This is a genomic window from Streptomyces sp. NPDC054770, assembly GCF_053611985.1.
The window spans coordinates 1-56,526 of sequence record NZ_JBSHBL010000043.1; the positions used below are offsets into that span (position 1 = coordinate 1).

Genomic DNA, 56,526 nt, shown 5'->3' on the forward strand with positions numbered 1-56,526 from the left:
TGGTTTTTTTTTTTTTCCCACCCACCCCCGGCCCGGGGGGGGGCGCCCCGCCCCCCCCCCCGGGGGCGGCCCCCCCAACCCGGGGGGGCGGCGCCGGGCCCCCCCCCCCCCCGCCCCTGTCGTACGGCCCCGGGTCAGCTCTTCGTCGCCTGTGCGGTCGGCGCTCCGCTGGGCGCCGCGCCGCCGGGACCGCCCTGGCCGCCGCCGCAACCGCCGCCCATGCCACCGCCGGGGCCGCCGCCCTGGCCGCCGGCGCCCGGACCACCGCTCGGCATGCCCGAGGCGTTGCCGGTCGGAGCGCCGGTCGGGGCGCCGCTCGGCGCACCCGAGGCCTTGCCGGTCGGGGCGCCGCTCGGCCGGCCCGAAGCGTTGCCGGTCGGCTGCTGGCAGCTCTGCTGGCCGGAGTTGCCGCTGCCGGACGACGACGAGTCGCCCGAGCCACCGCACGCGGTCAGCAGCAGCGGGGACAGCGCGAGCAGAGCCACGGCGGGGACGAGACGTACACGCTTCATGAGAGACAACTCCATTGAGGATGAGGGAGTCCTGAGGAGTGGCACTCAATCAACGGCGCTTAAGGCGTTCTTGGGCCCGCGCTGTTCGCCGCCTGTCAAAGAGGTAAAGCGCTTCCCAAGAGACGGCGCTGACCTGGCAGTTCAGTCCGAGGTGGCGCCTACTCGCTGGTACACGCCCGTGACAGAACGGGGTTCGCGCCGTGGAAACGGTGACGCGCCGGGTCGGGTTCAGCCGAGGCGGACCCGGGCCAGCTGGCGGGACTGGGCCACCAGACGGTCCTCGGCGTCCCAGACCTCGGCGTCCTCCTCCAGGAAGCCGCCGGCCAGGTTGCGGGTGGTGATGGAGACACGCAGGGGGCCCGGGGCGGGGCGGTGGCGGACATGGACGGTCAGTTCGACCGTGGGGACCCAGCCCTTGAGGCCGATCTCGAACGCGGTGGGCGGCAGCGCGTCCACCGCCAGGAGGAGCGAGAGCGGGTCGGCGTCACGGCCGTCCGCGAGGCCGAACCAGGAGCGCATCTCGCCCTTGCCGGAGGGCGCGCCCAGGGCCCAGCCGAGGGTGGCCGGGTCCAGCTTGAGCATCAGGCGCTCGGTGATGGCGGAGCTGCCGTCGACCGGGGCCGGGCCGTCTTCCGGGCCGAAGCAGTGCTCCATGGGCGGGAACGCGGGCGGGGTCGCCGTCGTGCGGACGTCGTCGGGGAGGGCGGAGAGGTCGCCGTAGGAGGCGAGGACGCGGATGCGTTCGATCTCGTTGCCCTCCTCGTCGTACTGGAAGAGCGAGGCCTGGCCGGTGGAGAGGGTGCGGCCGGTGCGGACGGTGTCCGTGCGGATCACGGCCGGGCCCGGCTGGGACGCGGTCAGGTAGTGCGCGGAGACGGTGAACGGGTCCGGGTGCGGCAGCGTGTCCGCGAGCGCCCGGCCGAGCACGGCCAGGAGATAGCCGCCGTTCACGGCGTTGATGATGGTCCAGCCCGCCGAGAGCTCGATGTCGTAGACGCCGGGAGCGCGCCGGGTGACCGCGGTGTCGCGGTCGAACTCGCTGTCGCCGATCACGGCCCGCGTGGATGCTGCTTCTGGCATGCCTGAACAGTACAAGAGGTGATTACTAAGCGGTAGCTTTTGTGATCCACGCACCAGCGGCCCGGCCGGTAAGGGATCCCTCCGCCGAGTGAGGTTCCGGCAATTTCTAGGTAAGTGTCCGGACACGTCCGTAACCCGGGGCCTGCGATTCCCCTCTATGGGGACATGAGCCTCACCGGGACTCCGTTCCTCTACACGACCATCGTCCTGTCCGTGGTCGCCCTCATACTGCCGCTCGTCCTGTGGTCGAGGATGCGGGGGCCCAGGGCCGTACGTGCCGCGGCCCGGGTCCTGATGCTGCTGTTCGCGCAGGCCACGGCGGTGACGCTGATCTTCGTGCTGGTCAACAACGAGAACAGCCTGTACGACAACTGGGCCGACCTCCTCGGTACCGGCAACCACGTCCAGCAGGCCGCGAACCTCGGCCGGGACGGCACCGGCGGGATAGCGCTGAAACGGTTGCCCCGGGTGAAGCAGAACTTCACGGCGGCCGACGGGCCGGGCATGCGGGCGGCCGGCGGGGTCGAGGTCACCCAGCTCAAGGGCCGGGTCTCGGGCGTCAACGCCGAGGTCTACGTCTGGCTGCCGCCGCAGTACCACGAAGCGAAGTACCGCAACCACCGCTTCCCGGTCGTGGAGCTGCTGCCCGGCTACCCCGGCTCGGCGAAGGCCTGGTTCGGTTCGCTGAAGGTGACCGAGCAGCTGGAGCCGCTGATGAGGAGCGGCCGGGTCGCGCCCTTCATCCTGGTCGCGCCGCGCACCAACCTGCTGGCCGGCGTGGACACCGGCTGCGCCAACATCCCGGGCACGGTCAACGCGGACAGCTGGCTCAGCATCGACGTGCCGAAGATGGTGACCGACAACTTCCGCGCCGCGGCGGCCCCCGCCGACTGGGCGGTGGCCGGTTACTCGGCGGGCGCGCACTGCGCGGTCAAGCTGGCCGTCGCCCATCCGGACCGCTACCGGGCCGCGGTGAGCCTGTCCGGCTACAACGACCCGATCGGCGAGCGCAACTCGCTCGCCGCGCAGAGCGTGGCCCTGCGCGAGCAGAACAACCCCTACCTGCTGCTGCGGAAGGCGGTCGCCCCGCCCCGGATCGCGCTGTACATGTCCGGCGAGTCCGGTGACGGCTACCAGGCCGGCGTGGCGCTGGAGCAGATCGCCAAGGCGCCGACCACCGTGCACGTGGTGTTCCTGCCGCGCAGCGCGGGCGGCCACAACATGGCGCTGTGGCGGCCCCAGGTGCCGGCGGTCTTCGAGTGGCTCACGGTCAACATGGGCCAGAGCCGGGTCCGGGGCGGGACTACTCCTCCCGAACCGTCGAGCGCCGGTTCCACGCACGCGGCGCTCGCCAGTGGTACCGCATCGCGAGCAGGCGCAGTACGAAAGCGGTGACGACCGCGAGCCCGCTGGTGAACGGGGTCAGCGCGTCGTAACGGATGCACAGCACCACCGTCGTCGCCCCGACGATCGCTGGGACCGCGTACAGGTCGCGGTCCCAGCGCAGCAGCGAGGGAACCTCGTTGGCGAGCACGTCCCGGAGCACACCGCCGCCGACCGCGGTGGCCAGGCCCAGGGCGGCGGAGGCGGTGAGGTTGAGGCCGTAGGAGTACGCCTTCGTGGTGCCGCTGACGGCGAACAGGCCGAGGCCGGCCGCGTCGAAGACCAGCACCGCCGACTGGATCCGCTCGACGTGCGGATGCAGGAAGAACACCACCAGGGCGGCGATCAGCGGGGTGATGAAGTACCCCAGGTCCGTGAAGGCGGCCGGAGGCACCGCGCCGATGATCACGTCCCGGAAGATCCCTCCGCCCAGCGCGGTGACCTCGGCCATCACCCCGATGCCGAAGACGTCGAAGTTCTTGCGGACGGCCAGCAGCGCGCCGGAGATGGCGAAGACGAAGATGCCGATGACATCGAGCGTGTGCTGGATGGAGGGAGAGAAGAGTTGCTGGAGCTGCACCCTGACATTGTGAACCGCCGGACCATCGGGTTCGTGTCCGGCGGATCAGCATGTGCTGCGGTACCCGATGTCGGGGATGTCGGTCTTCCATTCCCGCTCGGTCAGGGGACCCGACTTGGCGCACAGGTCCCGGACCAGCCGGTCGGGGGCGATGGTGTGGGTGGTGAATCTGCCGTGCTGGTCCACGCTGACCAGTGCCGAGCCGTCGGGAGTGAACGCGAGGGCGATGATGTCGTCGAGGTCGTCGAGAGGCCCCAGGAGCGGGGTGCCGAGCCGGCTCCCGGTACGGCTGTCCCAGACCTGGATCTCGTAGGCGGGTCCGGACCGGAGCCAGGTCGCGAACAGCCGGCCGTCGGGTGAGACGGCAGTGCCCCGTTCCGGCGCGGTCAGCGGAGTGGACAAGGCTCCGGTGCGCAGGTCCTCTCCCTCGGGCAGCAGCGTGCGCGCGTCCCAGAACCGGATGTAGGGCCGGAAGCCACGGGGGTGGGTGTAGAGCGTGGTGCCGTCGTCGCTGAAGGAGTCCACCTCCACACCCGCGGAGCCCTTGGTGACGATCCTGCCGGAGGGAAACGCGACCCTGCCGAAGTACGGGGCGGCGATCACGCTCCTGCCGTCCGGCTGGAAGAGGACGGCCCCTCCGTCGTCCGGGTAGCCGAGGTTCGCGCGCACCTCACGGATCCGGCGCATGGTGGTCAGGTTCCAGAAGCTGAGCACATTGGTTCCGTCCCGCGTCACGATCTGGACGGCGAGCGACCTGTCGTCCGGTGCGAACCCGAACTCCACCGATGTGCCGCTGAACTGATCCTGCCTGAGGACGGGCAGACTGCCGAGCAGCACTCCCTTTTTCCCGGCCGTCCTGCCGGAGACGTCCCAGATCTCCACGCTGGTGTAGCTGTGCACGGCGAGCAGGCGTCCGTCCCGACTCAGCTGGATCTTTTCCACGGCATTGCCCAGACCGCCCGCGCGCGCGGTCACGGTCAGCCGTCGGGTCCGCGACAGCGGCGACCAGATCTCGATGTCGGCGCCCTCGCGGAGCGCGAAGGTGCGGCGGTCGGCGCTCACCGCCCCCTCGGAGTAGTACCGGCCGTCGTCCTTGGGCGGGTCGGTGAAGGAGCTCACGTCGTACGACCGGACGACGCCGTCGTTCCCGACGCACCGGAGCTGGGCGTCGTCGGCCGTGAAACGCGGCGCCGTCGTGGGGTAGCACTCGCTCTCGGTGGTCGAGTGGCGCATCACAGGTCCCGACCGCGTCACCGCCACCTCCCAGACGACGCCGTGCTGCACCAGGTAGCGGCCGTCGGGACTGAAGAGGAGCGGATAGTCGGAGGAGTCCTCGGCACCCGTGAGGTCGATGCCGATCCATCCCCTGGTGCGGTCGAAGACGCTGATCTTCCCGCCCTTGAGTGTCACCGCCGCACGTCTGCCGTCCGGGCTGAACACCACCGGCCCCTCGATGTCGCCGGCCTTGAGCCCGGTGTCGGGGAAGGGGAGCTTCTTCCCGGTGCGCGTGTCGACCCAGGTGAACGGCTTCCCCCCGCTGCCGGGCAGGGAGAGCACCCGTTCGTCCGGAGAGAACGAGGAGTCCCTCAGGAGGAAGACGGATCCGGCGGCGGTCAGGGCGGCGACCCTGCGGTCGGTGCGGGTGTCCCAGACGGCCAGGGTGGACTTTGCGTCCGAGCCGGTCGTCTCGGTCGTCAGATACGTGCCCCGGGGGCTGACCGCCACCCGCGGCCAGTATCCGCTGTCCTCCTTGGCGGTGCGGTAGGAGTGGGCGCCGCGGAGGCGGGCGCCGGAGACGTCGAGCAGGCGGGTGTATCCGTCGTCGGTGCTCACCGCCGCCGTCCTGCCGTCGGCGGAGAGGGCCACCTGGTGGACCCGCGCCGGGGCCGTGTAGGAGCCGGTCCTGCTGCGCGTCCTGACGTTCCAGAACTCCACCCGCGTGCCGGCGGCGGCCGCCAGGGTCTGCCCGGTGGCGTCGAGGTCGGACTCCGTCACCGCGAACGCGGGCAGCTTGAGGACGTCGTCCTCGGGCTGGTAGCGGAGGGCCAGCAGTGCCGACCAGGACTCCGGGGTGTCGGCCAGAGCGGAAGCCGGTTTCCGCTCCGGTCAGGAACCCGGCCCCGGCTGTACCGCCGTCCGCGGCGAGCACCTGGAAGACGGACACGGGCACCGACGACCCGCCCGAGCCGGCCAGGCTGCTCTCGTCGTCCGCTGCCGGCCCCGCGTCGTTCATGGAGCGTCCCGCCCTGCGTCACCGCTCCCCCACACGACGCGGACCTTCAGATGGACGGCCGTCTCGCCGGCGGTGATGATCGCCCCGGCCTTGGCGGAGAGGTTCACACCGAACTCCACCTCCACCTCCTGCGGCCCGGCCTGTCGCAGTTGGTCCAGTACGGCCCGTGCCGTCTCCCGCACCGGAACCAGTGACTCCTGCAGCGTCCGGGGCAGTTCACGTATCGCGTCACCGACCCGGCCCGCCTTCACCGGTCCGTCGGACTCCGGTGCGTCTTCGACCTCTTCCAGCAGAATCGCCCCCCGCCTTCCAGGGGCATGCGCGCAAGACTCGGCATCGGTCCGCTTCCTCGGAGAGTCCGGAATCGATCTCAGCCACTCAACCCGAAGACTCTCCCCATCGCCCCCTGCTTTCACCTCCGACCCGAGGACCGCCACATACGGATCACGCGGCTCCGCGGACCCACCGGCGGGCGTGGGGCGCCGCACAGCACCCGGCCCGCCGGTGTCACCGCGGAGCCGGGCTCACACGGCGGGTTTCCCTGTGGTGAACAGCCAGGTCTGGAACAGGTCGTCCAGCTGCTGCCCGCTGACCTTCTCCGCGAGGCGGATGAAGTCGGCGGTGTCGGCGTTGCCGTAGCGGTGCAGCTTCGTCCAGGCCGGGAGCAGCTTGAAGAACGCGGTGTCGCCGATGCGTTCGCGCAGCATCTGGAGGGTCATCGCGCCGCGCTGGTAGACGGCCGAGGCGAACATGGTGTCGCGCTGCGGGTCGGCCACCTCGGTCTGCCAGAAGGCGTTGTCGGCGGGGCGGGAGTTGTAGGCGGCGAGGAAGGAGTCATGGGCGGACCTGGTGCCCTGGTGCTCCGCCCACAGCCACTGGGCGTAGGTGGCGAAGCCCTCGTTGAGCCAGATGTCCTTCCACTGCGCCACGCTCACCGAGTCGCCGAACCACTGGTGGGCCAGCTCGTGCACGATCGTGGTCTCGCTGCGCACCGCGGAGTAGGCCGGCTTGCTCTGCACCTCCAGCGAGAACCCCGCCTCGGGCATGTCGTCGACGATCGCCCCGGTCTCCTCGAAGGGGTACGGCCCGAAGAGCTGCGACCAGTAGTCGGTGGCAGCGGCGGTGACGGCGTACACGTCGACGCTGTTGCTGTTGGCGAGAACCGGGTCGATGGCGACGTAGATGGGGATGCCGGAGGGGGTCTTCCCGGTCCGTACGTCGAACTTCCCGATGGTGGCGGTGGCGAGGTAGGTCGCCATCGGCTTCGACTCGCGCCAGTGCGTGTACGTCGAGCCGCCCTTGGAGCGCGTCGAGACCAGCCGGCCGTTGGAGACGCCGGTCAGGCCCTCGGGAGCCTTGATACGGATGTCGTAGGTGGCCTTGTCGGAGGGGTGGTCGCTGGACGGGAACCAGGTGGAGGCGGCGTTGGGCTCGCAGGCGACGAAGACGCCGTCGGTGGTCTTCATCCAGCCGTAGTCCGAGCCGAAGACGATGGGGCCGTTGAGGGGCTCGGGTATCCCGCCGTAGGTGACGGAGACGGTGAAGTCACGGCCCTTGCGGAGCGCGTCCCGCGGGGTGACGGTGATCTCGTCGCCGGTGCGCGTGAACCGGGCGCGTCTGCCGTTCACTTCGACCTTCGTGACCTCCAGCTTCTGGAGGTCGAGATCGAAGGCGGAGAGGTTCTGGGTGGCGCGGGCGGTGAGGGTGGTACGGCCGTCCAGGCGGCCGGTGTCCGGGGCGTAGGCCACGTCGAGGTCGTAGTGGCGGGCGTCGAAACCGCCGTTGCCCAGTTGCGGGAAATAGGGGTCGCCGATGCCGTCGGCGCCCGGGGTGGGGGCGGGGGCGGCCGCGATGACGAAGGAGGCGGCTGCCGCGGTAGCGACAGCCGCCAGACGTGCCGAACGGGAGAGGCGCATGGGTCGTCCCTTTCGAGCGTGCCGGTCAGTGGACGGACACGGTCGACTCTGCGCTCTCCCGTTAAGGCATGTACATGACTTTGCAAAGTCGTGTCATGGGCTACTTGTCGGTTGGCTCCTGTGACTTCTGTGCCTCGGCTGTGGAGTCGGCCGACGGCTCCGCCGGGGATTCGGCAGCGGCCTCCGGCTCCTTGGCCGGGGCGTCCGGCTCCTCCGCCGGGGCCTCCGGCTCCGGCTCGGCCGACGCCTCGGGTTCCGCGGGCTCAACCGCAGCCTCAGCCGCGGCCTCCGGCTCCGCTTCCGTGGCTTCGGCCACCGGCTTCGCCGGCTCGGCCGATTCCTCCAGGACCGCCTCGCCCACCAGCTCCGACGCCTCCTTCGCCGCGCTCAGCAGGACCGTGTCCTGGGGAGCCTGGTCGGCGAAGTTCTCCGGGTGGTGGCACGCCACCCGCTGGCCCGGGCGGAGTTCGAGGAGCGGCGGTTCCGTCGTCCTGCAGATCTCCGTCGCCTTCCAGCACCGGGTGTGGAAGCGGCAGCCGGACGGCGGGGCGATCGGCGACGGCACGTCACCGCGGAGCAGGATGCGCTCGCTCTTCTGGCCCCGGCGCTTCGGGTCCGGGACCGGCACCGCCGACATCAGCGCCTTGGTGTACGGGTGCATCGGCGACTCGTACAGCTTGGTGCTGTCGGCGAGTTCGACGATCTTGCCGAGGTACATCACCGCGACCCGGTCCGAGACGTGCCGGACGACGGAGAGGTCGTGGGCGATGATGACGTAGGTCAGGCCCAGTTCCTCCTGGAGGTCGTCCATGAGGTTGACGACCTGGGCCTGGATCGACACGTCCAGCGCGGAGACCGGCTCGTCGGCCACCACCAGCTTCGGCTTCAGGGCGAGCGCGCGGGCGATGCCGATGCGCTGGCGCTGACCGCCGGAGAACTCGTGCGGGTAGCGGTTGTAGTGCTCGGGGCTCAGACCCACCAGCTCCAGGAGGCGCTGGACCTCCTTCTTGACCCCGCCCTCGGGCTCGACGCCCTGCAGCCGGAACGGCGCGGAGACGATGGAGCCGATGGTGTGCCGGGGGTTCAGGGAGCCGTACGGGTCCTGGAAGATCATCTGGATGTCGCGGCGCAGCGGGCGCATCTTCGCGGTGGACAGGTGCGTGATGTCCTGGCCTTCGAAGGTGACCTTGCCGCCGGTCGGGTCCTGGAGCCGGGTGATGACCCGGCCCATGGTCGACTTGCCGCAGCCCGACTCGCCGACGACGCCCAGGGTCTCGCCCTTGCGCACCTCGAAGTCGATGCCGTCGACGGCCTTCACCGCGCCGACCTGGCGCTGCAGGATGCCCTTCTTGATCGGGAAGTGCTTCTCCAGGCCCTCGACCTTCAGCAGCACCTCCCGGTCCCCGGACGTCTTCTCGGGAGCCGACGCCTGCTGCGGGATGACGGCGTCATCGGCTTTGTTCGTGTCGCTCACAGCTTCGGCGCAATCTCTTCGGTCCAGATCCGCGTGCGGTCCTCCGCCGAGAGGTGGCAGGCGGACCAGTGGCCGCCGTCGACCTGCTGCAGTTCGGGGCGGACCGTGCGGGTGACGTTCCCCTTGGGGAGGTCCGCGTACGGGCAGCGCGGGTGGAAGGCGCAGCCCGAGGGGACGTTGATGAGGCTCGGCGGCTGGCCCTTGACCGGGATGAGCCGGTCGGAGGTCTCCCGGTCGATGCGCGGCATCGAGCCCAGCAGACCCCAGGTGTAGGGGTGCTGCGGCTTCTCGAAGATCTCGTCGACGGGACCGCGCTCCACGCACCGGCCGCCGTACATCACCAGGACGTCGTCGGCGATCTCGGCCACCACACCCAGGTCGTGGGTGATGAGGATGACCGCGGAGCCGAACTCCTTCTGGAGGTCGCGGATCAGGTCGAGGATCTGCGCCTGCACGGTGACGTCGAGGGCGGTGGTCGGCTCGTCCGCGATGAGCAGCTCGGGGTTGTTGACCAGGGCCATGGCGATCATGGCGCGCTGGCGCATACCGCCGGAGAACTCGTGCGGGTAGCCGTCGACGCGCTTGGCCGGCTCGGGGATGCCGACCCGGTCGAGCATCTCGATGGCGCGGGTGCGGGCGGCCTTCTTGCTGACGTCGTGGTGGACCCGGTACGCCTCGACGATCTGGTCGCCGATCTTGTAGTACGGGTGCATCGCGGACAGCGGGTCCTGGAAGATCATCGCCATCTCGTGGCCGCGCAGCCGGCGCACCTCGTCCGGCGAGGCGCTCACCAGCTCCTTGCCACCGAGCCAGATCTCGCCGGACATCTGCACGTTCTTGCCGCGGGCGCCGAGCCGGTGCAGGCCCATGATGGCCAGCGAGGTGACCGACTTGCCGGAGCCGGACTCGCCGACGATGGAGAGGGTCTTGCCCTTCTCCAGCGAGAAGCTGAGGCCGTCGACCGACTTGACGATGCCGTCGTCGGTCGGGAAGTGCACCTTGAGGTCGCGGACTTCGAGGAAGGCGTCGGACGGGCTGGACGGCGTGGGCTCGCCCACGGCCGCGCCGGTCTTGGAGAGTTCGGTCACGAGAGCCTCACCCGCGGGTCGGCGGCCGCGTAGAGCAGGTCCACCAGGAGATTTGCGATCACGACGAAGAAGGCGGCGAGCAGGGTCACGCCGAGGATCGGGGGCAGGTCGTTGTCGTCGATGGCCTGCACCGCGTACTGGCCGACACCGTGCAGCGAGAACACGGTCTCGGTGATCACCGCGCCGCCGAGCAGCAGACCGAGGTCCATGCCGAAGACGGTGATGATCGGGGTGAGCGCGGCGCGCAGTCCGTGCCGGACGACGACCTTGCGCTCGCGCAGGCCCTTGGCGCGGGCCGTGCGGATGTAGTCCTCGTTCATCGTCTCCAGCATGCCCGAGCGGGTGAGCCGCGCGTAGATGGCCGAATACAGGAGAGCGAGCGAGCACCAGGCGGGAATGAGGGTGTTGGCCCACTGTGCCGGGTTCTCGGTCAACGGGACATAGGTGCGGCCGAAGATCGGCCACTGGTAGGTGAAGAGCAGGATCGCCAGGTTGCCCGTGAAGAACATGGGCAGCGAGACGCCGGCGAGGGCCACACCCATGAAGGTGCGGTCGAAGAAGGAGCGGGGCTTCAGCGCGGAGACCACGCCGATCGCCACGCCCGAGACCAGCCAGAGCACAGCGGCTCCGGCGGCCAGTGACAGGGTCACCGGCATCCGGGAGGTGAGCTGCGGCCAGACCGCCTGGTGGGTCTTGAAGGAGTAGCCGAAGCACGGTGCGTCGCAGTGCACCGTGGTGGGGCCCAGGTCGTAGGTGGCGCCGGAGACGATCCCCTTGATGAAGTGCCAGTACTGGACGAAGAGGGGCTGGTCCAGACCGAGATTGTGCTTGACCGCGGCGATGTCAGCCTTCGACGGGCTCTTGCCGATGTACTGCTGGGCCAGCTGGTCGGTGGTCTGCCCGGCCAGACGTGGGAGCACGAAGAAGATCGCGAAGGTGACCGCGGAGACGACCAGCAGCAGGATCACCGCTGCGAGCGTCCGACGGAGGATGTACGAGATCACGGGGATCGGCGCTGGTGCCCGCGGGCCTCGCGGCCCGCGGGCACCAATGCCTTCACCTGCCTTCCGGGGCTGCTACTTCGACGCGACGCCGATGTTGAGGTAGTCGTACTGGCCGCTGAAGGCCGCCGTGGAGACCAGGTTGGTGAAGGTGGTCGGGCGGGCCAGCAGGACCTTGAAGTAGGTCAACGGCACGAGGGCGGCGTCGTCCATGGTCTGCTTGTCGATCTGCGTGTAGATGGTGTTGCGCTCGGTGTCGTCCTGCGTACCGATCGCCTTGGCCAGCAGGGTGTTGACCGTCTTGTTGTCGTACTGCGACAGGTTGGTGTTACCGGACTGGCTGATCGCCTGGCCGTTCAGGATCTGCTGCAGGAAGCCGTAGCCGGACGGCCAGTCGGCACCCCACTGCATCATCATCAGGCCGACGTTCTGCTTGTTGTCGAAGTTCGGGACACCGGCGTAGTCGGTGAAGTACTTGCCCGACGGGTACTGCTTGAGGGTGGCGTTGATGCCGACCTTCTTCAGCGAGTTGATGATCGCCGTGGCGGCGTCGATCTCCTGCTGACGGTCCGAGCGGGCCGTGATGTTGGTGTTGATCGTCGTCTTGCCGCAGGCCTTCAGCTGCTCCTTGGCCTTGGCCACGTCACCCTTGTTGCCCGTGGTGGCGTAGACGTCCGACTTCGAGTAGCCCGGGATGTCCGGCGGCAGCACCGTGGTGGCGACGTCACCGCGGATCGGGCCGCCCTCGGCGGTCTGCACCGAGACCTTGTCGATCGCGTACTCGACGGCCTTGCGGCAGGCGACGTTGTCGAACGGCTTCAGCTTGGTGTTGATCGCCATGTAGACCAGACGGCCACCGTAGGTGTTGTCCGTGTTGGCCTTCTTGGCGGAGTCGGTGAGCACCTGGGCCTGCGTGGCGGCCTGGACACCCGTGCCGCCGAGGTCGATCGCGTCGCCGGCCAGGACGTCCTTGTCGATCGTCTCGGCGTTGACCTTCAGGTTGACGACGATCTTGTCCGGCAGCTGCTTGCGCAGCGGGTCGGTCTTCGGGTCCCAGTTCTTGTTGCGGACCAGCACGGCCTGCTTGCCGTCCTGGTAGCTCTGGAACTGGTACGAGCCCGAGGACACGATGTTCTTGACGTAGTCGACGCCGTTGTCCTTGGCCTGCGGGACCGGGGCCGTCTGCGGGGCCGAGACCAGGTAGTCGAACTCCTGGAAGGCCTGCTTCAGGTGGAAGACGATCGTGGTGTCGTCCGGGGTCTCGATGGACGCGAGGCCCTTGGCGCTCTTGTCCTTGTAGGGGCCCTTGTACTTGTCGCCGCCGACCAGGAACTGCTGGAAGTAGTTCGGGCCGAGGGAGAGCACGTCACGCGCGAAGTTGGAGCGCTCGACGGCGTACTTGACGTCCTTGGACGTGATCGCCGTGCCGTCCTGGTACTTCAGGCCCGAACGCAGCTTGTACGTCCAGGTCTTGCCGCCGTCGCTGGAGACGCCCTTGCTCGCGGCGAGGTCCGGGACCAGGGTGTTGCCCTTGGAACCGGGGCCGGGCTCGAACGTCATCAGCGGGCGGGCGTACAGCCGGCTGAAGTTGTACATGTACGCGTAGTACGTGTTACCGGGGTCGAACGAGTCCGGGACGTCGGACAGCTCGTAGGTGACCGTCCCGCCCTTCTTGTCGGACGCGTTGACGACACCCTTGGTAGCCGCGTTGGCCGCGGCGGAACTGCCGCCGTTGCCGTCCTTGTTGTCATCGGCCTTGCTGCACCCTGCAACCAGCAGGGTGGCGGAGCCGATGGCCGCGATCGCGGCCAGCGCTGACCTTCGCATGATGGGCGGGTTCCCCTCCATTGTCGGAAATCTGTTGGGCTCTCGGTGACAGCAGGCGTCAGCGGCTGCGCGGGTCGAGAGCATCGCGGAGACCGTCACCGAGCAGGTTGAACGCCAGCACGGTCACGAAGATGGCAAGGCCGGGCACGATCATGTACTCGGGATCGACCTGGTAGAACGTCACCGCGTCGCGGAGCATGCCGCCCCAGGACGCCTGCGGGGGCTGGATGCCGACGCCGAGGAAGCTGAGGGACGCCTCGAAGAGGATGTTGGTCGGGATCAGCAGCGTCGAGTAGACGATGATCGGGCCGACCAGGTTGGGCATCAGCTCGCGGAACAGGATGTACGGGCCCTTGGCACCCATGCCGCGGGAGGCGTCGACGAACTCGCGCTCCCGCAGGGCCAGGGTCTGGCCACGCACGATCCGGCCCAGGTAGGGCCAGTTGAAGAAGCCGATCACGAAGATGAGCACGCTCAGGTGCAGCGGCAGTCCGTTCAGGCCGAACGCGCCGCCCTGGAGGGTGGCGGAGATGGCGATGGCGAACAGCAGGAGGGGGAAGGCCAGGAAGGTGTCCATCAGCCGGCTGATGACCGAGTCCACGCGACCGCCGTAGTAACCGGCGACGACGCCCATGATCGCGCCGATCACGTTGGACAGGATGGTCGAGCCGAAGGCCACCACCAGCGACACCCAGGATCCTTCGAGGATGCGGGTGGCGATGTCACGGCCGAACTTCGGGTCGACGCCCAGCGGGTGGTCGAGGCTCATGCCGCCCCAGCCGCCGTTCGGCAGCGAGGTGTTGGCGTCGATCAGGTTCTGGTGGAAGGCGTTGGGGTCGAGGCCGAACAGGGCCTGGATGGGCCGGGCGAGAACCGCGAGAAGAATCAGCAGAACGACAACGATGCCGCCGGCCACGGCGACTCTGTCCTTCTTGAACCGGGTCCAGGCGATCTGCCCGAGGGAACGGCCCTCGATCTGACCCTTGCCGACACCTTCCAGCACAGCCTCCGGCTGCGCCTCGGATGCCGCTCCGGTGGTCTCGATCGGTGCGGTCACTGTGACCCGACCCCTCTCGCCGGCGGTAACCGGCCTACGCCAGCCGCGGATTGCGGCTTTGTCGACTTGCACGCTCACGGGGTTTAAACCTCGTGTCTGACTGGCGAGTCTTCAGCTTCGCCGCGATCACCCGCCAGATCTGACGGAGAAAGTATGCGCAACCGTGATGCAGTCCGAGGGATTCCGTTATCCGAACGATGGGTAACAGGAGCCGGACGGCATCAATCACCCCAAGAAGGGCGCAACTTGCCTATTTCGCCTTCATCTACGCGCGAAGAGCGGTCAGGGTGACCGATCGACGACTCCGGGTGAGAGTGGTGCACGTCACATGACGGAGAGTGGTCTCCGATTCACCATGGGAGGCCACTCTCCTCCCTGCCCACAGGAACGGACATTCGACGCAATCCCGGGGCGGCGCGAGTCTAGCGGAAGTGGAATGTGAGCGTCATGTGAGGGTGTTCGCGAGCGACAGGTCAGTACCGGGGCGGCGGATATCCGTATCCCCCGGCCGGCGCCGGCGGCAGTGCCGCGTGTGCCTCGCGGTCGTAGAACGGCCGTGCCGTCGCCCGCATCCACATCACGACCGGGTCGTACTCGTCGGTCATCGCCACCGTCGACACCGGCAGCCCGTCCGGCACCGCCCCGATCGACTGCTGCATCATCGCCCGCACCGAGTCCACGGCCGGCGGCGACGTGTCGTACACGTCCAGGCCGATCGCGAGATACGGCGCCCCGAGCGCCGGCTGCACCCAGGCGCGGCGCAGGGAGCGGACCGCGGAGGTGCGGTGGGCGTTCTGCGTGAGCAGCGCGTAGAACTGCGGGACCTCGATGGCCGGTTCGGTGAGCCGCAGCGGGCCGGCCGGCTGGCGGTCCAGGCCGGTGGCGATGCGGCGCAGGTCCAGCCAGGGGATGCCGACGCCGCCGCCCGGGGCGTGCGGGTTGAGCCAGAGGCCGAAGTGGTCGGGGTAGAGCGTGCGGGCCACGTCGACGCCGTCGACCACTTCGTACGAGCGGTTCCAGCCGCTCGCGGAGAGTTCCTGGGCCGAGGTCACGCAAGGGGCGTAACCGTGGCCGTCGACCTCCATGTTCCCGTACTGGGCGTCGGGGGAGCCGGCCTGGCCGTGCCAGAGCAGCATCCAGATCTGGCCGGAGGCGGGCGTGGCGAGGGCGCGGAGGAGTGCCTCGTAGGCGTCGTAGCGCCCGGGGGTTACCTGGCGCAGCATGTGCTCGACCTGTCCGGTCGCCGCGGTGCCGCTGGCGCTCACGTGTTACCGCCCCTTCATCTGGTGCCCCGCGTTTGGAGACAGCTTAAGCGCCAAGGGGGGTGGCGCCGGTTGTCCGTCGGCGGGTGCGGGTCGTCGGTGGCTGGTCGCGCAGTTCCCCGCGCCCCCGGGTCGGCTGCCCCCGGGTCGGCTGCGCAGGAAGGTGACTTCAGTGGCCGTACTGATAGAAGGGGCGGACGTTGTCGCGCATCCAGTGGCCCACCGGGTCGTCCGCCACGTCGAGCAGGACGAGGTTGACCGGCCACCGCACCGGCGCCCTGCCCAGCGCCCTGCCCAGTGCCTCCAGCGGCGCGGCCCGCAAGTCGCCCTCCCACTGGGAGAGTTCGACGCCCACGAACATCACCGGGTCGGCCGTCTCGACCGCGGCCAGGCAGCGGCGGGCCGTGGCGACCACGCCCGTCTGGGCGAACTCGGCGGACGCCGCGGCCAGGAAGTCCATCGGGTCGTCCTGCCAGTCCGGTTCGAAGAGGCGGACCCGGCCGCCGGAGGCGGGGCCGTCCAGTTCGGTGCGGAGGGCCCGGCAGAGCTGGGCGACCCCGTCCGGCGGCAGCGGGACGCCGACCACTCCGCCGGGGTTGACGGCGATGCCGACCTGCGGGGGCAGGCCGCGGGCGAACTCGACCGCCGGGGCGATCGTGTACGACAGGTGGGAGCCGGCCACCTGACGGAACTGCTCCTCCGAGCTGAAGACCGGTACGTACACCTGGCCCTCGATCTCCGTGGTGGGCAGGTCCAGCGGGCCGCTGTGCGGGCCGCCGCCCTCCGGCAGCGGGATCCACAGGAAGCTCCGGGCCAGTACCTCGATGAGCCGGCCCGCCGCCGCGGGTACGCCGAGGGAGGCCGACAGGACCTCCTCCAGTTCGTTGCCCGGCCACCCGCCGTGCGGGTGGGGGTGCGCCTGTGCCGGGAAGTCCGCGGGAATGTCCGCCGGGAAGTCCATCTGCCTACCGCCTGCTGGAAACCACTGCTGAGGCTGGAAAGGCTAGCGGGTGACACCGACAAAGCCATCAGCCGATTCAGCCCGCGAAGCCGATCCGGCGCAGTACGTCCGCCGCGTCCCGGTCGAGGAGCACCGCCGAGCCGATGCCCTCGGGCAGTTTCCCCTTCTCGACCGCGCGCAGCAGCCGGCCCGCCGCCGCGCGGTGGCGCAGGAAGGCGCACCGGGAGACGCCCCGGCCGCGCTCGCGCTGGCCGTCCAGTGCCGTGCCGGCGGTGACGTCCAGGAGGAGCAGGTGCAGGGTGCCGCCGCGGCGGCGGGCCGCCCGGGCCAGCCAGTCGCGTACCCAGGCCTGGGTGCCGCAGTCGTGCACGACCACGCCCTCGCCGGTGCCCAGGGCCCGGCGCAGCCCCGCGTAGTGGGCGAGGCGGACCAGCGGGCGGTAGACGGCGTACGGCAGGAGGCGGGCCAGGCGGGCGTCCCAGCGGTCGCGGGTGTCCTGGGAGTCGATGCGGATGCCCTGGACGGTGCGGTGCATCAGGGTGGACTTGCCGCTGCCTGGCAGCCCGGTGACCACGACCAGGTCACGGGGGCCGAAGAGCAGGCCGTGCGGGCTGTGCCCGGCACGGTCGCGCAGATCGCGGACGACCGGTGCGGGACCCTCGCCGCAGCGCTCGCGGGCCGGGGCCGTCGGCTGCTGGGGCAGGGCGATGCCCGTCGTCGTCGCGTATGCCGTGGTCCTTGTCACCGTGACCGTCCTCCCTGGGGGTTCAGGAAAGGTTCTCCCCGCTTAATGTAAAGAGAAGGTAATGCACGGCGTCTCGCGGTTCCGTCCGCATCCGGCCACAGCCTCGTCACAGAGGGCGGCGGCCTGTCCGCCCTGCCGTCTCCCGGGGCGGCGTGCAATGATGTGCGCGCCAACTGCATACCGGCCGCTTGAATCCGCGCGGGAGAGTCCCCAGCCGTCTTCGCTGGGGCGCCGAAGGAGCAAGTCCCTCCCTTGAATCTCTCAGGCCCCCGTTACCGCGCGGGCGAGGCACATCTGAAAAGCGGGCCGCTGTGTCAGTGGCTCCACCCAAGGTGCAAGCCGTGACCACATCCGTGGTCGGGGCGAACCTCTCAGGTTCCGATGACAGATGGGGAGGACAGACCTCGCCTGTCATGCCTGTCATGCCCTTGGGACCTTTGGGAGACGACCGACCGATGAGCAGTACCGATTCCGCCGCCCCGCGCCGCACCGCGCTCGATGCCCTGCACCGCTCGCTCGGCGCGACCATGACCGACTTCGCCGGCTGGGACATGCCCCTGCGCTACGGCTCCGAGCGCGACGAGCACGTCGCGGTGCGGACCCGGGCCGGGCTCTTCGACCTCTCCCACATGGGCGAGATCACCGTGACCGGACCGCGGGCGGCCGAGCTGCTGAACCACGCCCTGGTCGGCAACATCGCCTCCGTCGGCGTGGGCCGCGCCCGCTACACCATGATCTGCCGGACCGACGGCGGCATCCTCGACGACCTGATCGTCTACCGGCTCGCCGACACCGAGTACCTGGTCGTCGCCAACGCCTCCAACGCCCAGGTCGTCCTCGACGCCCTGCGGGACCGGTCCGCCGGCTTCGACGCCGAGGTGCGGGACGACCGGGACGCGTACGCCCTGATCGCCGTCCAGGGCCCCGAGTCGCCCGGCATCCTCAAGGCGCTCACCGACGCCGACCTGGACGGCCTGAAGTACTACGCCGGGCTGCCCGGCACCGTCGCCGGCGTCCCGGCGCTGATCGCGCGCACCGGCTACACCGGCGAGGACGGCTTCGAGCTGTTCGTGAAGCCGGAGCACGCCGTGCGGCTGTGGCAGGCGCTGACCGAGGCGGGTTCGCCGGTGGGCCTGGTGCCCTGCGGGCTGTCCTGCCGGGACACCCTGCGCCTGGAGGCGGGCATGCCGCTGTACGGGCACGAGCTGAGCACGGAGCTGACCCCCTTCGACGCCGGGCTCGGCCGGGTGGTGAAGTTCGAGAAGGAGGGCGACTTCGTGGGGCGCGAGGCGCTTTCCGAGGCCGCCGCCCGTGCGGAGCAGAACCCGCCGCGCGTCCTGGTCGGCCTGGTCGCCGAGGGCCGCCGGGTGCCGCGCGCCGGCTACCCGGTCGTCGCCGCCGGCGAGGTGATCGGCGAGGTCACCTCCGGCGCCCCCTCCCCCACCCTGGGCCGGCCGATCGCCATGGCGTACGTCGACGCGGCACACTCGGCGCCGGGCACCGCGGGTGTCGGCGTGGACATCCGGGGCAACCACGAGCCGTACGAGGTCGTGGCGCTGCCGTTCTACAAGCGCCAGAAGTAGCCACCGGCGTGACCCCGCGCACATCGCCGCAGGTCACGCACGCCTCCAGCCTTCCCCCCTTCACCAGCACTTCCTCGCGTACAGGAGAATTCAGGCCATGAGCAACCCCCAGCAGCTGCGTTACAGCAAGGAGCACGAGTGGCTGACGGCCGCCGAGGACGGCGTGGCGACGGTCGGCATCACGGAGCACGCGGCCAACGCGCTCGGTGACGTCGTCTTCGTCCAGCTCCCGGCGGTCGGCGACACGGTGACCGCGGGCGAGTCCTGCGGCGAGCTGGAGTCGACCAAGTCGGTGTCCGACCTGTACGCGCCGGTCGACGGTGAGATCACCGCGGTCAACGAGGACGTCGTCGAGGACCCGTCCCTGGTGAACTCGGCCCCCTTCGAGGGCGGCTGGCTGTTCAAGGTGCGCGTCACGGAGGAGCCGGGCGACCTGCTCTCCGCCGACGAGTACACCGCCTTCACCGCCGGCTGAGGAGTCGTAGAACGGATGTCTGAGTTGTCGCTTCTGAACACACCCCTGCACGAGCTCGACCCCGAGGTAGCCGCCGCGGTCGACGCCGAGCTGGTGCGCCAGCAGTCCACCCTGGAGATGATCGCCTCGGAGAACTTCGCTCCGCTGGCGGTCATGGAGGCGCAGGGCTCGGTCCTCACCAACAAGTACGCCGAGGGCTACCCGGGCCGCCGCTACTACGGCGGCTGCGAGCACGTCGACGTCACCGAGCAGATCGCCATCGACCGGGTGAAGGAGCTGTTCGGCGCCGAGTACGCCAACGTGCAGCCGCACTCCGGTGCCTCCGCCAACCAGGCGGCCCTGTTCGCGCTGGCCCAGCCCGGCGACACCATCCTGGGCCTGGACCTCGCCCACGGCGGCCACCTCACCCACGGCATGCGGCTGAACTTCTCCGGCAAGCAGTTCAACGTGGTCGCCTACCACGTGGACGGCTCCGGCCTGGTCGACATGGCCGAGGTGGAGCGGCTCGCCAAGGAGCACCGGCCGAAGGTGATCATCGCGGGCTGGTCGGCGTACCCGCGCCAGCTGGACTTCGCGGAGTTCCGCCGGATCGCCGACGAGGTCGAGGCGTACCTGTGGGTCGACATGGCCCACTTCGCCGGCCTGGTGGCCGCCGGTCTGCACGAGAACCCGGTGCCGTACGCCGACGTGGTCACCTCCACCACCCACAAGACCCTCGGCGGTCCGCGCGGCGGCATCATCCTGGCCCGCAAGGACTTCGCGAAGAAGCTGAACTCGTCCGTGTTCCCGGGCTTCCAGGGCGGTCCCCTGGAGCACGTGATCGCGGCGAAGGCGGTCTCCTTCAAGGTCGCCGCCTCGGCGGACTTCAAGGAGCGCCAGCGTCGTACGGTGGAAGGTGCGCGCATCCTGGCGGAGCGGCTCACCGCCGCCGACGCCCGCGAGGCCGGTGTGAACGTCCTGTCCGGCGGTACGGACGTCCACCTGATCCTCGTGGACCTGCGCGAGTCCGAGCTGGACGGGCAGCAGGCCGAGGACCGTCTCCACGAGGTCGGCATCACGGTCAACCGCAACGCCGTCCCGAACGACCCGCGGCCGCCGATGGTCACCTCGGGTCTGCGGATCGGCACCCCGGCGCTGGCCACCCGCGGTTTCACGGCCGAGGACTTCGCCGAGGTCGCGGACGTGATCGCCGAGACGCTGAAGCCGTCCTACGACGCGGCGGCCCTGAAGGCCCGGGTCCAGGCCCTGACCGACAAGCACCCGCTGTACCCCGGCCTGAACAAGTAGTTCCCTGGTGGGGGCACCCGACGACGTGTGCCCCCACCCTCTTTGGAGGAGTTCCCGTGGCCATCTCGGTCTTCGACCTGTTCTCGATCGGCATCGGCCCGTCGAGCTCCCACACCGTCGGCCCGATGCGCGCGGCCCGGATGTTCGCCCGCCGCCTGCGCAACGAGGACCTGCTGCCCTCCGTCGCCTCCATACGCGCCGAGCTGTACGGCTCCCTCGGTGCGACCGGCCACGGCCACGGCACCCCGAAGGCGGTGCTGCTCGGCCTGGAGGGCGCCTCGCCGCGCACGGTGGACGTGGAGACCGCTGACGACCGCATCGAGACGATCAGGGCCACGCGCCGCCTGACTCTCCTCGGCGAGCACGAGATCCCGTTCTCCTTCGACGACGACCTGAAGCTGCACCGCCGCAAGACCCTCCCCTACCACGCGAACGGCATGACCCTCTGGGCCTACGACGCGTCCGGGGCCGAGCTCCTCGCCAAGACGTACTACTCGGTCGGCGGCGGGTTCGTCGTCGACGAGGAGGCGGTCGGCGCGGACCGCATCAAGCTGGACGACACCGTCCTGAAGTACCCCTTCCGCACCGGCGACGAGCTGCTGCGCCTGACGCAGGAGACGGGTCTGTCGATCTCCGCGCTGATGCTGGAGAACGAGCGGGCCTGGCGCACCGAGGACGAGATCCGCGAGGGGCTGCTGGACATCTGGCGGGTGATGCAGGCGTGCGTGTCCCGCGGCATGTCCCGTGAGGGCATCCTGCCGGGCGGGCTCCGGGTGAAGCGCCGGGCCGCCGTGACCGCCCGCCAACTGCGCGCCGAGGGCGACCCGTTGGCGCACGCGATGGAGTGGATCACGCTCTACGCGATGGCCGTGAACGAGGAGAACGCGGCCGGCGGCCGGGTGGTGACCGCGCCCACGAACGGCGCGGCCGGCATCATCCCCGCCGTCCTGCACTACTACATCAACTTCGTCCCGGGCGCCGACGAGGACGGGGTCGTCCGCTTCCTGCTCGCCGCCGGCGCGATCGGCATGCTCTTCAAGGAGAACGCGTCCATCTCCGGCGCCGAGGTCGGCTGCCAGGGCGAGGTCGGCTCGGCCTGCTCGATGGCGGCGGGCGCACTCGCCGAGGTCCTGGGCGGCTCCCCGGAGCAGGTCGAGAACGCGGCCGAGATCGGCATGGAGCACAACCTCGGCCTCACCTGCGACCCGGTCGGCGGCCTGGTCCAGATCCCCTGCATCGAACGCAACGGCATGGCCGCGGTCAAGGCGGTCACCGCGGCCCGCATGGCCATGCGCGGCGACGGCTCCCACAAGGTCTCCCTGGACAAGGTCATCAAGACCATGAAGGACACCGGCGCCGACATGAGCGTCAAGTACAAGGAGACGGCCCGGGGCGGGCTGGCGGTGAACATCATCGAGTGCTGAGGGGATGGGCCCTGCCCGGCGCGTGCGTGTCTTTCGGCGGTGTCGGGGCCTTCCCTCGGGACGGTGGCCGTCCGGCTGATGTTCGGAGCGATCGGAGCGGTCGCGTTCCAGGAACCCTTCCGCGCCAACGCGCTCTGGCGCGGCATGGGCGTCACACTCGCCGTACAGCACGTGACGATGATGCGCCGCAGGACCGAGGCCCCGCTGCGGGCCGCGCAGCCCGAGGCGCGGGCTCAGGTCGCCGAGAAGTGACCGCGCCGTCGCCGACCCGGACCGCGGCCGTGGAGCAAGGGGATACATCGCCGGAGCGTGGCGGACGGCCCACAGGTGCGTCAAGCACGAGGAGACGGCGCGCGGGGGGCTCGCGGAGAGCATCTCGAGACGCTCACTCCGGGGTGGTGGCACCGTCCGGGAGAGCGGCGGTGTCGAATCTCCTGCGGATGTAGGTCAGGTCGGCCAGGAGGCCGCTCGAGGTCAGGGGGCGGGAGCGGCGGGGTCCCGTCGCGGGCCCGAGGGGCAGGGAGCCGGTGTTCTCCCAGCGCAACCAGCCGTCGGTGTCGATGTAGCTGCGGGTTCTGCCCTGGTTGTCCGGGTGCAGGCAGTAGGGGATGTCCAGGTAGCCGTTGCGGAAGGCGAGCAGCAGTGCCCGGGAGAGGTCCGGGTGCAGGTTGAGGACCGCTTCGACCAGTGCGGCGGCCTCGCGGTACGTGGCGGTGTCGGCCGCCCCCGCACCCGAGGGGCCGAAGGGCGCGGGCGTGACCGCGGCCACGGCGCCCGCGTGCTCCAGCGCCTCGACGTTCTCCTCGACGGTCGGGATGCGCAGGGACTCGGCGGTCGTCTTGACGATGAGGCGTTCCGCCCCGGTCCGCACCGCCAGCGCGGCGGCCTGCGCGCCCAGACTCCTCGCACCGTGGGGGGTTTGGGGATAGACGCCCATGTAGGCGTAGACGACGACATGCCAGTCGTCGGTGGGCAGCAGTTCGGCGCACAGCCGGCGCAGGGCTGCGACGGCCTCGTGGTCCTGGGCGGCGGAGGTCTGCTGTGCATAGCTGACGGACACGCTGCGCACCCCGTGCCGGACGAAGAACAGCGCCTCCAGCACGCTGATCGCCACCAGCTGGCTCGGCGGGCAGAGCTGGCCGAGCATGCAGCCGCCGAAGGTCTCCAGATGCGGTTCCAGACCGGACTCGCGCAGCGCCGCATACAGCTCGCAGGCGGTCGCCCACTCGGCGATCGAGTCGGCGAGCGGCGTCCTGCCGTACGGCAGGCAGTACGAGACGGGGCCGCCCTCGCTGGCGTCCAGCCGCAGCTGTGCCAGCGTGCGGAAGATACCCACCGGACGAGGGGATCCGTGCCTGACCTGGACCGGGAACCGTTCGTCCCGGATTCCGGACAGCATCTGTTCGGTGACCCGGGCCGGGTGGTTCACGATGGGGTAGCCGTTGAGGGCGACGCCGTCGCGCAGGGCGCTCGCGGCGGCCTCCAGCCGGCCGACCCGGGTGTGGGCGTCGAGCGTCACGGTGCCCACGGTCCGCGCCCGCGCGGCCCGGGTCGCGGCCAGCCCGGCGCGCATCGCCCGGGGATCGCCGAACCCCATGCGCGGCTGTACGACCAGGCGGCCGTTGCCGCCGTGTGCCCGGACGAACGCGCCGAAGCCGACGGGCCGCCCGGTGTCCGGCGCGGCGGGGCCGGCGCCGGACACCGGGCGCAGGGAGTGCGCCGTCATACCGGGACGCCCATCGTGTCCTCGGTGTGCCACCGGGGGGCGAGGGCCCGGTCCGCGGGGGCGTCCAGGGCGGCGACGAAGCGCCGGAAGGCCGCGAGGGTGCCGGCGCCGTCCTCGAAGACCGCGTCGAAGCCCGCGGCCAGCAGCTCCGCCGCGTGCGAGGCCGTCCCCCCGTCGATGCCCAGCTTTCCGCCGATGGCGATCGGGATGCCGGCCGTCAGGTCGTCCGCCCGCAGCCGTCGGATGACGCGCAGACCGTCCTGGTGGCCGTGGCCGTTGACGCTGCTGATGACGACGGCCGCCGGGCGGATGTCCCGGCACTGCTCCAGCAGCAGGTCGTCGGGCACGCACGGGCCGAGGTTGACGACGTGGTGGCCGAGTTCCTCCAGGAGCAGTTGGAGGAAGACCAGGTTCCAGGTGTGGGAGTCGGACGCCACGGTGGTGACGACCACCGTGGGACACGAGCGGCGGGGGCGGGCGTCGGAGCGCTCCTGCATGCCGGTCACCGCGGCGGCTCCACGCTCCGGTAGGCGCGGCTGCGCTCGATGCGGGAGACGGACACGACCTCGTCGCCGTCGACCACGACTTCCACCGGCGAGGGCCGGCCGAGGAACCCCAGCAGGCTCGCGGTGGGCCCGTAGGCGCCGGTGTTGGGTACGCGGACGAGGTCGCCGGGGGCCGGCGAAGGCACCGTGACGTCCCGCCCCAGGATGTCGCCCGGCGTGCACAACGGCCCCACCAGGCTGACCTGTTCGGTCGGTCCGTGCGGCTCCACCTCCACGGACACCGGAAGCAGCCGGCCCAGGCCGGACATGCCGCCGAAGACGTTGATGCCGCCGTCGAGGATGACGAACTTCTGGCCCCTGCTGACCTTGACGTTGCTCACCGAGGTGATCAGGGTGCCGCTGTCGCCCACGAGGTAGCGCCCGGATTCGACGGCGATCCGCGGCCGGCCCTCCCGCCAGCCGGGGAAGCGCAGGTCGAGGGCGGCCGCCAGCTCCCCGGACAGCTTCGGGTACGCGGCCCGGTCACCCGTACGTCCGTAGGGGACGGAGAACCCGCCGCCGATGTCCAGCAGCCGCAGCCGCAGTCCGAGGTCGTCCTGGATGCGCGCGGCGGTCTCGATGGTGTGCCGGAACTCTCCGATCAGGGCCTCCTCGTCGCGTGCGTTGCTCTGCGAGAACAGGTGCAGCCCCGCGATCGAGGTCCCCGGTACGGCCTTCAGCGCGGCGGCGGCCTCGGGGAGTGTCTCGCTGTCGATGCCGAACTGGCTGGCCCGGCCGGTCATGCGGACCCCGGTGGCGGCGCTGGCCGTCGCGCTGTTGATCCGCAGCAGGCAGTCCGCGACCACCCCGTGTGCCGCCGCCGCGGCGCCGATGTGCTCCAGGTCGGTGAGGGACTCGGCCGAGAACAGGCGCACACCGCCGGCGACGGCCTCGTGGAGTTCACCGGGGGTCTTGCCGGGGCCGGTGTAGAGGATGTCACCTCCCGGGTAGCCGGCGTCCAGGGCGGTGGCCAGTTCGCCGGTCGAGCTGATCTCGGCCCGGCAGCCGGGGCCGGGACCCTCGCGCAGCGCCCGTACCAGGTCCGGGTGCGGGTTGGCCTTGAAGGCGTAGTAGATGTGGACGCCCTCCGGCAGCGCCCGGAACAGGTCATGGCGCGCGGCGCGTACCCGGGACAGGTCGTAGACGTACAGCGGGGTTCCGTGGCGTTCGGCCAGTTCGTCGTGGCCCGGCGGGACGCTCATGCCCTGCTCCCGTCGATCAGTTCGGCGAGTTGCCTGCGGGCGTTCTTGCCGTGGAGAGTGAGCGGGAACTCGGACAGGACCCGGCATTCGGCGGGCATCTTGGCGACCTCCAGGCGTTGCATCAGCTCTCTGGTGACCGTCCGGTGGCTCAGGTCGCTCTCCACGAACAGCGTCAGGTCGTGCCGGTCGTCCGGGGGCAGCGCGGCGGCGGCCCGTACGCCGGGGATGTCGAGCGCCGCACTCTCGATCTCGACGGTGCTCATCCGGAAGCCCTTGCGTTTGAACATGTCGTCGCGGCGGCCCTGGAAGTACAGGTACCCGTCCGCGTCCAGGCTGCCGTAGTCGCCGGTGTGCAGCCGCGTGCCACCGCCGGCCGGGCCGGGCCGGAAGCCGCGGGCGGTCGCCTCGGGGTTGCGCCAGTAGCCGTCCATCACGTGCGGTCCGGTCACGACGATCTCCCCCGTCTCACCGGGCGGCAGGACCCGGCCCGCCTCGTCGAGGATGAACACCTCGGTTCCGGGCAGCGGGCGGCCGACGCTGTCCGGGCGGCACAGTTCCTCCTCCGGTGGCATCACGGTGATCCGCTTGGCCTCGGTCTGCCCGTACTGGCGCACCACCTGCGCGCCGGGGAACAGTTCCCGCAGGGCGGTGCCGGTGGCAGCGGGCAGCGCGGCACCGGTGTTGGTGAACATGCGCACCGGTGGCCGGGGGCCGGTGTCCCGGCGCGCGAGACTGATGATCATCGTGGCCAGGGACGGGACGACGGGCACCACGGTCACCGCCGTCTCGCGCATCCTGCGCAGCAGGGTGAAGTCCGACTCGCCGTCGGCGAGGACGATCTCGCAGCGGGCGACGCAGGTCATGAGGACCTTGTACAGGCCGTAGTCCCAGGACATCGGGAAGCGGCAGAAGACGACGTCGTCCGCCCGGTAGCCGAGTGCGCGGACGAGTGCCGTGGCGGCGAACACCACGGCGGAGTGCGGGCACACCACGGCTTTGGGGGCGGCGGTGCTGCCGGAGGTGTAGATGAGCGTCGCCACGTCGCTCGGCACCGCCCGGCCCGCCGAAGCCGATACCGAAGCCGATGCCGATACCGAAGCCGATGCCGGCGATGCCAAGCCGGTCGGTGCTGCCGTCGGGCCCGGCTCCGCGTCGCCCGCCCCCTCGGCACCGGCACCGGCATCGAGCGCCGGCCGTACCTCCGCCACGTCGTGGACGGGCGCGGTGGTGACGGCGCGCAGACGCGCCACGCCCTCGGTGTCGGTCAGGACGAGGGCCGGCTCGGCGTCGGCGACGACGGACCGCAGGTGGAAGGGGGTCATCGCCGGGTTCAGGGGCACCAGGGCCGCGCCGAGCCGCACGGTGCCGAAGAACATGGCGACCAGGTGCCGGCTGCTCGGCAACCGCACCAGTACCCGGTCGCCCCGGCGCACCCCACGGGCCGCCAGCCAGTCGGCGAACACATGGCTGGACCGGGCGAGTTGGGCATACGTCCAGGCTCCGGCGGCGTCCCGGACGGCGGGCCGGTCGGGGGCGTCGGCGGCGGCCGCGTCGAGCAGACCGTGTACCAGCCCGCCGGCGCCGAAGCCGTCCGCCACTGGCTCGGGGATCACATTCGGATGGGTGGTCATTCCGCTCTCCGATCTGCCGGTCCGGCGGTGGCGCGCCGGGTTCGACGAGGTTGCGCGAGCACGTGCCCTGGGGTGACTCGCCCTTGGGTGACGTGCCCTGGCCGAGGTGCCGCCTGGTACGTGGTGCGCAGCCAGCACACCATCGCCGCCTGACAATCCGCTCACCGCCGCCTATCGACGCGCTAGCCCGGCAGCTCGGGGGCGTCCCGGGGGCTGCGACCAGAGCTTCGGTAGCCGCAGAGGACCGGATCGTTAGGACCGGCTGCTGTGCTGGTGTCCGACGCCGGAGCCTCCAGAAAGGGCGGTTTGACCCATGACGACCAGAGAGAGTGTGCTGGCCGGCATCGCCAGGCGGGTCGGTGACCAGCCGATGACCGAGACCAGCGAACTGGTGGCGCTCGGAGTGGATTCACTCCTCCTGCTACGCCTCATCGCCGACTTCGCGACGGACGAGACGCAGGAGATCGACCCGCACGCCCTCGCCGAGATCGTCACGGTCGGCGACCTGGCGGACTTCCTCAGCAGGTGGAACAGCGGCATCCCTCAGTAAGCGCGTCCCGATCCGGCAGGAGCCGAACATGGTGGAGCACGACGATTCGATCCCGGTGACGGCATCGCAGCGCGATCTGCTGTTCATCCAGGAGGCCGCGAGCCGCAAGGACCTCTACAACAACAGCTTCCGCATCGTCTTCGACGGTGCGGTGGAGACCGCCCCGATGCGCTCGGCGCTGGAGCGGCTGGTGCGGCTCCAGCCCGCGCTGCGCACCGAGTTCCGCATGGTCGAAGGGGAGCCCCGGGCACGGCTCGCCGCGCCCGGGGCCGTCCCGCTGGACGTCGTGAGGCATGAGGGTCCCGCCGAGGAGTGGGCGGACTTCCTGCGCGCCCGGACGGAGGAGTTCGTCCGGCTGCCCCTCGATCTCGCCGCCGCGCCGCTGTGCCGGTTCCGGCTGGTGACCGCGGCGGACGGCGGAAGCGGTGCATGCGGCCCGACGGCGCTGCTGGTGACCGTGCACCACACGGTGAGCGACGGGGTGTCGGTGCGCGTCCTGGTCGACGAGATCTGCGACGGATACCGGCTGGCTCTCGGCCGGCCGGCCGCGGGGACCGGGCAGGGCACGTCGCGCGAGGAGCGTGAGCGGTGGCTCGTGGCGGAACTCCGGGCCCAGCACAGGGCCGCCGAGGCCGCGGTGGCCGCCGGTGAGGCCGACGTACTGGCGAAGACCCTGACGGGGGTGGCGCCCACCACCCTGTATCCCGTCCCGGGGCGCCCGCAGGACACGGAGTTCCGCGCCGCCCGGCTGAGCGTGCTGCTTTCCCGGCCGCAGCGCACCCAAGTGGAGCGCACGGCACGGGAGTTGGGCACGACGCCGTACGCCGTGCTGCTCGCCTGCTATGCGCTGCTGCTCGGTGACTACGCGGGCAACCCCGAGGTCGTCGTGGGCAGTCCCTTCGCCACCCGGCGCACCATCGGCGCGCACCGTCTGTGCGGGTTCTTCGTCAACACCCTGCCGATGGCGCTGCCCGCCCGGGACGTGCCGTTCGACGAGCACTGCCGCACGGTGTCGTCGACGGTGCGGGACACCTGGCGCCGCCAGTCGGTGCCCTTCGACGCCCTGGTGGCGCGCACCTCCCCGGACCGCTCGGGCAACCGCAATCCCGTCTTCCAGTGCATGTTCGCCATGCAGGACGAGCTGCGCACCCGTGTGACGCCCGTGCCCTGGGTGGAGGGCCGGGTGGAGATCCTCGACAACGGCTCGGCCAAGTTCGACCTCTGGCTGGGCGCCACCCCCGTCGAGGACGGATTGAGAATCGAACTGGACTACGACCAGGACCTGTTGCCGGCGTCGTATGCGCAGCGTTTCCTCGCCGAGTTCCAGGAACTGCTGCTGCGGGCGGTCAGGGCCCCGTCGACGCGCACCGGCGCCCTGCTGGCGGGCCTCGCCCCGCGCCGGAGCCGGGTGGCGGGTGCGCTGCGCCTCGGGGCGTCGGCGGACGCGGAGGCGGAGCACGGTCTGCTGGGCCTGGTCCTGGCAGCGGCCCGCCGGTACCCCGGGAACGTGGCGGTGGCCGAGCCCGGCGGTCCGGAGCTGACCTACGCGGAACTGCGGGAGCGCACGGCCCGGACCGCCGCCGGGCTGGCGGCGCGCGGCGTGGGACGCGGCGACACCGTGGCGATCGTCCCGGAGTCGCTGCCGGACGCGGTGGTGGCGATGCTCGCCGTGCTGTGGTGCGGCGCCGCCTACCTGCCCGTGGACACCTCGCTGCCGGCCGAACGGCTGGGCTACATGCTGGAGCAGTCCGGGTGCCGCTTCGTCATCGGAGACCGGCCGGTCGTGGCCGGCGAGCCGCCGCGCGCCACCGCGCACCGGCTCCAGGACGAGGGGACGGGCCGTCCCGCGCCGGACCTCCCGGACGGCTCCGACCCGGTCTACATCATGTTCACCTCCGGGTCCACGGGCCGCCCCAAGGGCGTCCACATGGGCCAGGACCCGCTGGTCAACCTGCTCCACTGGCAGCTGCGCGAGCTGCGCATGGGCCCCGGAACGCGCTTCCTGCAGTTCGCGCCGCTCGGCTTCGACGTCTCCTACCAGGAGATCTTCCCGACCCTCGCCCGCGGCGGGACGGTCGTCGGTCTCGGCGCGGTGGATCGCCGGGACCTGGGCGCGGTGGCGGGGATCGCCGAGCGGGAGCGGCTGACGCACCTGTATCTGCCCGTCGCCGTGGCGGGTGCCTTCTCCGGAGCGGTGATCGAGGCCGGACTGCGGCTGCCGGCCCTGCGGTTCGTGTGCGTCTCCGGTGAGCAGCTGCATCTGGACGCCCGGGTGCGGCGGCTGCTGGCCGAGGACCCGGAGCGCGAACTCGTCAATCTGTACGGGCCGACCGAGACCACCGCCGTCACCTGGCACGTGGTGCGCGGCGACCGGCTGCCCGCGCACGACCACGTGCCGATCGGCCGCCCGGTGCCGGGCGTGGACGCCCATCTGCTCGGCCCGGACGGCCGTGACGTGCCGCCGGGCGCGGTGGGCGAGCTGTTCCTGGGCGGCGTGTGCCCCGCGGTGGGGTACGTCAACGACCCCGCGCGCACCGAGGCCGTCTTCCTGCCCGCGCCCGGCGCCGCCCCGGGCAGCGGCGCCCGCGTCTACCGCACGGGCGACCTCGCGCTGCTGGCGGAGGACGGTGCCCTGGTCTTCCTCGGCCGGCGCGACGCCCAGGTGAAGGTGCGCGGGCACCGGGTGGAACTGGGCGAGATCGAGGGCACGGCACAACGTCTGCCGGAGGTTGCCGCGGCGGTGGCCGCGGTGCGGGGCACGGGCGAGCAGGCCGCGCTGTGCCTGTTCGTACGGCCCGCACCGGGCGCGGCGCCCGACGAGCGGCGCATCCGGGCGCACCTGGAGCAGACGCTGCCGTCGTACATGATCCCCCGTCACCTCCGGACGATCGAGACGGTGCCGCTGACCCCGAACGGGAAGGTCGACCGCAAGGCTCTGCTGGCCGCGTTCGAGGCCGGCACGCTGCGCGGCGTGGCCCTCGGCGGACCGGTGTCCGGCTGGGAACCGACCAGCACCGAGGCCATGGTCCGCGCCCTGTGGGCCCGGCTGCTGGGCAGCGAGCCGAGCGGACCCGACGAGTCCTTCTTCGCGCTCGGCGGCAACTCCTTCGACGTCCTGCGGTTCGTGGGCTCGGTACGGGAGACGACCGGCAGGTCCCTGGCCATCGGCGACTTCTTCCGCCGCCCCACCATCCGCGCGCTGGCCGCGCACCTCGACGGGGACGCGCGGGATCCGATGCGGGGCGAGGCGGAGGCACGGGCATGACGACGACGGTGGAACTGATCGAGGAGCAGGTCCGGCGCGGCCCGGAGAAGACCGCGGTGATCTGCGGTGCCGCCCGGCTGAGCTATCACGGGCTGTGGACCGGCGCCGAGGCGGTGGCCCGCGAACTGACCGCGCGGGGCGGTACGGCCGGTGACACCGTGGCCGTGCTCGCACCGGGCAACGAACGGTTCATGACCGCGGTGCTGGGTGTCTGGCTGGCGGGCATGTCCTGGACGCCGCTCGATCCGGGCTGGCCGGCGCAGCGGCTGCGGCACGTCCTGGCGGACACCGGCGCGCCGGCCGTGCTGGACACCGGGGCCCCGGGCGCCGGACGGGAGCTGGCGGGTGTCCCGGTACTGAACGTGGGTGCGCTCCTGGAGGCCGGCGAGGGTGCGCTGCCGGCGGCCGACGGGGGTGCGCTCCTTGCGGCCGACGGGGGCCGGGGCTCGGCGGGCGTGCACCGGGCCGCCGACGGCGACCTCGCCTATGTGATCTACACCTCCGGTTCGACGGGCGCTCCCAAGGGTGTGTGCGTGGAGCACGGTCCGCTGGCCGCGCATCTCGCGGGCGCGGTGGAGGCGTACGGCCTGGCCGGCGACGACGTGCTGCTGTCCTTCTCGGCGCCGGCGTTCGACGCCACCGTCATGGAGATGTGGGCCGGGCTGGTGGCCGGCGGCACGGTGGTGCTGCGCGGACCGGCGCTGTGGACCGGGCCGCAGTTGTTCGAGCGGGTGCGCGCGCACGGGGTCACCTACGTGGGCTGCACCACCGCGTACTTCGAGACGTTCTTCGGTGCGGAGCTGAGCGAGTCCCAGCAGGTGGCGCTCGGTGGGCTGCGCGGCATCTTCTTCGGCGGGGAGGCGCCCAGCGCCGCCGTGGTGCGCCGGTGGGCGGCGGGCCCGCTGGGCCGCATCCCGCTGTGCAACGGCTACGGACCGACCGAGGCGGTCATCGCGGCCACCCGCTACTGGGTCCGGCAGGGGTGGAACGGCGGCGACCAGGTGCCCATCGGCACCTGTGTCCCCGGCCATGAGGCGGTGGTGCTCGACGGCGACGGCCGGGAGACCGCCGAGGGCGCCACCGGAGAGCTGTACCTGGGCGGGGTCTGCGTCGCGCGCGGCTACCTGAACCGTCCCGATCTGACCGCGCAGCGGTTCGTACGGCTCCCGGGCCGGGCGGGCGTCTTCTACCGCACCGGCGACCTGGTCACCCGCAGGAACGGCGAGCTGTACTTCGTGGGCCGGGTCGACCGGCAGGTCAAGATCCGCGGGTTCCGTATCGAGCCGGAGGAGATCGAGGTCGTCCTGCGCGCTCTGGAGCAGGTGCGTGGCGCCGTCGTCGGGATCGCTCCCGGCCCGGCCGGCCGGGACCGGCTGGTGGCGTACGTGGTACCGGACGGCCCGGTGGAACCCGAGCGGTTCGCCGCGTCGGTCCGCGACGGACTGCGGGCCAGGTTGCCCGCGTACATGGTGCCGGAGGCCGTCGAGGTACGGCAGGACCTGCCGCTGGGTGCCACCGGCAAGGTGGACCGGGCGAAGGTCCTGGCCGGGGCGGCCAAGCCGTGAGCGCCGCGGCCGGCGCTCCGCTGGCGGTGGTCAGCGGCGGCACCCGCGGTATCGGCCGCGCGCTGTCCGAACGCCTGGTCCGGCTCGGCCATCGGGTGGTGGCGCTGTACGCCGCGGACGAGGCGGCCGCGCGTGAGCTGGAGGCCGATCTCGGCCCCGGTGTCCGTACCCTGCGCGCGGACGTCACCGATCCGGACGCCGTCGCCGGCGCCGTGGCACAGGCGGTCGGGGAACACGGCGCGCCCCGGGTGCTGGTGAACAACGCCGGCGTCAACATCGACAAGCCGTTCCTGCAGAGCACCGCCGCCGAGTGGCGCCGGGTGCTGGACACCAATCTGTCCGGCGCCTTCCATCTCACCCACGCGATGGTGCCGCACCTGCTGGCCGCCGGGCCGGGCGGCACCATCGTCAACATCGGTGCGACGACCGGCATCAGACCGCGCACCGACGGGGCCGCCTACTGCGCCAGCAAGGCCGGTCTGCTCCAGCTGACCAAGTGCCTGGCGCTGGAGCTGGCGCCCGCCATCCGCGTCAACTGCCTGATTCCGGGCTTCACCTGGACCGCCGAGGTCGTCAGCCGCTTCGCGCTCGACGACGAGGAGGCCCGGGAGTCCGTACTGCGCCAGATCCCGCAAGGACGAATCGCCTCCACCTCCGAGATCGCCGATGCCCTGGAGTTCCTGGTGAGCGCTCGCAGCGCCTACATCACGGGCCAGAAGCTGATCGTCGACGGTGGCCAATTCATGTGGTAGGTAACCATGATCGAAGAAGCCGCCCGTGCGGCACGCGAGGCCTGTGCGCAGGCACCCGCCGTCGGCGACCCGGCCTACCGGAGCTACTGCCGCCGGCTGGCGGAGCAGCTGACCGTCCGGTGGCCGCTGATCCGCAAGGCCAACGAGGAGGACGTCTCCGCGGCCGGGCGCCGGGGCCTGCCGCCCACGCTGGTGGACCGGCTCCGGCTGGCCGACCGGCACCTGGAGCTGCTGACCGGGCTGGCCGACGAGGTGTACGAGGCGCTGCCCGGTGCCACCGCGCCCGGCCCCGAGCTGCCCATCGGTGAGTGGGGCAGCCGCCGGCAGATTCCCAAACCCCTCGGCGTGGTGCTCATGGTGTACGAGGCCAGGCCGACCGCCACCATCGAGGGCGCCCTGCTGTGCGTGGCCACCGGCAACGCCGTGCTGCTGCGGGGCGGGAAGGAGATCGCGGCGACCAACGCCGAGCTGGCGGTCGCCGTGCGCACCGCGGCCGAACTCGCGGGCCTGCCCGGCGCCATGGCCACCGTCCTGGACGATCCGGACCGCTCACAGCTGCGCTGGCTGCTGTCCCGGCCGGACGCCGTCGACGTGCTGGTGCCCCGGGGCAGTCCGTCGCTGATCGACTACTGCCGTACGGCCACCTCCATCCCGGTGATCGCCAGCGGCGGCGGGGTCAACCACCTGTTCGTGGACCGCAGTGCCGACCTGCGCCTGGCCGCCGACATCGCGCTCAACAGCAAGCTCTCGGAGCCGACCGCGTGCAACACGCTGGAGCTGGTGCTCGTCGAGCGCGCGGTGGCCGGGGAGTTCGCGAGGCTGCTGCGCGCCGCGGCCGGCGGTCACGACGGCCCGGTGACGCTGCGCATGGACCCGGCGCTGCCGCCCGCACCCGAGGGCGCCGGGACGGCCGCGGACACCACGCGGATCCGCGAGGAACCGCTGGCCGCCCATGACTTCGGGCGGGAGTTCCTGGAGCCCGCGCTCGGGGTCCTCGTCGTCGACGGCATCGACGCGGCGGTGGCCCACGTACGCCGGTACGGCTCGGGGCACACCGAGGGCGTCGTCGCCACGGACCCCGCCGCGATCGCGGCCTACGCGGCCTCGGTGGACGCCGCCGCGCTGATAGTCAACGGGTCGCTGCGCCTGCACGACGGCCCGACGATGGGCCTCGGCCCCGAACTGTCCATCTCCACCGGCCGGCTGCACGTGCGCGGCCCGGTCGCCCTGGACTCCCTGCTGACCCGTCAGTGGGTCGTCTCCGCCAACGGCACGCTGCGCCGGTGACCCGTCGCGCAGCCCCGCTGCCCCGCTTCCTCCAGTCCGCCCCCGCCGGGTGTCCCCCGGGATCGAGAAGGGCCCAGCTCATGTCCGTCCACACTCCCGCCTCCTCCGCGCCACCCGCCGCCGTCCCCTCGGGGGCACCCGACCGCGACCGGATCGACCAGGCGGTACGCCGCCTGGTCGTCACCGAGTCCCGGCTGTCCGTCGACCCGCGGTCGATATCCGATGACGAGCCGCTCAACGGCGAGCTGCTGAAGGTCAACTCACTGGGGTTCCTCGGCATGCTGATCCGCCTGGAGGACGACCTCGGCATCGCGCTCCCCGACGACCTGTTCGTCGGCCGCACCTTCACCACGGTCGGCGATCTGGCCGCGCTGGTGACGACGGCGGCGGAGACGGCGCGATGAGCGGGCGGCCGACCACCCGCGAGCCCGGGACGGGGACGACGGGTCTGCCGGGGCGGTGGCGCAGCGTGCTGCCGCACCTGGACGAGCCGTTGCCCGATGACCTGCCGCCCGAGGCCGCCGCCACCGGTTCCGGCGTCCACATCAACCTGCCCATGGAGCTGGTCCGGCAGAGCCTGCAGACGCGGGAGTTCTGGGACATCCCGCAGGAAGTGGCCGACGCCTACCGCTCGTTCCGGCCCACACCGCTGTGGCGGGCCCGGGCCTTCGAGGAGGCGATCGGGGCCCGGGTGCCGGTCTGGGTCAAGTACGAGGGCGGCAACATCTCCGGCAGCCACAAGCTCAACACCGCGCTGGCGCAGGCGTACTACTACAAGCGGGCCGGTGTGCGGGAACTCGTCACCGGGACCGGCGCCGGGCAGTGGGGCACCGCGCTCGCCGCGGCCTGCGCGATGTTCGGGCTGCGCTGCACCGTCTTCATGGTCGGGTCCAGCCTGACGAAGAAGCCGTACCGGGGTGTGCTGATGCGGCTGCTCGGGGCCCGGGTGCACGGCAGTCCCAGCGGGCTGACGGAGGTCGCCGCGGCGGACGACGGCACCCGGGGCAACAGCCTGACGCTCGCCATCGGAGAGGCCGTCGAGTACGCCCGCAACCAGCCGGGCGCCGCGTTCTGCATCGGCAGCGGCGAGACGTACAGCATCCTGCACCAGTCGGTGATCGGCCTGGAGTGCGAGGAGCAGCTCGCCGCGCACGACGCCGAGGTGGACACCGTGGTGGGCGCGGTCGGCGCCGGTTCCAACTTCGGCGGTATCGCCCTGCCCTTCTTCGCCTCCGCACGGGCCGAGGGCCGCCGCCCGCCCCGGCTGGTGGCGGCCGAGTCCGCCGCGTCACCGAAGCTCAGCCAAGGTGTCTACGCGTACGACAAGACGGACGCGACGGGCACCGCCCCCCGTGAGGCGATGTACACCATCGGCAGCGAGTACCGGATCCCCGACTCCCACTCGGGCGGCCTGCGCTACCACGGCGCCGCCAAGGTCGTGTCCGCCCTGCGGCACGCCGGCCGGGTCGAGGCGGTCGCCGTCGGCCAGGTGGAGGCGCTGGAGGCGGGCCGGCTGTTCACGACGCGGGAGATGGTGCTGCCGGCCCCCGAGTCGGGCCACGCGCTGGCGGTGGCGGCCCGGCTGGCCGGTGCGGGCGGTCCCGCGGGTGCCGGGCGCGGCGTGCTGGTCTGCCTGAGCGGCCACGGGTACCTCGACCTCGGGGCCTATCAGCAGCTGCTGGCCGGGGAGTTGTCGGACAGCGATCCGGACCCCGCCGGGCTGCGGGACGCGATGAACGCGCTGCCGCTCGTCGGAGACGGCGCGGGCGGTCTCGTCGGAGCCGTCGCCGGCGCCCGGACCGGGGGTGCGTCGTGACCGCCCTCGGAACGGAACCGGGAGCCCTTCCCGCCGTGGCGGAGGACACCGCGGCCCGGGTACGGGCCGAGGCGCTCGACTGCCTCCAGGCCAACCTCGCCGTCCTGGCCGACCGCGAGCACGGCCCGGGCACCCACCTGCGGCTCGGCGCCCGGCTGGATTTCTCCCCGGCGGCGGGGGCCGGGCCGCTGCCCACGGTCGAACCGACGCCCGACGCCCAACTCGCCCGCGCCCAGGAGCTGCTGGGCCTGGCCGTGACCGAACGCGCGCAGGGTGTGCCCGGCGGCGAGGCCGCCCGTGCCGGGGCGACGCTGTACGTGATCGCCGACGCCTACCATCTGCCCTGGGTGCCGTACCACGGGCACAAGCACGTCGAGCACAGCTTCCTGATCGAGCCGGCGGGCGACGACCTGGCGGTCGTGGACGCCTACCACAACGACACCCAGTGGGGCCCGGCCCGGCCGGTGCGCCGGCTGGTCACCCGCGACCGGCTCGCGCAGGTGCTGGACGGTCTCCCGCAGGGTGTGGAGACCGTACGGCTGGACCGCCGCCCTCTGCCTCCCGCACCCGAGCCGGTGTGCGTCCCGGCCGGCGAAGCGGCGATCACCGGGTACCTGGACGCCTACGCCGAGCACGGCGACCGGGTCGCGGCCCTGGAGCGGTTCACGCTCGAGACCTGGCTCCTCGCCCGCTCCCGGCATCTGCACGCCGCGTACGCCGCAGAGCGTCGGGGAACACCCGGTTCCCCGACGCCCCGGGTGCGCGAGCACCTGGAGCGCTGGGACGGCGTGGTCGAACACGCCTATCTGGCCTTCCGCCGGGTGGCCCGCGGCCGCGCCGAGCCCTCCGGTGTGCTGGCCCGCGCGGGCGAGGCGCTGCGCGCGGACGGCGAGGTGTTCGGCGCGGGGCCGGTCCCCGCCGTGGGCGCCCGTACCGACCCGGCGCTGCGGGCGGGCGTACGCGCGACCGTCGCCTCGGTGCTCGGCATCGCGGAACACCTGCTGGACGACGGGGAGCTCACCCGGTTTCCCGAGTTCGGCTCGCTGCGCATGGTCGAGATCGTGGAGCGTCTGGAGCAGTGCTTCGGCGTCGAGTTCGCGCCCGAGCACCTGGTGCCCGAACGCCTCTACCGCATCGACGACCTGTGCGCGCTGGTACGCGCATCGCCGCCGGCGGCCACCCGCTCCTGACGCCCCCCCGTGACGAACCGCCCGAGCCCTGCCCTGCCGACCTGCCTGAACCCCCTCAGCGAAAGGCCCGAACCACGATGGACGCTCGTTTCACCGAGACGCTCAAGCCGTTCCTGCCGTTCCTCGACGGCGACCCCATCACCCCAGACACCCCGCTGCGCGATCTGGGCCTGGACTCCATGCAGGCCATCGAGCTGATGTTCGCGCTGGAGGACGCCTTCGGCGCGCCGCTTCCCGACGAGGCCCTGGTCGAGGAGACGTTCCGTACCGCGGGCAACCTGTGGGCGGCGCTGCGGCCCGCGCTCGGTGACGCCGCGGCGGACGCCGGCACCGTTGCGGAGGCGGCATGACCGCGCCCGCGACGGCCCCTTCCGCCCTGGTCCGCGAACTCGGTGCCGAGATCGCGGAGGTGTGCGCGGTGGCCGAGAAGCACGCGGCCCACAGCGACGAGGCGGCGGAGTTCCCCGTCGCCGCGCTGGACGCGCTGCGGCCCCGTCTGCTGGGCCTGCTGGTGCCCGCCCGGCACGGCGGGCTGGGCGGCGGGCTGGACGACCTCCTCGACGTGACCCTCGCACTCGGCCGGGCCGACATGTCCGTGGCGATGGTGTTCGCGATGCACTGCCAGCAGGTGGCCGGAATCGTCGAGCACGCCGGTGAGCGGCTGGCCGGCGAGTTGCTGCCGCGGATCGCGGCCGGGCGGATGTACCTGGCCTCGGTGACCACCGAGGAGGGCAAGGGCGGCCATCTGCTCACCGCGAAGGCCCAACTCGGCGCGGAGCCCGGGTGGCTGGCCGTGGACAGGTTCGCGCCCGTCGTCACCGGCGGGCTGCACGCCGACGGATACCTGATCACGATGCGCAGCCCGCGGGCCCGCTCGGACGGCGAGGTGTCGCTGGTCTTCGCGGACCGCGACCAGCTGGAGGTCACGCCGTGCGGCGGCTGGAACCCGATGGGCATGCGCGCCAGCCATAGCGCGCCGCTGCGGCTGACCGGCCGGCTGCCCGAGGACCAGGTCGTCGGCGAGCACGGCAGGTTCCGCGAGATCGCGGTGAACACCTTCGGCCCGCTCGCCCACCTGGGCTGGTCGGCGGCCTGGCTGGGTACCGCGAGCGGCGCGCTGGCCAGGGTCCTGTCCGTGCTCCGGGGCAGCCCCGGGCGCCGCAGCTCCGATCTCGGTTCGGAACTCCTGCTGACCCGGCTGTCCTCGGCACGCCAGCGGCTGGACACCGTACACGCGCTGCTGCGGCACACGGCGGCCATGGTGACCCGGGCGGCCGAGGACGGCACGGACCTGTCGCATCCCAGGCAGCAGCTCCTGCTGAACGCCCTGAAGATCACCGCGTCCGAGCAGTGCCACGGCGCGGTCGACGACCTGGTGACCGCGGTCGGCCTGCGCCACGGCTACCTCAGGGACTCGCCCACCGGCCTGGAGCGTGCCCTGCGCGACCTGCGGTCGGCCGCGCTGAACTACGGCAACGACCGGCTCCACCTGGCGGACGGCAGGCTGGCCCTGCTCGACCCGGAGGTGCGCTATGTCTGAGGGGCACAGCGTCCTGCCGCCCGGCGCGGACGCCCGGAGCGTCGTGGCGGCGCTCGGCCGTACGGGCGTCACGGACCGGCTGTACCCGAGCGGGCCGGCCGGCGCCCTGGACGCGGTGCTGCTCAGACGTCTGCTCGCGGAGGCCGACGCCCGCGGCCCGCAGGGTCTGGTGCTGGCCCTCCTGGTCCAGCTGGCCACGGCCGTTCCGCTGCTCGCCGACACCGCCTCGACCTCCGTGGCCGAGAAGGTGCTGCGCTCGGCACTCGACGGCGAGGCGCTGCTGGCGCTCGCGGCGACCGACGAGGGCACCGGCTCGGACCTGGCCGGACTCGGCACCCGGGTCCGCATCGCGGATCCGGGTGCGGACGACGGGGGCGCCCCCGTCACGGTGGACGGCGGCAAACGCTGGGTCACCTCGGCCACCACCGCCGACCACGCGCTGGTGCTCGCCCGCCACCGCCCCGGCCGCCACTTCACCAGCTTCACCTGGGTGCTCGTGCCCCTGGACGCCCCCGGCGTCACGATCCGTCCCGCGAACACCACCCTGTTCCAGGGCTCGGGGGTCGGGCACGTGGAGTTCCGCGACGTCCGCCTCGGGCGCGAGCACCTGCTCGGCCGCCCGGGCCGCGGCCTGGCCCTGTTCGCCCGGCACATCGCCGTGGAACGGCTGGCCTCGGCGGCCTGGGGCGTCGAGCTGTGCCGCAGGGTGATCGCCGGGACCGCGCGGCACCTGGGCCGCCGGCACGTCGACGGCACACCGCTGGACCGGCATCCCTCGGTACGGCAGCGGCTCGCCGAGTGCACGGTGCGGACGGCCGCCCTGCACGCGCTGTGGACGACCTCGTACGACCGGATCGCCACCGGTCACGACGGGGCCGCGGCCGCGGTCCTCAAGGCCGCCTCGGGCACGGTCGCCGAACACGTCCTCGGCGTGTGCGCCCAGTTGCAGGGCGCCGACGGCTTCGTCTCCGGCGGCATCCAGCAACTGCGCTCCGAGGCCGCGCTGTTCGGCATCGGCGGCGGCGCCACCGAGGTCGTACTGGACACCGTCGCGGACCGGCTGCTGCCCGTCCTGGAGGGGCTGACACCATGACGCCGCCGCCGACGGAGGCCGCGCCCGGGGTGTGGGTGACGCTCGCGCACGGCCACCCGCCCGCCGGGCACCTCACCGACGCCGACCTGGCCGGCGCGGCCGGACTCGCCGAGGTGCGCGCCCGGGAGCACCTCGCGGGCCGCCGGGCGCTGCGCGGCCTGCTCGCCGCCCGGTTCCCCGAGGCCCGCGACGCCGAGGTGGTCTACTCCCGGCTCGGGCGGCCCGGACTGGCCGGCTGGCCCCGCATCGGGATCAGCGTCAGCCACGACGGGGACGCGGTGGCGGCGTGCGCGGCCCTGGACCACGCGGTCGGGCTCGACGTGCAGCACGCGCCACCGGATCTGACGGACGCCCTGGTACGCCGCTGCGCCCGGGAGCGGGCCGGTCAGCTGACCGGGCTGCCGGCGCGGCGCCGCTCCTGGGAGTTCGCCTGGATGTGGACCGTGCAGGAGGCCTGTGTGAAGGCCGCGGGCACCGGCCTGTCCGGCCGGCCGTGGGCCGTCGACGTGCCGTTGCCGGCCGTGCGCGGCACCTGGCACGGCTACCGCTGGATCAGCCTGCGCCGGCACGCCTCCGTCCCCTTGAGCTGTGCCTACACCCGACTGCCCGCGCCGCACACCGGACCGGAGGCCCGATGACCACCCCGCTCGAACTGAGCTGCTACACCGCGAACCTGGTGCCCTACCTGGAACCGGACCGCCCGGCGGTCCGTGCCGAACTCGCCGACGCCGTCAGGCTGTCGGTGCGCACCGACCCGCCCGAGGGAAACATGGCGTTCACCCACCACGACCGGGTCGACGTGGACGAGGAGGGACACGGACTCGCCTACCGCGGCAGCGACTCGTGGGACGCGGCCCGGCAGGCGCTGCTGGCGGAGTCACGGCGCCGGGGGCGCGTGCTGGCCGTCGGCAACACCCGGTACCTGCCGTGGTCGCCGTCGTACGGCGGTACCGAGACACCGCACTGGCTGCTGGTGGCACGGGACACCGACGGGCGGTGGACCGTCCGGGACACCTTCCACGCGCTGACCCCGCACGGGGCCCATGAGCCCTGGGAGGGACGGCTGACCGACACCGGACTGCGCACGCTGCTCACACCCCCCACGGCCCTGACGGCGGAGGCGGCCAACCGTGACCGCTACGCGCTCGGCCGGGAGGTGCCGACGACGGCGGGTGGCTTCCGCTGGCTGGAGCCGGCCGCCGGCCGGGACGGCCCGGCGGATGCCGAGCCCGGCCGCTGGATACGCGGGACGGTCGCCGTACTGCGCCATGTCGCGGACCGGGTGTGCCAGGACGCGACCGCGCTGGCGCGTCACGCGGACGACCTGTGGACGGCCTGCCGCCACCAGCGCTACCGGCTGGCCGCCGGGCGGAGCGCGGGCGCGGCGCAGACCGCGGCGGTGCGCCGAGCGGCCGCCGCATGGGCCGAACTGCCGCGCGCGGTGCGCTTCGCCGTCACCTCCGCCGAGCGGGGCCGGCCACGCCCGGCCCTCGTGGAGAAGGCGTTCGCGGAGCTCACCGACGCCGTGACGGAGCTGGAGAGGAGGGGCGGACCCGATGGGGACTGACGAGAGCATGTACGGCCGGTTCGCCGCCACGGTGCGCCGGCACCCGGACGCCGTGGCGCTGGAGGTGAGCGGTGAGACGTACCGCTACGCCGAACTGGACGCGCTGGCGGGGCGGTTGGCCGCGGCGCTGGTGGGCGCGGGAGGCGGCCGGGTGCCGCGCCGGGTGGGGTTGCTGGCCTCCCGCACGGTCACCGCGTACGCGGGGTACCTGGCCGTGCAGCGGCTCGGTGCCACCGTCGTGCCGCTGAACCCGGCCTTCCCCACGGCCCGCAACGCGGCCGTCGCCGAACGCGCCGAGCTGGACCTCGTCCTGGCGCAGGACGACCAGGTCCACGCCGGACTGCCGGTGCCGGTCGTCGTCGCCGACGCCGGACCCCGGGGAGCGGGGGACGTCGCGGTGCCCGCGGTCCGGCCGGTGCGCGGGGACGACGTCTGCTACATCCTGTTCACGTCCGGCTCGACCGGGGTGCCCAAGGGGGTGCCGGTCCGGCACCGCAATGTGGCGGCCTATCTGGACCATGTCGTTCCCCGGTACGGACTCGGGGTGGGGGCCCGGCTCAGCCAGACCTTCGACCTGACCTTCGACCTGTCGGTCTTCGACCTGTTCGGTGCCTGGGCGTCCGGAGGCACGGTCGTCGTGCCCGGCCCGCACGACCTGCTCGCGCCGGCCCGTTTCGTGGCGCGGGAGCGGATCACCCACTGGTTCTCGGTGCCCTCGGTCGTCTCGCTCGCGGCACGGCTGCGCGGTCTCGCCCCCGGGAGCATGCCGCACCTGCGCTGGAGTCTGTTCTGCGGTGAGCCGCTCACCTTCGGGCAGGCCGCGGCCTGGCAGGCGGCCGCCCCGGCGAGCGTGCTGGAGAACCTGTACGGGCCCACCGAACTCACCCTGAGCTGCTCGCAGTACCGGCTGCCCGCACAGGGCACGGACACGGCGGCCCGGTCGGGGGCGACGGTACCGATCGGCACCCTCTACCCGGGCCTGGAGCACCTTGTCATCGACGAGGCGGGCCGGCCGGCCGCGGAGGGCGAGCTGTGCGTCCGTGGCGTCCAGAGGTTCCCCGGTTACCTCGATCCGCGCGACAACCGGGGCCGTTTCGTGCGGTTCGAGGGCGGGCCGGCCACCGTGGTCGAGGAGACGGCCGCGCCGGACGAGAGCCTGTGGTACCGCACCGGTGACCGGGTGCGGGTGGCCGACGGCGGCCTGCTGCACGTCGGCCGCCTCGACCAGCAGGTGAAGGTGCACGGCTACCGCGTCGAACTCGGCGAGATCGAGACCGCGTTGCGCCGGGGCCCGGGGGTACGGGACGCCGTCGTGGTGGCCGTGCCGGGGCCCGGCGGGCAGACCCTGCTGGAGGCCGCGTGCACCGGGGACGGCGTGGACACCGCCGGGCTGCTGGCCGCGCTGCGGGCACGGCTGCCCGCGTACATGGTCCCCCGCTCGGTCACCGTCCTTCCCGGTCTCCCGCTCAACGCCAACGGCAAGACGGACCGCGGGACCCTGCGGCGAACCCTGGCGTCCCGGGAGTCCGGCGCGCCGCGCACGGACGGGACGACGGCGGCGGCCGCCCACGAAGAGAGGACATCATGACGGCGATCACCGAGGAATCCGTCACCGGGCCGTCGGGCGGGGACGCCGGGACGGTCCCGCCGGCCGTGTTCCGCGAGGCGATGACCCGTTTCGCCAGCAGCGTCACGGTGGTGACCGCCTACGACGGCGGTGACCCGGTCGGCTGCACCGCCACCGCGGTCTTCTCCCTGACCGACCGGCCGCCGACCATGCTGGTGTCGCTGGCCTCGGGCAGCGGAACGCTCGGGCACATCCGGGCGGCGGGCCGCTTCGCCGTGAACGTGCTGCCCTGGCGGCTGCGTACGCTGGCCGAACGGTTCGCGCTGCTGCCCTCGGGACAGCGTTTCGCCGGAGTCGCCCACACCGGGCGGTGCGGCGCGCCGCTGCTCACCGGTGCGGTGGCGGGTGTGGTGTGCGAGGTCACCCGGTCGGTGCCGGTGGGGGACCACACCCTGGTGATCGGGCGGGTCCTCCATGCCGAGACCGACGACGGTGCGGCGCCCCTGGTGCACTTCGCGCGCCGGCAGACCCGTCCGGAGGCCTGAATGGCGGCGACCTCGGCCCGCCCGACGGTCCCGGCCGGCAGCCGGACGGGGATCCGCAACACCTGGATCCTGACGGTCTTCACCGCGGTCACCAACCTGGCCGACGGCGTCACCAAGATGGTCGTCCCGCTCCTGGCGGCCCGGGTCAGCGGCTCCCCGCTCGCCGTGTCGGCCGTGGCCCTGTCGCTCACCCTGCCCTGGCTGCTGACCTCGCTGCACGTCGGAGTACTGGTCGACCGCTTCGACCGCCGGCTGCTGCTGTGGCTCGCGGACGGTGTCCGCGCGGCCGCCGTATTGGTGCTGGTCGGCTCGGTGGCGCGGGGCGGCGCGGGCATCGGGCTGCTGTTCGCCTGCGGGTCGCTGCTCGGCGTCGCCGAGGTGGTGGCGCTCACCGCGGCCTCGTCGCTGGTGCCGGCGGCCGTGCCCGCCCCGGGCCGGGAACGCGCCAACGCCTGGATGGCGGGGGCGGAGACCGTGTGCAACCAGTTCGCCGGTCCCCTGGTGGGCGCGGCCCTGCTCACCGCGGGCACCGCGACGGCGCTGGGCGCGACGGCCGGCACCTATGTGGCGGGCACACTCGTCCTCGTCCCGCTCGCCGGCGTCTTCCGGCCGGCCGGCCGGCCCGCCGGCCCGGTCCCCTCCGTCCACGCCGACATCCGCGTGGGCCTCGGGTTCCTGTGGGGCAGCAGGGTGTTGCGGACCATGGCGCTCACGCTCACCGTGATGTGCGCCTGCTGGGGCGCGTGGCTGGCTCTGATCCCGCTGGCGGCGACCCGCTCGATGGGCGCCGACGACGGCCGCTACGGCGTGCTGATGAGTGCGCTGGGCCTGGGCGGCGTGGTCGGCGCGCTGACCGTGGCCCCGGTGAACCGGCTGCTGGGCCGCAAGTGGGCGATGTTCGCCGACCTCGCCGGGACGCTCGTCCTGGTCGCCACGCCGTGGCTCACCTCGTCGATCGCCCTCAACACGGGCGCGGCGTTCCTCGGCGGCATGGGCGGGGTCCTCTGGTCGGTCAACTCCCGCACCATCGGCCAGACGCTGGTCCCGGACGCCCTGCTGGGGCGCTACACGGCCGCCCTGCGGATGTTCAGCTGGGGCGCGCTGCCGCTGGGCTCGGCCCTGGCCGGCGTCCTCGCGCAGTGGGCCGGCCTCTCCGCCGCGTTCGCCGTCTTCGCACTGGCCGCGGCAGCCGTCGTCGTCCCGTTCTTCCGTCTCATGCCCGCCGGGGAACTGACCGGCGGGCCCCCGCACACCGGAGGGAACCCCCTATGAGCAGGCACACCGGCGGCCCGTCGACGCGCGGCGCCTGGCTGCGCCGGTACGGAGCCGCGTCCACCACGGCCGAGGCCACCCTGGTCTGCCTGCCGCACGCGGGCGGCGCGCCGACGTTCTTCCGTGACTGGCCGGGGCTGTTCTCCCCCGCGCTGGAGGTGGTGTCGGTGTGCTATCCGGGGCGGCAGGACCGCTTCGACGAGCCGTGCATCACCGACATGGCCGAGATGGCCGGGGAGGTGGCCGCCGCGCTCGCGCCGCTGGCGGACCGGCCGCTGGCCGTGTTCGGGCACAGCATGGGTGCGGCCGTGGGGTACGAGGCGGCGCGGCTGCTGCGGGCGCGGTACGGGATCCGGCTGTCGTACCTGTGCGTCTCGGGCATGGTCCCCCCGCACCGGGTCCCCCGTGGCACCCGCCACCTGGCCGGGGACGAGGCGCTGGCCGCCGACATCCTCGAACAGGGGGGCACCGATGCCCGGATGCTGGCCGACGACGAACTGCGGGCCTTCGTCATGCCGGCGATCCGCGCGGACTACCAGCTGATGGAGACCTACCGGCAGGTCCCCGGCGGCGAGGTGCTGGACACCCCGATCGTCGCCTACTACGGGCGGCAGGACGCGGACACCACGGCGCCGGTGATGCGGGAATGGCAGCGCTGCACCCGCGCGACGGCCGAGACCAGGTCCTTTCCGGGCGGGCACTTCTATCTCCAGCAGGTGCAGCAGACGCTGGCGGACGACATCGGGCAACGGGTCCTCGCGTCCGTGTCCGGGGCACGCGCGGCCGGGCCGGCCCGGGTCAGCCCGCGCTGAGCAGGGGCGAAGGGCCTGCGATGCCCGCGGAGCCGCCCAGGGCCAGGTCCGGGCTCTGGGCGAGGATCGCGGTGTGCAGGGCGCGCAGGCGCGCCGAGGGCTCGATGCCGACCTGTTCCACCAGGCCGGCGCGGAGCGCCCGGTAGACGGTCAGTGCCTGGGCGGCACGTCCGGAGCGGTAGAGCGCCAGCATGTACTGGGCGTGCAGGTTCTCGTGGGCCGGGTGACGGGTCGTCAGTCTGCGCAGTTCCGGCAGGAGTTCGAGGTGCAGGCCGAGACGCAGCTCGGCCTCCGTGCACTTCTCCAGCAACGTGAGGCGCTGTTCCTCCAGGCTGGTGACGTGCGGCTGGAGCCAGGGGCCGGCGGGGGTGTCGCCGAGCACCGGCCCCCGCCACAGTTCGAGGGCGGCGCGCAGCGCGAACGACAGCTTGCGGTCGTCGCGCGCGAGTTCCGCCTGCCGGGCGCCGCGCAGCCGGTGCTCCAGGTCGTGCAGGTCCAGCGCGCCCTCACCGAGCCGCAGCATGTAGCCGCGGCTGTGGGTGACCAGGATCTGCTTGGCCGCGCGCAGCGAGCCGACCGAGGGTGCGGCGGCCAGGGCCTGCCGCAGGTGCAGCACTCGGGTGTGCAGGCTCTGGACCGCGCTGGGGGGCACGTCGCCGGCCCACAGTTCGTCCATGCACATGTCCTGCGAGACGGGCGTGTCGGCGTTGAGGACGAGGAGCGCGAGCAGGCTTCGCGTCTTGGGTGCCGAGGGGATGTCCCGGGGACCGCCGTCATCCAGCGCGAGCGATCCCAGCACAGTGAACTTCATGGATGACCCACCTTTCCTTCCGCCACGGATCGTCGTCCGCCGGACGGGCGAAAGGTAGTCACGGGATCACGGTCCCCCCGGTCCTCTTCGGCACCGGGGCCGGGCCGCAGGCGTCACCAGACGGGCGGGTGCAGCGCCAGCACCTGCAGCGTGCACGGCGCGTGCACGCCGTTCAGCGTGTAGACGAATCCGCAGGGCACGTAGAGGGCCTCCCCCACCCGCAACCGCAGCTCCAGGGCGTGGTCGAGGACGGCGCCGTCCTGTCCGGGTGCCGACGGCTCGACCCGTCCGCCGCAGCTCCCCTGCACGGGGAGCAGCACCAGATCGGTCTTGGCCGTGTCGCCGGTGTGCTGTGCGCCCGTGGGCAGCACGATGAACGAGCTGTCGACCTCGCAGCCCAGCAACTCGCCCAGGGCGGAGGCCACTTCCGCCGTCCCGGCGGAGACCCGCTGAGGCTCCTGCGCACCGGGGACCACGCCCTGGGACAGCACCTCGCGCGCCCCCGCCACCACGGCGTCGATGCCCTCCGGCCAGACCAGGGCCGGACTCTTGTCACGATGGACCGACAGACACAGGGCGAGGTCCCTGACGAGGAGTTCCAGATCGGCTCTGCCCGTGACTGGGGCTGATTCGTAGTCCACGTCCACTCCTGCTCCCCGCAGCGCCCGCACTCCCGCGTGCCGTGGTGGCCGCGAACCCGCCGACGGCGCGTACGCCCCGCATGCACGGCAAGCCCGGCCCGAGGGGCGGCGTGCCCGCATGCGGCGTTCGCGCGCGGACGGCCGTTGGTCACGCACGGAACATCCGGGAAGGGACAGACCTGCTGTTCTGTCGCCACATGGCCGCAGGATCGAGTGGCGCGTCGCGTCGGCCCCGTACCTGCGGTTTGCAGGAACTCTCTTGCATGGGGCGGGGTTTGGGCAGTCCCGGGTTCACGGTACCGGATCGTCGGCTCGGGCGCTGCGGGCCTCAGTCACCGGGGGCGGCGTCCGCGGTCCCGTCCCCGAGCAGGCCCTGCTGTGCCGCGAGTACGCCGGCCTGGAAACGGCTCTCGGCCCCGAGGGTCTCCATGATGTCGGCGATGTGCTTCCTGGCCGTGCGCAGGGACATGCCGGTACGGCGGGCGATGGTCTCGTCCTTCAGGCCCGCGGCCAGGAGCCGCACGATCGTCCGGTCGATGTCCTTGGCGACGAGTTCGAGGCCGTCGGTGGCGGCCTCCGAGAACGGCGCGGCCTGCGTCCACGTGTGCTCGAACACCTCGCACAGGTAGTGCACGACCGAGGGTTCGCGGATCACCACCGCACCCCAGGTGTCGCCCCGTTCGGGGATGAAGGCCATTTTGCGGTCGAAGACGATCAGCCGGCCGAACAGCTCGTGCACGGTGCGGTACTCGGCGCCGTGCGAGGACACCAGGGCGACATAGGCCTGGCTGGGGCCGTTGAAGCGTGCCGTGTGGTGGTACAGCGTGCGCATCCGCACCCCGCGGGCGAGCATCGCGGTGTCGCGGGCCAGGGCCTCCTGGAGGACTTCCGGCACCCGGTTCCCGCCGGGCTGGCTGGTGAGCATCTCCTCGGCGCACTCCTCGGAGGCCCGGTTGAGCGCGGCCCGTACCTCCTCCAGTCCCGGTATCACCTCCAGGTCGACCGACCCCCGCCGGAGGCTGTCCAGGTAGTGGCCGCGCAGATCGGCGAACTGGTCGCGTATGTGGTGCAGTTCGGCCTGCCGGACGCGGATCGCGGCCTCCATGGAGGTGGTCACGACGGTGGCCACCAGGTCCGGGTCCACCGGGCGCAGCCGGTCCGGTTCGGCCGGGTCCGCCCTTAACAGGCCCAGTTCCGTCAGGGAGACGACGGCCGCGTCGACTTCCTCCCGGTCCAGTCCCAGCTCCCGCGCCGCGCGGTCGGGGTCCATCCTCTCGTTCGTCGCCACCCATCTGTAGAGAGCGATCTCCCCGTCAGTGGGCCGCGCAGGCGGTTCGGTTGACCTGTTTTCATCCGCTTTGAACATTACGTCCCCTGGTCGTCTTGCTGCGGGGCAGCTTGGTGAGCACCGTGATCCATGGCCAGAGCGATTACCGCACGCGATTCTTGAAGCACCGGAGACCGAACACATCGGAATATCCGGTTCCGTTGCAGAGCGCAGAGAAGGATGGCCCGAGATGAAATTCTCCCGTTCAGCCGCCGCAGCCCTGGCCGGCGCACTCCTCGCCCTCGGGGCGGTTGTCGGGGTCGCGCATTCCTCCCCCGAAGTGCCGTCCAAGTCTTCCTCGACGACATCTCATTTCACGGTCGAGGCCGGGACCGGGGACAGCGGCTGGGGTGGGCGCGGGCTCAGCGCCTCGGCAGCGACGGTGACGCACGCCGTGGTGGCCGGCGACGCCGTCACGATCTCCGCGGACGACAGCGGCTGGGGCGGCTCGGCCGGCTGAGGCCGTCCCCACAAGTGCCCCGGCGGCCCGCAGCCGCATCGCGCTGCACGACGCCCGTAGCGGTGACAACGGACCCGGGACCGCCGGCAAGGCCGGCTCCGCCCGCTGTTCAAGGTCAAGGTCGGCGGTCACCACTCGGCCAGAACTCCCCCCACGTCACCCTGCCCCCGGCTTCACCCTAGCCCAGGTCACCGGCGGTCACCCCGAGGACCGGCAGGAAGGCACGGGCGGCACAGCCCGACCGGCGCGCCAACGAGAGGGGCCGGCCGCGAGGCCCCTTGTCCCGCCATGAAAGGCACAGTTGTGAGTCCATTCGCCGCAGAAATCCTGGAACTCCTCAGCGACCGCGAGTTGGAGGTGCTCGGCTACCTCGCCGAAGGCCACACCTATTCCTCCATTGCACGGAGAATGAATCTCAGCCCGCACACCGTGGACACCTATCTACGCAGAATCCGGGGAAAGGCGGGAGTCAGCAACCGCGCACAGCTCATGACTCTGGCCCTTCAGACCTCCTTCCAGCGCCACGAATTCGGCATCACACAGGTATGAGGCTCCGCCGTCGTGCAGCGCGCTCCCGGGGCGCGTCAGCGGGACATGGCCGTCAGGGCCGCCCTGTCCAGCTTGCCGTGCGGGGTGACAGGCAGGCGGTCGAGGTAGTGCAGACGCTGGGGAACCATATGGGCGGGCAACCGTCCGGCGAGCGCCCCGCGTACCCGCGCCGGGGGCACCTGCCCCCGGTCGGCGACCAGATAGGCGCCGAGCACCGGCGTCCCACCGCTGTCGTCGACCAGGCAGGCCGCTCCGCTCACCCCGGGTACCGTCCTCAACTCGGCCTCGATCTCGCCGAGTTCGATGCGGTAGCCGCGCAGCTTGACCTGACCGTCCATCCTGCCCGCGTAGTACAGCAGGCCGTCGGCGTCTGCGACGGCCCAGTCACCGCTGCGGTAGCGGCGGCCGCCGCCGTCCGCCGCCGGGGGGAACCGGTCGGCGGTCAGCTCGGGCCGGCCCAGATAGCCGTGGCTCACGCCCGCACCGCCCACCCACAGCTCCCCGGGTTCCCCCGGCCGCACCAACTCACCCGATGCATCGCGCAGTTCGACGTCCAGATGGGCCAGCGGCCGGCCGATCGGGGTGCGCCCGGGGCCCGCCTCGCGCAACGTCTCGGGCGTGAGGGGGCAGTGGGTGACGTGCACGGTCGTCTCGGTGATGCCGTACATGTTCGTGACCGCGGCGCCGGGCGCCGTGCCCGCGTCCCACCAGCGGCGGATGTCGGCGGGGACCAGCGCCTCGCCGCCGAGGACGACATGACGCAGGGCGGGCAACCGCACTCCGGCCGCGGTCGCTTCGGCCACCAGGTTGCCGAAGGCGGACGGCACCTGGTTGAGCACGGTCACCTCCTCGGCCGCCAGCAACGCCGCGAAGGCGTCGGGGTCGGCGGCGGTGTCGCGGTCGACCACCACCGCCCGGCCTCCGCACAGCAGGGCGCCCCAGATCTCCCAGACGCTGAAGTCGAAGCTCCAGGAGTGGAACAGCGTCCATGCGTCGTCGGCTCCGACGTCGAACAGCGGCAGCGCGGCGTCGAGCAGGGCCAGCACCTGCCCGTGCCCGACGACGCACCCCTTGGGGGCGCCGGTGGAGCCCGAGGTGTAGATGGTGTAGGCGGTGTCGGGCGGGAGCACGGGGGCGCCGGGCGCGGCCGGACGGGCGGCGAGGACGAGCGGCCCCACCCCGGCGAGAGGCGTCTCGCCCGGCGCCGCCGCGTTCTCGGACAGGACCAGCGCGGTCCCGGAGTCGTCGAGCAGATAGCGCTGCCGCTCGGACGGATACCCGGGGTCGACCGGCAGGTAGGAGGCACCGGCGCCGAGGATGCCGAGGAGGGCGGCAAGGGCGTGCCGGGACCGTCCGGCGCGCAGCGCGACGGGCTGTCCGGGGGCGACGCGGCCCCGCAGGGCGCGGGTGACGGCGTCGGCCTGTTCGGCGAGCCACCCGTAGCTGACGGAGCCCTGCGGATCGGTGACGGCCGTACGGCCGGGTGCCCGGGCGGCGACCGCACGGAACCGCGCGTCGAGCCGGCTGCCGGCAGCGGGCGCGCTCACCGTCGGCGTCGGCGCGGCGGGCAGGGAACGGGCGGGCGCGTGCGTGGTGTTCATACGGCGCTCCCGTGGGTGGCGGAGGGCCTGGTGTCGTCGGCCCGTGCGGTGGCGTCGGCCGGGTCCCGGCGCGGGCGGGACCCTCCGCCGGTCAGGGCATGGACGAGGTAGCTGGCCACGTCGTCGGGGGTGGTGCCGCGCCCGAAGACGCGGTCGGCGCCCAGTTCGGCCGCCGTGCCCGGGTCGAACCGCGGTCCGCCGACGACCAGCAGGGGCCTGCTGCGCCCGGCGAACGCCAGGTCGAGTTCGGCACTGAGCTCCCGTACGTTGGCCAGATGGACGTCGCGCTGGGTGACGGCCTGCGAGACCAGGACCGCGTCGGCGCCGTCGTCCACGGCTCGGCGCACCAGGTCGGACACGCAGACCTGGGCGCCGAGGTTGACCACCCGCATCGAGTGGTAGTACTCCAGCCCCTTCTGTCCGGCGAAGCCCTTGATGTTGAGGATGGCGTCGATGCCCACCGTGTGCGCGTCCGTTCCGATGCAGGCGCCGACCACCACCAGGTCGCGCCCCAGACCGGCGTGGACGGCCTCGTCCACCTCCTGCGCGGACAGCAGCGGGTACTCCCGTTCCACGACGTCCACCGAGTCGAGCGCCACCGTGTGCACGACCGCGCCGTACACCACGAAGAAACTGAACTCCGTTCCCACCGGCCGGGCGTGCACCAGCAGGGGGCGGTCCACGCCCATCTGCCGGGCCAGTTGCAGGGCCGTGCCCTCGGCCAGCCGGCCGTGCGGCAGCGGGAGCGTGAACGAGATCTGCACCATGCCGTCGTCGGTGGTGTCGCCATAGGGACGGACCGTGGACGGCGGTCCGGCAGGGGTGTTCATCGCCGGTCTTCTCCTTCGGGGTCGGGGTCCGGGGACGCTTCCAGAAGCTCGGAGGCGGGGTTGCGGTAGCCCGGGGCGCGCTCGACCACCCCGTCCTGGCCGCGGCCGCCGTCGACGGGACGGCGCATGCCGCCGAAGGTGCCGTCGGCGATGGCGTCGAGCAGGCCGCCCTCGCAGATCCGCTCCAGCAGGCCGACGGCCTCCCGCAGCACCACCTCCGCGCGCCGGGCGATCACGCCCCCCTGAGCGGGGCGGAAGTCCTCTTCCAGGGATCCGGCGGCGTCCATCACGTACCGGACGTTCTGCAGCGCGAGGTCGCGGTCGGACAGGAAGGGGGTGACGACGGCCTCCGTCATCATGCCGACGAGCAGGATGTTCTGCCGGGTCAGTGCCCCGGCCAGGTTGAAGAACCCGTTGAGCAGATAGCCGCGGAAGATGTCCCCGGTCATGTGCCGGGTCGGCGGCATCCACTTCAGCGGGGCGTCGGGGAACAGTTCGCGGGCGAGCAGCGCGTGAGCGAGCTCCATCCGGAACGAGTCGGGCAGGTCCGGGTCGATCTCGAAGGCGTGCCCGAGACCGAGCTGGCCGTCGGTGAGCCCGGCCTCCTTGCCGAAGTACTCGTTCAGCAGCTGACTGGCCGTCACCGTGTGGGCGGCCTGCATCGCGTCGGCGGTGGTGAGGTAGTTGTCCTCGCCGGTGTTGATCACGATGCCGGCCCGGGCGTGGAGCTGCCGGGAGAACCGCTGGTCGACGAAGGTGCGGACGGGGTTGATGTCGCGGAAGAGAATGCCGTACATGGAGTCGTTGAGCATCATGTCGAGCCGCTCCAGGCCGGCCATGACGGCGATCTCCGGCATGCACAGGCCCGACGCGTAGTTGGTGAGGCGCACATACCGGCCGAGTTCCGCCGACACCCCGTCCAGGGCGGCGCGCATCAGGCGGAAGTTCTCCTGCGTGGCGTAGGTGCCCGCGTAGCCCTCGTGGGTCGCGCCGTGTGGCACGTAGTCGAGCAGGGACTGGCCGGTCGAGCGGATGACCGCGATGACGTCGGCGCCGCCCCGGGCCGCGGCGACGGCCTGCCGGACGTCCTCGTGGATGTCGCCGGTGGCCACGATCAGGTAGATCAGCGGCCCGGCGGGCTCGCCCCACCGCGCTGTCAGGCGCTCGCGTTCCCGGCGCCGTGCGTCGATCTTCGCGAGCCCCCCGGCCATGGCCCGGCGCGCGACGGCCGCCGCCGCCTGCGCCGCCGCCCCTTCGGGCAGCCGGAACGACACCTCCCGGGCGGTTGCGCGGGCGGCGAGTTCGGTGAGGTCGCGGCTCGCGCCGGCCCGCAGCGCGTCCCAGACCGGCAGGGCCACCCCGTGCTCCAGTCCGACCTGGTCCCGTACCGCGTCCACCAGGCGGTTGGCCCACGGGATGCCCTCGGCGTCCGCGCCGGACAGCCCGGCCAGGCGCAGCGCCGCCCGCTCGACGGCGACGGTGGTGTGGGAGCGGGCGAGGTCCACCACCGGACGGCCCGCCCGGGCGGCGAGTTCCCGGGCCCGGCGGACCAGCTGCGGATCGAGGCCCAGCTTTCCGCCTGGTGCGGTGGTGGCCCGCGCAGGGGCACCGGCGGGCGCAGCGAGGGCGGGCCGGACCGTGGCACCGGTGGCACGGGGGGCCGTTCCGCCGTCGTGCGTGAGGGACGACGGGGTGAGCCGGTGGGCGAACAGCTCGCGCACCCCGGGCTCGGTGCGCACCAGGTCCAGTGCCTGCTCGGCGTGGCCGGGCTGATAGCCGTTGCCGATCAGCATGGTGACGTCGGCTCCCAGCCCCTCCGCGCCGAGCGCGGCCGACGGGAACGAGGTGGCCATCGAGAAGAAGACCACGGTGCCGCCGTCCCGGGTCGCCAGCACCGCGGCGTGCTCGCAGCCGGGCACGTCGGTGCAGACCACGGTGATGTCGACCGGTCCGCCGTGCGCCGCCAGGCCGTCGCTCAGCGCGACCGCGTCGCGGGCATCGGTCCGCAGCACCGTGCCGGCCAGGCCGGAGGCGGTCAGCGCGGCCTCCTCCGCCGCGTTCGGTACGACTCCCACCAGGCGTCCGGCGCCGGCCCGGCGGGCGGCGGCCAGCGCCAGAGTGCCCGACTTGCCGGCCGCTCCCAGGACGGCCACCGACGGTGCCGAAGCCGCCTTGGCGGCGTACTGCGCCACGGTGCGCGCCGTGAGCGCGGGCGCCCCGCACACGTCCAGAACGGCGAGGGACAGCTCGTCGGGCAGGTCGGCGGGGAGGACCGCGGCCACCGACCGCCCGAAGAGGATGGCGTGGCCGCGGGCCGGCACCCGCTCCCCCAGGCCGTCCCAGTCCCGCAGTCCGTCCGTCAGCGTCAGCGGGGTCAGCGTGAGGGAGACCAGACTCGCCACCCGGTCGCCGGGCTTGAGGCCGAGCGGGGTGCGCGGCCCGGCCTCCGCCACGGTGCCGATCAGCATGCCGCCGGAGCCGGTCACCGGGTTGTGCATCTTGCCGCGTTCACGCACGATCCTGCACACCGCCTCCCGGATCGCGTCACCGTCGCCGCCGTGCTGCTCGTGCAGCTGGCGGTAGGACGCGGCGTCCAGGTTGAGGTACTCCACGTCGATGCGCACTTCGTCGTCGCGCAGCCGGGGGTCGGCATCGAGCCGGGTGGCCGCCTGCGGCAGCGCCCCGGCCGGCGCGAGCACCCGGTGCAGCCCGAGCGGCGAACCGTCCGCCCGCGTCACCGCTCCTCCCCCGGCCGCCACTGCGCCCAGTGGGCCTGCCCGGCGTCGGGCAGGGTGTGCAGCGGGTCGTAGTAGTGGTGGGTGCGTCGCAGCGCCCGCGGATCGTCGTGCTCGATCGAGGTCAGGTAGTTCTTGGACCAGTCGGAGACGCCCAGTTCACGGTCGTAGGCATCGGCCTGGTGCACCCATCGCTTGCCGACGTAGGGGACGTCGCACACCAGGCGGGGCGTGGCGAATCCGGGCAGATAGCCCATGATGGCGTGCTGCAGCCGCTGGGCCTCCGCGAGCGGCAGCCGCCAGTGCTCGGCACCGGGCACGATGTCGCAGAGGTAGAAGTAGTACGGCATGATCCCGGCGGTGTCCAGCAGGGCGAAGCACAGGTCGAGCAGTGCCTCGGACGTGTGGTTGACGCCGTGCAGGAGCACGCCCTGATTGCGTACGTCGCGCAGTCCCGCGGCCAGCAGCGCCCGGGACGCCTCGGCGACCAGCGGGGTTATCTGCTGCACGTTGTTGGCGTGGGTGTGCATGGCCAGGCCGACCCCGCGCGCGGACGCCTTGGCGGCGAGTTCCGCCATGCCGTCGAGCACGTCGGGGGCGAGCCAGTGCTGGGGCAGTCCGATCAGTCCCTTGCTGGCGAGCCGGATGTCGCGGACGTTGTCCAGGTCCAGGAGCCGGTCGACGAAGGAGCGCAGCCGGGGCCAGGGCACGTTGGCCACGTCTCCCCCGGAGACCACGACATCGCGCACGGTGGGGGTGGCGCGCAGGTAGGCGAGCATCCGGTCGAGGCGGTCCGCGGGCCGCAGCACGAACCGGTACTTGTCGATCTGAGGGGTGGACGTGCCGACCAGGTCCATCCGGGTGCAGTGCCCGCAGTACTGCGGGCAGGTGGTGACGAGTTCGGCGAGCACCTTGGTCGGATAGCGGTGGGTGAGGCCCTCGACCACCCACATCTCCGCCTCGTGCAGGGAGTCACGGGAGGCGAGCGGGTGGCTCGGCCACCTGGGGTGCCGGTCGCTGGCCACCGGCAGCATGTAGCGGCGGACCGGGTCGGCGTACCAGGCGGTGGTGCTGGGGGCGGCCGTCGGGGCGATGGTGTTCAGCACCTGCGGGGTGAGCAGGATCGGCATCGTCGCGTACTGCCGCTGGTCCGCGTCGAGATCGTCGTAGAAGGCGTCGTCGAGTCCGGCGCCGGCCACCTCGCGCAGCTGCCCGGTTCCTTTGACGCAGTGGGCGCGTTGCCACTGCGGGTCGCGCCACTCGGCGGCGGTGACGTGCCGCCAGGCCGGGAAGCGCCGCCAGTCGGGTTCGACGGCCTCGTGGCGTCGGTATGCGTATGGCTGGGCGGGCGCGGCGGCCGGCGCCCGGGAGGGCGGGGCGGCCGACAGGGGGGCGGTTGTCACGAGGTGCCTCGGTTTCTCCCGGCCACTGCGGCGGGTGGTTTCGGACGGGGCGTCGCGCGGAAGGACCGGGCGACGCAGCCGGGTGGAGCGGGACTGACGTCCCGTCAGCGGGTGAGGGCGTAGACGAGCAGGCCGTCGCGGTCGGGGCGGCGGGCGAAGCCGGCGCGTTCCATGACGCGCCGGGAGGGGATGTTGTCCGGTGTGGTCGTGGCGAGGACCGTGTCGACGCCGGTCTGCTCCAGCGCCCAGCGGGCGAGGGCGGCCAGGGCCTCGGTGGCGTAGCCCCGGCCGCGGGCGTCCGGATGCAGGTCGAAGCCGATCTCCGCACCTCCGCCGTCCGGCGGGCCGTGGAAGCC

At 72.4% G+C, this 56,526-nt stretch carries 51 protein-coding genes and 2 riboswitches (1 of these 53 only partly in view); of the genes, 25 read left to right on the forward strand and 26 right to left on the reverse strand.

Annotation, left to right across the window (positions count from 1 at the left end):
- Window positions 1-134 precede the first annotated feature (134 nt).
- Window positions 135-512, reverse strand: coding sequence for a hypothetical protein (locus tag ACWGKQ_RS31320; protein ID WP_453295368.1), 378 nt, complete (start codon window positions 510-512; stop codon window positions 135-137).
- Between the two features lie 228 nt (window positions 513-740).
- Window positions 741-1,592: a thioesterase family protein gene (locus ACWGKQ_RS31325; RefSeq protein ID WP_453295369.1), complete on the reverse strand. Its 852-nt coding sequence runs from the start codon at window positions 1,590-1,592 to the stop codon at window positions 741-743.
- A gap of 165 nt (window positions 1,593-1,757) precedes the next feature.
- Here ACWGKQ_RS31325 and ACWGKQ_RS31330 point away from each other — a divergent pair, with 165 nt between their 5' ends.
- Complete coding sequence (locus ACWGKQ_RS31330; protein WP_453295370.1) at window positions 1,758-2,987, forward strand: alpha/beta hydrolase; 1,230 nt, start codon at window positions 1,758-1,760, stop codon at window positions 2,985-2,987.
- On the opposite strand, the gene ACWGKQ_RS31335 is transcribed toward ACWGKQ_RS31330, so the two are convergent.
- From ACWGKQ_RS31335 to ACWGKQ_RS31390, 12 genes are all read right to left on the reverse strand, one after another.
- Window positions 2,896-3,555 (reverse strand): trimeric intracellular cation channel family protein, encoded by a 660-nt coding sequence (locus tag ACWGKQ_RS31335; RefSeq protein WP_453295371.1) that lies wholly within the window; start codon window positions 3,553-3,555, stop codon window positions 2,896-2,898. The two genes, ACWGKQ_RS31330 and ACWGKQ_RS31335, sit on opposite strands and share 92 nt — an antisense overlap.
- Window positions 3,556-3,600: 45 nt before the next feature.
- Window positions 3,601-5,550 carry a WD40 repeat domain-containing protein gene (locus tag ACWGKQ_RS31340; protein WP_453295372.1) on the reverse strand — a complete coding sequence of 650 codons (1,950 nt, stop codon included), beginning with the start codon at window positions 5,548-5,550 and terminating at the stop codon, window positions 3,601-3,603.
- A 234-nt stretch (window positions 5,551-5,784) separates the two neighbouring features.
- Entirely contained in the window at window positions 5,785-6,276 is a 492-nt protein-coding gene (locus ACWGKQ_RS31345; protein ID WP_453295373.1) for a CU044_2847 family protein, read from the reverse strand.
- 36 nt (window positions 6,277-6,312) lie between these two features.
- Entirely contained in the window at window positions 6,313-7,704 is a 1,392-nt protein-coding gene (locus tag ACWGKQ_RS31350; RefSeq protein WP_453295374.1) for a M1 family metallopeptidase, read from the reverse strand.
- 100 nt (window positions 7,705-7,804) lie between these two features.
- Window positions 7,805-9,178 (reverse strand): ABC transporter ATP-binding protein, encoded by a 1,374-nt coding sequence (locus tag ACWGKQ_RS31355; RefSeq protein WP_453295375.1) that lies wholly within the window; start codon window positions 9,176-9,178, stop codon window positions 7,805-7,807.
- Window positions 9,175-10,266 (reverse strand): ABC transporter ATP-binding protein, encoded by a 1,092-nt coding sequence (locus tag ACWGKQ_RS31360; RefSeq protein WP_453295376.1) that lies wholly within the window; start codon window positions 10,264-10,266, stop codon window positions 9,175-9,177. Before ACWGKQ_RS31360 ends, ACWGKQ_RS31355 begins: the two co-directional genes overlap by 4 nt.
- Window positions 10,263-11,270, reverse strand: coding sequence for an ABC transporter permease (locus ACWGKQ_RS31365; RefSeq protein WP_453295377.1), 1,008 nt, complete (start codon window positions 11,268-11,270; stop codon window positions 10,263-10,265). The genes ACWGKQ_RS31360 and ACWGKQ_RS31365 overlap by 4 nt, the downstream gene beginning before the upstream one ends.
- A 72-nt stretch (window positions 11,271-11,342) precedes the next feature.
- Window positions 11,343-13,094, reverse strand: coding sequence for an ABC transporter substrate-binding protein (locus ACWGKQ_RS31370; RefSeq protein ID WP_453295378.1), 1,752 nt, complete (start codon window positions 13,092-13,094; stop codon window positions 11,343-11,345).
- Between the two features lie 58 nt (window positions 13,095-13,152).
- Entirely contained in the window at window positions 13,153-14,151 is a 999-nt protein-coding gene (locus ACWGKQ_RS31375; RefSeq protein WP_453295379.1) for an ABC transporter permease, read from the reverse strand.
- A gap of 473 nt (window positions 14,152-14,624) precedes the next feature.
- A complete protein-coding gene (locus ACWGKQ_RS31380) occupies window positions 14,625-15,416 on the reverse strand; it encodes an enhanced serine sensitivity protein SseB C-terminal domain-containing protein (RefSeq protein WP_453295380.1) in 792 nt (263 codons plus the stop codon).
- A 166-nt stretch (window positions 15,417-15,582) separates the two neighbouring features.
- Window positions 15,583-16,374 carry an enhanced serine sensitivity protein SseB gene (locus tag ACWGKQ_RS31385; protein ID WP_453295381.1) on the reverse strand — a complete coding sequence of 264 codons (792 nt, stop codon included), beginning with the start codon at window positions 16,372-16,374 and terminating at the stop codon, window positions 15,583-15,585.
- 76 nt (window positions 16,375-16,450) lie between these two features.
- The gene (locus tag ACWGKQ_RS31390; protein ID WP_453295382.1) at window positions 16,451-17,119 is read right to left on the reverse strand and encodes an AAA family ATPase; all 669 of its coding nucleotides are present in this window, start codon (window positions 17,117-17,119) and stop codon (window positions 16,451-16,453) included.
- 189 nt (window positions 17,120-17,308) lie between these two features.
- Window positions 17,309-17,407, forward strand: a riboswitch (glycine riboswitch).
- A riboswitch (glycine riboswitch) is annotated at window positions 17,408-17,517 on the forward strand. It begins immediately after the preceding riboswitch.
- Window positions 17,518-17,574: 57 nt separating this feature from the next.
- On the opposite strand from ACWGKQ_RS31390, the gene gcvT reads away from it, so the two are divergent.
- The 5 genes from gcvT (at window position 17,575) to ACWGKQ_RS31415 (ending at window position 22,140) form a co-directional block, all read left to right on the forward strand.
- Window positions 17,575-18,702 carry a glycine cleavage system aminomethyltransferase GcvT gene (gene gcvT / locus ACWGKQ_RS31395; RefSeq protein WP_453295383.1) on the forward strand — a complete coding sequence of 376 codons (1,128 nt, stop codon included), beginning with the start codon at window positions 17,575-17,577 and terminating at the stop codon, window positions 18,700-18,702.
- Window positions 18,703-18,799: 97 nt separating this feature from the next.
- Window positions 18,800-19,177, forward strand: a complete 378-nt coding sequence (gene gcvH, locus ACWGKQ_RS31400; protein WP_453295384.1) for a glycine cleavage system protein GcvH — start codon at window positions 18,800-18,802, stop codon at window positions 19,175-19,177.
- Window positions 19,178-19,201: 24 nt separating this feature from the next.
- The gene (glyA, locus tag ACWGKQ_RS31405) at window positions 19,202-20,464 is read left to right on the forward strand and encodes a serine hydroxymethyltransferase (protein ID WP_453295445.1); all 1,263 of its coding nucleotides are present in this window, start codon (window positions 19,202-19,204) and stop codon (window positions 20,462-20,464) included.
- A gap of 56 nt (window positions 20,465-20,520) precedes the next feature.
- Entirely contained in the window at window positions 20,521-21,888 is a 1,368-nt protein-coding gene (locus ACWGKQ_RS31410) for an L-serine ammonia-lyase (RefSeq protein ID WP_453295385.1), read from the forward strand.
- 39 nt (window positions 21,889-21,927) lie between these two features.
- Complete coding sequence (locus tag ACWGKQ_RS31415) at window positions 21,928-22,140, forward strand: hypothetical protein (protein WP_453295386.1); 213 nt, start codon at window positions 21,928-21,930, stop codon at window positions 22,138-22,140.
- A gap of 133 nt (window positions 22,141-22,273) precedes the next feature.
- Here the strand turns inward: ACWGKQ_RS31415 and ACWGKQ_RS31420 are convergent, their stop codons facing one another.
- Genes ACWGKQ_RS31420 through ACWGKQ_RS31435 form a run of 4 tightly spaced genes read right to left on the reverse strand, consistent with a single transcriptional unit; the run spans window position 22,274 to window position 26,992 of the window.
- On the reverse strand, window positions 22,274-23,614 hold the full coding sequence (locus tag ACWGKQ_RS31420) for a methylaspartate mutase (protein ID WP_453295387.1): 1,341 nt from the start codon (window positions 23,612-23,614) through the stop codon (window positions 22,274-22,276).
- Window positions 23,611-24,111: a cobalamin B12-binding domain-containing protein gene (locus ACWGKQ_RS31425; RefSeq protein WP_453295446.1), complete on the reverse strand. Its 501-nt coding sequence runs from the start codon at window positions 24,109-24,111 to the stop codon at window positions 23,611-23,613. Before ACWGKQ_RS31425 ends, ACWGKQ_RS31420 begins: the two co-directional genes overlap by 4 nt.
- Before the next feature lie 5 nt (window positions 24,112-24,116).
- Window positions 24,117-25,361, reverse strand: a complete 1,245-nt coding sequence (locus ACWGKQ_RS31430; protein WP_453295388.1) for a type III PLP-dependent enzyme — start codon at window positions 25,359-25,361, stop codon at window positions 24,117-24,119.
- On the reverse strand, window positions 25,358-26,992 hold the full coding sequence (locus tag ACWGKQ_RS31435; RefSeq protein ID WP_453295389.1) for an AMP-binding protein: 1,635 nt from the start codon (window positions 26,990-26,992) through the stop codon (window positions 25,358-25,360). The genes ACWGKQ_RS31430 and ACWGKQ_RS31435 overlap by 4 nt, the downstream gene beginning before the upstream one ends.
- A gap of 313 nt (window positions 26,993-27,305) precedes the next feature.
- Here ACWGKQ_RS31435 and ACWGKQ_RS31440 point away from each other — a divergent pair, with 313 nt between their 5' ends.
- From ACWGKQ_RS31440 to ACWGKQ_RS31520, 17 genes are all read left to right on the forward strand, one after another.
- Window positions 27,306-27,542, forward strand: coding sequence for a phosphopantetheine-binding protein (locus ACWGKQ_RS31440; protein WP_453295390.1), 237 nt, complete (start codon window positions 27,306-27,308; stop codon window positions 27,540-27,542).
- A 28-nt stretch (window positions 27,543-27,570) separates the two neighbouring features.
- The gene (locus ACWGKQ_RS31445) at window positions 27,571-30,807 is read left to right on the forward strand and encodes a non-ribosomal peptide synthetase (RefSeq protein ID WP_453295391.1); all 3,237 of its coding nucleotides are present in this window, start codon (window positions 27,571-27,573) and stop codon (window positions 30,805-30,807) included.
- The gene (locus tag ACWGKQ_RS31450; RefSeq protein ID WP_453295392.1) at window positions 30,804-32,372 is read left to right on the forward strand and encodes an amino acid adenylation domain-containing protein; all 1,569 of its coding nucleotides are present in this window, start codon (window positions 30,804-30,806) and stop codon (window positions 32,370-32,372) included. The genes ACWGKQ_RS31445 and ACWGKQ_RS31450 overlap by 4 nt, the downstream gene beginning before the upstream one ends.
- Window positions 32,369-33,124, forward strand: coding sequence for an SDR family NAD(P)-dependent oxidoreductase (locus ACWGKQ_RS31455; protein ID WP_453295393.1), 756 nt, complete (start codon window positions 32,369-32,371; stop codon window positions 33,122-33,124). The genes ACWGKQ_RS31450 and ACWGKQ_RS31455 overlap by 4 nt, the downstream gene beginning before the upstream one ends.
- Before the next feature lie 6 nt (window positions 33,125-33,130).
- A complete protein-coding gene (locus ACWGKQ_RS31460; RefSeq protein ID WP_453295394.1) occupies window positions 33,131-34,411 on the forward strand; it encodes a glutamate-5-semialdehyde dehydrogenase in 1,281 nt (426 codons plus the stop codon).
- Between the two features lie 80 nt (window positions 34,412-34,491).
- Window positions 34,492-34,815 (forward strand): acyl carrier protein, encoded by a 324-nt coding sequence (locus ACWGKQ_RS31465; RefSeq protein WP_453295395.1) that lies wholly within the window; start codon window positions 34,492-34,494, stop codon window positions 34,813-34,815.
- Window positions 34,812-36,227: a TrpB-like pyridoxal phosphate-dependent enzyme gene (locus tag ACWGKQ_RS31470; protein WP_453295396.1), complete on the forward strand. Its 1,416-nt coding sequence runs from the start codon at window positions 34,812-34,814 to the stop codon at window positions 36,225-36,227. The genes ACWGKQ_RS31465 and ACWGKQ_RS31470 overlap by 4 nt, the downstream gene beginning before the upstream one ends.
- Window positions 36,224-37,417: an acyl carrier protein gene (locus ACWGKQ_RS31475; RefSeq protein ID WP_453295397.1), complete on the forward strand. Its 1,194-nt coding sequence runs from the start codon at window positions 36,224-36,226 to the stop codon at window positions 37,415-37,417. Before ACWGKQ_RS31470 ends, ACWGKQ_RS31475 begins: the two co-directional genes overlap by 4 nt.
- Window positions 37,418-37,494: 77 nt before the next feature.
- Complete coding sequence (locus tag ACWGKQ_RS31480; RefSeq protein WP_453295398.1) at window positions 37,495-37,767, forward strand: acyl carrier protein; 273 nt, start codon at window positions 37,495-37,497, stop codon at window positions 37,765-37,767.
- Window positions 37,764-38,957 carry an acyl-CoA dehydrogenase family protein gene (locus ACWGKQ_RS31485; protein ID WP_453295399.1) on the forward strand — a complete coding sequence of 398 codons (1,194 nt, stop codon included), beginning with the start codon at window positions 37,764-37,766 and terminating at the stop codon, window positions 38,955-38,957. The genes ACWGKQ_RS31480 and ACWGKQ_RS31485 overlap by 4 nt, the downstream gene beginning before the upstream one ends.
- Window positions 38,950-40,050, forward strand: a complete 1,101-nt coding sequence (locus ACWGKQ_RS31490) for an acyl-CoA dehydrogenase family protein (protein WP_453295400.1) — start codon at window positions 38,950-38,952, stop codon at window positions 40,048-40,050. The genes ACWGKQ_RS31485 and ACWGKQ_RS31490 overlap by 8 nt, the downstream gene beginning before the upstream one ends.
- Entirely contained in the window at window positions 40,047-40,688 is a 642-nt protein-coding gene (locus ACWGKQ_RS31495) for a 4'-phosphopantetheinyl transferase family protein (RefSeq protein WP_453295401.1), read from the forward strand. The genes ACWGKQ_RS31490 and ACWGKQ_RS31495 overlap by 4 nt, the downstream gene beginning before the upstream one ends.
- Complete coding sequence (locus ACWGKQ_RS31500) at window positions 40,685-41,617, forward strand: hypothetical protein (RefSeq protein ID WP_453295402.1); 933 nt, start codon at window positions 40,685-40,687, stop codon at window positions 41,615-41,617. Before ACWGKQ_RS31495 ends, ACWGKQ_RS31500 begins: the two co-directional genes overlap by 4 nt.
- Window positions 41,607-43,205 carry an amino acid adenylation domain-containing protein gene (locus ACWGKQ_RS31505; RefSeq protein WP_453295403.1) on the forward strand — a complete coding sequence of 533 codons (1,599 nt, stop codon included), beginning with the start codon at window positions 41,607-41,609 and terminating at the stop codon, window positions 43,203-43,205. Before ACWGKQ_RS31500 ends, ACWGKQ_RS31505 begins: the two co-directional genes overlap by 11 nt.
- Window positions 43,202-43,729, forward strand: a complete 528-nt coding sequence (locus ACWGKQ_RS31510) for a flavin reductase family protein (protein ID WP_453295404.1) — start codon at window positions 43,202-43,204, stop codon at window positions 43,727-43,729. The genes ACWGKQ_RS31505 and ACWGKQ_RS31510 overlap by 4 nt, the downstream gene beginning before the upstream one ends.
- On the forward strand, window positions 43,730-45,001 hold the full coding sequence (locus ACWGKQ_RS31515) for an MFS transporter (protein WP_453295405.1): 1,272 nt from the start codon (window positions 43,730-43,732) through the stop codon (window positions 44,999-45,001).
- A complete protein-coding gene (locus ACWGKQ_RS31520; protein WP_453295406.1) occupies window positions 44,998-45,813 on the forward strand; it encodes a thioesterase II family protein in 816 nt (271 codons plus the stop codon). Before ACWGKQ_RS31515 ends, ACWGKQ_RS31520 begins: the two co-directional genes overlap by 4 nt.
- On the opposite strand, the gene ACWGKQ_RS31525 is transcribed toward ACWGKQ_RS31520, so the two are convergent.
- From ACWGKQ_RS31525 to ACWGKQ_RS31535, 3 genes are all read right to left on the reverse strand, one after another.
- Window positions 45,800-46,624: an AfsR/SARP family transcriptional regulator gene (locus tag ACWGKQ_RS31525; protein ID WP_453295407.1), complete on the reverse strand. Its 825-nt coding sequence runs from the start codon at window positions 46,622-46,624 to the stop codon at window positions 45,800-45,802. The two genes, ACWGKQ_RS31520 and ACWGKQ_RS31525, sit on opposite strands and share 14 nt — an antisense overlap.
- Before the next feature lie 113 nt (window positions 46,625-46,737).
- Window positions 46,738-47,265: a hypothetical protein gene (locus tag ACWGKQ_RS31530; protein ID WP_453295408.1), complete on the reverse strand. Its 528-nt coding sequence runs from the start codon at window positions 47,263-47,265 to the stop codon at window positions 46,738-46,740.
- A 328-nt stretch (window positions 47,266-47,593) separates the two neighbouring features.
- The gene (locus ACWGKQ_RS31535; protein ID WP_453295409.1) at window positions 47,594-48,535 is read right to left on the reverse strand and encodes a helix-turn-helix transcriptional regulator; all 942 of its coding nucleotides are present in this window, start codon (window positions 48,533-48,535) and stop codon (window positions 47,594-47,596) included.
- 247 nt (window positions 48,536-48,782) lie between these two features.
- On the opposite strand from ACWGKQ_RS31535, the gene ACWGKQ_RS31540 reads away from it, so the two are divergent.
- Together ACWGKQ_RS31540 and ACWGKQ_RS31545 are read left to right on the forward strand one after the other, a co-directional pair.
- Window positions 48,783-49,052, forward strand: coding sequence for a hypothetical protein (locus tag ACWGKQ_RS31540; protein WP_453295410.1), 270 nt, complete (start codon window positions 48,783-48,785; stop codon window positions 49,050-49,052).
- Window positions 49,053-49,340: 288 nt separating this feature from the next.
- Window positions 49,341-49,601: a response regulator transcription factor gene (locus ACWGKQ_RS31545; protein ID WP_453295411.1), complete on the forward strand. Its 261-nt coding sequence runs from the start codon at window positions 49,341-49,343 to the stop codon at window positions 49,599-49,601.
- 35 nt (window positions 49,602-49,636) lie between these two features.
- Here ACWGKQ_RS31545 and ACWGKQ_RS31550 read toward each other — a convergent pair whose 3' ends face one another.
- From ACWGKQ_RS31550 to ACWGKQ_RS31570, 5 genes are all read right to left on the reverse strand, one after another.
- On the reverse strand, window positions 49,637-51,202 hold the full coding sequence (locus ACWGKQ_RS31550) for an amino acid adenylation domain-containing protein (RefSeq protein ID WP_453295412.1): 1,566 nt from the start codon (window positions 51,200-51,202) through the stop codon (window positions 49,637-49,639).
- Window positions 51,199-52,032, reverse strand: coding sequence for a lysine 5,6-aminomutase subunit beta (gene kamE, locus ACWGKQ_RS31555; RefSeq protein WP_453295413.1), 834 nt, complete (start codon window positions 52,030-52,032; stop codon window positions 51,199-51,201). Before kamE ends, ACWGKQ_RS31550 begins: the two co-directional genes overlap by 4 nt.
- Window positions 52,029-54,770 carry a lysine 5,6-aminomutase subunit alpha gene (gene kamD / locus ACWGKQ_RS31560; protein ID WP_453295414.1) on the reverse strand — a complete coding sequence of 914 codons (2,742 nt, stop codon included), beginning with the start codon at window positions 54,768-54,770 and terminating at the stop codon, window positions 52,029-52,031. Before kamD ends, kamE begins: the two co-directional genes overlap by 4 nt.
- Entirely contained in the window at window positions 54,767-56,170 is a 1,404-nt protein-coding gene (locus ACWGKQ_RS31565) for a KamA family radical SAM protein (protein ID WP_453295415.1), read from the reverse strand. The genes kamD and ACWGKQ_RS31565 overlap by 4 nt, the downstream gene beginning before the upstream one ends.
- A gap of 104 nt (window positions 56,171-56,274) precedes the next feature.
- Window positions 56,275-56,526, reverse strand: partial view of a GNAT family N-acetyltransferase gene (locus ACWGKQ_RS31570; RefSeq protein WP_453295416.1) — the end only. Its footprint extends 372 nt past the window's final position; 252 of the gene's 624 nt are visible here — the last part of the coding sequence; its start codon lies beyond the right edge, outside the window; the stop codon is at window positions 56,275-56,277.

Bases quoted from the DNA above. Each gene is read 5' to 3' on its own strand.
- ACWGKQ_RS31320 (WP_453295368.1), bottom strand. From the start codon at position 512: ATGAAGCGTGTACGTCTCGTCCCCGCCGTGGCTCTGCTCGCGCTGTCC.
- ACWGKQ_RS31325 (WP_453295369.1), bottom strand. From the start codon at position 1,592: ATGCCAGAAGCAGCATCCACGCGGGCCGTGATCGGCGACAGCGAGTTC.
- ACWGKQ_RS31330 (WP_453295370.1), top strand. From the start codon at position 1,758: ATGAGCCTCACCGGGACTCCGTTCCTCTACACGACCATCGTCCTGTCC.
- ACWGKQ_RS31350 (WP_453295374.1), bottom strand. From the start codon at position 7,704: ATGCGCCTCTCCCGTTCGGCACGTCTGGCGGCTGTCGCTACCGCGGCA.
- ACWGKQ_RS31370 (WP_453295378.1), bottom strand. From the start codon at position 13,094: ATGCGAAGGTCAGCGCTGGCCGCGATCGCGGCCATCGGCTCCGCCACC.
- ACWGKQ_RS31385 (WP_453295381.1), bottom strand. From the start codon at position 16,374: ATGGACTTCCCGGCGGACATTCCCGCGGACTTCCCGGCACAGGCGCAC.
- gcvT (WP_453295383.1), top strand. From the start codon at position 17,575: ATGAGCAGTACCGATTCCGCCGCCCCGCGCCGCACCGCGCTCGATGCC.
- gcvH (WP_453295384.1), top strand. From the start codon at position 18,800: ATGAGCAACCCCCAGCAGCTGCGTTACAGCAAGGAGCACGAGTGGCTG.
- ACWGKQ_RS31420 (WP_453295387.1), bottom strand. From the start codon at position 23,614: ATGACGGCGCACTCCCTGCGCCCGGTGTCCGGCGCCGGCCCCGCCGCG.
- ACWGKQ_RS31425 (WP_453295446.1), bottom strand. From the start codon at position 24,111: ATGCAGGAGCGCTCCGACGCCCGCCCCCGCCGCTCGTGTCCCACGGTG.
- ACWGKQ_RS31430 (WP_453295388.1), bottom strand. From the start codon at position 25,361: ATGAGCGTCCCGCCGGGCCACGACGAACTGGCCGAACGCCACGGAACC.
- ACWGKQ_RS31435 (WP_453295389.1), bottom strand. From the start codon at position 26,992: ATGACCACCCATCCGAATGTGATCCCCGAGCCAGTGGCGGACGGCTTC.
- ACWGKQ_RS31440 (WP_453295390.1), top strand. From the start codon at position 27,306: ATGACGACCAGAGAGAGTGTGCTGGCCGGCATCGCCAGGCGGGTCGGT.
- ACWGKQ_RS31445 (WP_453295391.1), top strand. From the start codon at position 27,571: ATGGTGGAGCACGACGATTCGATCCCGGTGACGGCATCGCAGCGCGAT.
- ACWGKQ_RS31450 (WP_453295392.1), top strand. From the start codon at position 30,804: ATGACGACGACGGTGGAACTGATCGAGGAGCAGGTCCGGCGCGGCCCG.
- ACWGKQ_RS31460 (WP_453295394.1), top strand. From the start codon at position 33,131: ATGATCGAAGAAGCCGCCCGTGCGGCACGCGAGGCCTGTGCGCAGGCA.
- ACWGKQ_RS31465 (WP_453295395.1), top strand. From the start codon at position 34,492: ATGTCCGTCCACACTCCCGCCTCCTCCGCGCCACCCGCCGCCGTCCCC.
- ACWGKQ_RS31470 (WP_453295396.1), top strand. From the start codon at position 34,812: ATGAGCGGGCGGCCGACCACCCGCGAGCCCGGGACGGGGACGACGGGT.
- ACWGKQ_RS31480 (WP_453295398.1), top strand. From the start codon at position 37,495: ATGGACGCTCGTTTCACCGAGACGCTCAAGCCGTTCCTGCCGTTCCTC.
- ACWGKQ_RS31485 (WP_453295399.1), top strand. From the start codon at position 37,764: ATGACCGCGCCCGCGACGGCCCCTTCCGCCCTGGTCCGCGAACTCGGT.
- ACWGKQ_RS31490 (WP_453295400.1), top strand. From the start codon at position 38,950: ATGTCTGAGGGGCACAGCGTCCTGCCGCCCGGCGCGGACGCCCGGAGC.
- ACWGKQ_RS31495 (WP_453295401.1), top strand. From the start codon at position 40,047: ATGACGCCGCCGCCGACGGAGGCCGCGCCCGGGGTGTGGGTGACGCTC.
- ACWGKQ_RS31500 (WP_453295402.1), top strand. From the start codon at position 40,685: ATGACCACCCCGCTCGAACTGAGCTGCTACACCGCGAACCTGGTGCCC.
- ACWGKQ_RS31505 (WP_453295403.1), top strand. From the start codon at position 41,607: ATGGGGACTGACGAGAGCATGTACGGCCGGTTCGCCGCCACGGTGCGC.
- ACWGKQ_RS31510 (WP_453295404.1), top strand. From the start codon at position 43,202: ATGACGGCGATCACCGAGGAATCCGTCACCGGGCCGTCGGGCGGGGAC.
- ACWGKQ_RS31515 (WP_453295405.1), top strand. From the start codon at position 43,730: ATGGCGGCGACCTCGGCCCGCCCGACGGTCCCGGCCGGCAGCCGGACG.
- ACWGKQ_RS31520 (WP_453295406.1), top strand. From the start codon at position 44,998: ATGAGCAGGCACACCGGCGGCCCGTCGACGCGCGGCGCCTGGCTGCGC.
- ACWGKQ_RS31525 (WP_453295407.1), bottom strand. From the start codon at position 46,624: ATGAAGTTCACTGTGCTGGGATCGCTCGCGCTGGATGACGGCGGTCCC.
- ACWGKQ_RS31535 (WP_453295409.1), bottom strand. From the start codon at position 48,535: ATGGACCCCGACCGCGCGGCGCGGGAGCTGGGACTGGACCGGGAGGAA.
- ACWGKQ_RS31540 (WP_453295410.1), top strand. From the start codon at position 48,783: ATGAAATTCTCCCGTTCAGCCGCCGCAGCCCTGGCCGGCGCACTCCTC.
- ACWGKQ_RS31545 (WP_453295411.1), top strand. From the start codon at position 49,341: ATGAAAGGCACAGTTGTGAGTCCATTCGCCGCAGAAATCCTGGAACTC.
- ACWGKQ_RS31550 (WP_453295412.1), bottom strand. From the start codon at position 51,202: ATGAACACCACGCACGCGCCCGCCCGTTCCCTGCCCGCCGCGCCGACG.
- kamE (WP_453295413.1), bottom strand. From the start codon at position 52,032: ATGAACACCCCTGCCGGACCGCCGTCCACGGTCCGTCCCTATGGCGAC.